General features: G+C 65.1%; 49 protein-coding genes. 11 read left to right on the forward strand and 38 right to left on the reverse strand.

Going from position 1 to position 57,671, the window contains the following annotated elements:
- Positions 1-459: 459 nt before the first annotated feature.
- The 3 genes from HDG32_RS03790 to HDG32_RS03800 all read right to left on the reverse strand — a co-directional run bounded on the left by HDG32_RS03790 (position 460) and on the right by HDG32_RS03800 (position 6,640).
- Positions 460-2,913 (reverse strand): glycosyltransferase family 4 protein, encoded by a 2,454-nt coding sequence (locus HDG32_RS03790; protein ID WP_184063441.1) that lies wholly within the window; start codon positions 2,911-2,913, stop codon positions 460-462.
- Positions 2,910-4,376, reverse strand: a complete 1,467-nt coding sequence (locus tag HDG32_RS03795) for a flippase (RefSeq protein ID WP_184063444.1) — start codon at positions 4,374-4,376, stop codon at positions 2,910-2,912. Before HDG32_RS03795 ends, HDG32_RS03790 begins: the two co-directional genes overlap by 4 nt.
- Before the next feature lie 62 nt (positions 4,377-4,438).
- A complete protein-coding gene (locus HDG32_RS03800; RefSeq protein ID WP_184063448.1) occupies positions 4,439-6,640 on the reverse strand; it encodes a hypothetical protein in 2,202 nt (733 codons plus the stop codon).
- A gap of 559 nt (positions 6,641-7,199) precedes the next feature.
- Between HDG32_RS03800 and HDG32_RS03805 the strand changes: the two genes are divergently transcribed.
- Genes HDG32_RS03805 through gmd form a run of 3 tightly spaced genes read left to right on the forward strand, consistent with a single transcriptional unit; the run spans position 7,200 to position 10,128 of the window.
- Positions 7,200-8,282, forward strand: coding sequence for an acyltransferase (locus tag HDG32_RS03805; protein WP_184063451.1), 1,083 nt, complete (start codon positions 7,200-7,202; stop codon positions 8,280-8,282).
- Positions 8,279-9,028: an SGNH/GDSL hydrolase family protein gene (locus tag HDG32_RS03810; RefSeq protein WP_184063454.1), complete on the forward strand. Its 750-nt coding sequence runs from the start codon at positions 8,279-8,281 to the stop codon at positions 9,026-9,028. Before HDG32_RS03805 ends, HDG32_RS03810 begins: the two co-directional genes overlap by 4 nt.
- A 56-nt stretch (positions 9,029-9,084) precedes the next feature.
- Positions 9,085-10,128, forward strand: coding sequence for a GDP-mannose 4,6-dehydratase (gmd, locus tag HDG32_RS03815; protein WP_090804840.1), 1,044 nt, complete (start codon positions 9,085-9,087; stop codon positions 10,126-10,128).
- Positions 10,129-10,170: 42 nt separating this feature from the next.
- On the opposite strand, the gene HDG32_RS03820 is transcribed toward gmd, so the two are convergent.
- The 15 genes from HDG32_RS03820 to HDG32_RS03890 all read right to left on the reverse strand — a co-directional run bounded on the left by HDG32_RS03820 (position 10,171) and on the right by HDG32_RS03890 (position 28,655).
- Positions 10,171-10,536 carry a response regulator gene (locus HDG32_RS03820; RefSeq protein WP_184063457.1) on the reverse strand — a complete coding sequence of 122 codons (366 nt, stop codon included), beginning with the start codon at positions 10,534-10,536 and terminating at the stop codon, positions 10,171-10,173.
- A 31-nt stretch (positions 10,537-10,567) separates the two neighbouring features.
- Complete coding sequence (locus HDG32_RS03825) at positions 10,568-11,548, reverse strand: chemotaxis protein CheX (protein ID WP_184063459.1); 981 nt, start codon at positions 11,546-11,548, stop codon at positions 10,568-10,570.
- Between the two features lie 33 nt (positions 11,549-11,581).
- Positions 11,582-12,121 carry a hypothetical protein gene (locus HDG32_RS03830; RefSeq protein ID WP_184063462.1) on the reverse strand — a complete coding sequence of 180 codons (540 nt, stop codon included), beginning with the start codon at positions 12,119-12,121 and terminating at the stop codon, positions 11,582-11,584.
- Complete coding sequence (locus HDG32_RS03835; protein WP_221307625.1) at positions 12,118-12,831, reverse strand: methyl-accepting chemotaxis protein; 714 nt, start codon at positions 12,829-12,831, stop codon at positions 12,118-12,120. Before HDG32_RS03835 ends, HDG32_RS03830 begins: the two co-directional genes overlap by 4 nt.
- Positions 12,832-12,889: 58 nt before the next feature.
- Positions 12,890-15,268: an ATP-binding protein gene (locus tag HDG32_RS03840; protein ID WP_184063468.1), complete on the reverse strand. Its 2,379-nt coding sequence runs from the start codon at positions 15,266-15,268 to the stop codon at positions 12,890-12,892.
- Positions 15,269-15,596: 328 nt separating this feature from the next.
- Entirely contained in the window at positions 15,597-16,763 is a 1,167-nt protein-coding gene (locus HDG32_RS03845; RefSeq protein ID WP_184063472.1) for a glycosyltransferase family 4 protein, read from the reverse strand.
- 70 nt (positions 16,764-16,833) lie between these two features.
- Positions 16,834-18,063, reverse strand: coding sequence for a glycosyltransferase family 4 protein (locus HDG32_RS03850; RefSeq protein WP_184033600.1), 1,230 nt, complete (start codon positions 18,061-18,063; stop codon positions 16,834-16,836).
- Positions 18,060-19,562 carry a glucose-6-phosphate isomerase gene (locus HDG32_RS03855; protein ID WP_184063475.1) on the reverse strand — a complete coding sequence of 501 codons (1,503 nt, stop codon included), beginning with the start codon at positions 19,560-19,562 and terminating at the stop codon, positions 18,060-18,062. Before HDG32_RS03855 ends, HDG32_RS03850 begins: the two co-directional genes overlap by 4 nt.
- A 3-nt stretch (positions 19,563-19,565) precedes the next feature.
- The gene (locus HDG32_RS03860) at positions 19,566-20,714 is read right to left on the reverse strand and encodes a glycosyltransferase family 4 protein (RefSeq protein ID WP_184063478.1); all 1,149 of its coding nucleotides are present in this window, start codon (positions 20,712-20,714) and stop codon (positions 19,566-19,568) included.
- Positions 20,711-21,652, reverse strand: a complete 942-nt coding sequence (locus tag HDG32_RS03865) for a glycosyltransferase family 2 protein (protein ID WP_184063481.1) — start codon at positions 21,650-21,652, stop codon at positions 20,711-20,713. The genes HDG32_RS03860 and HDG32_RS03865 overlap by 4 nt, the downstream gene beginning before the upstream one ends.
- A gap of 56 nt (positions 21,653-21,708) precedes the next feature.
- On the reverse strand, positions 21,709-23,907 hold the full coding sequence (locus HDG32_RS03870) for a polysaccharide biosynthesis tyrosine autokinase (RefSeq protein WP_184064169.1): 2,199 nt from the start codon (positions 23,905-23,907) through the stop codon (positions 21,709-21,711).
- Positions 23,908-24,043: 136 nt separating this feature from the next.
- Positions 24,044-25,249, reverse strand: a complete 1,206-nt coding sequence (locus tag HDG32_RS03875) for a polysaccharide biosynthesis/export family protein (RefSeq protein ID WP_184063484.1) — start codon at positions 25,247-25,249, stop codon at positions 24,044-24,046.
- The gene (locus tag HDG32_RS03880) at positions 25,243-25,698 is read right to left on the reverse strand and encodes a low molecular weight phosphotyrosine protein phosphatase (protein WP_184063488.1); all 456 of its coding nucleotides are present in this window, start codon (positions 25,696-25,698) and stop codon (positions 25,243-25,245) included. The genes HDG32_RS03875 and HDG32_RS03880 overlap by 7 nt, the downstream gene beginning before the upstream one ends.
- 33 nt (positions 25,699-25,731) lie before the next feature.
- On the reverse strand, positions 25,732-27,177 hold the full coding sequence (locus HDG32_RS03885) for a UDP-glucose/GDP-mannose dehydrogenase family protein (protein ID WP_184063491.1): 1,446 nt from the start codon (positions 27,175-27,177) through the stop codon (positions 25,732-25,734).
- Between the two features lie 80 nt (positions 27,178-27,257).
- Entirely contained in the window at positions 27,258-28,655 is a 1,398-nt protein-coding gene (locus tag HDG32_RS03890) for an undecaprenyl-phosphate glucose phosphotransferase (protein ID WP_184033583.1), read from the reverse strand.
- A 604-nt stretch (positions 28,656-29,259) separates the two neighbouring features.
- On the opposite strand from HDG32_RS03890, the gene HDG32_RS03895 reads away from it, so the two are divergent.
- Complete coding sequence (locus HDG32_RS03895; RefSeq protein WP_409340000.1) at positions 29,260-30,819, forward strand: mannose-1-phosphate guanylyltransferase/mannose-6-phosphate isomerase; 1,560 nt, start codon at positions 29,260-29,262, stop codon at positions 30,817-30,819.
- Positions 30,820-30,887: 68 nt separating this feature from the next.
- Here HDG32_RS03895 and HDG32_RS03900 read toward each other — a convergent pair whose 3' ends face one another.
- The 3 genes from HDG32_RS03900 to HDG32_RS03910 all read right to left on the reverse strand — a co-directional run bounded on the left by HDG32_RS03900 (position 30,888) and on the right by HDG32_RS03910 (position 33,334).
- Positions 30,888-32,048 carry a transposase gene (locus HDG32_RS03900; protein WP_184063494.1) on the reverse strand — a complete coding sequence of 387 codons (1,161 nt, stop codon included), beginning with the start codon at positions 32,046-32,048 and terminating at the stop codon, positions 30,888-30,890.
- A 580-nt stretch (positions 32,049-32,628) separates the two neighbouring features.
- Positions 32,629-32,928, reverse strand: coding sequence for a YciI-like protein (locus tag HDG32_RS03905; RefSeq protein ID WP_018418036.1), 300 nt, complete (start codon positions 32,926-32,928; stop codon positions 32,629-32,631).
- A 148-nt stretch (positions 32,929-33,076) separates the two neighbouring features.
- Positions 33,077-33,334 carry a hypothetical protein gene (locus HDG32_RS03910; RefSeq protein WP_184063496.1) on the reverse strand — a complete coding sequence of 86 codons (258 nt, stop codon included), beginning with the start codon at positions 33,332-33,334 and terminating at the stop codon, positions 33,077-33,079.
- A 39-nt stretch (positions 33,335-33,373) separates the two neighbouring features.
- Between HDG32_RS03910 and HDG32_RS03915 the strand changes: the two genes are divergently transcribed.
- From HDG32_RS03915 to HDG32_RS03925, 3 genes are all read left to right on the forward strand, one after another.
- Positions 33,374-33,673: a PsiF family protein gene (locus tag HDG32_RS03915; protein WP_184063499.1), complete on the forward strand. Its 300-nt coding sequence runs from the start codon at positions 33,374-33,376 to the stop codon at positions 33,671-33,673.
- Positions 33,674-33,910: 237 nt separating this feature from the next.
- Entirely contained in the window at positions 33,911-34,360 is a 450-nt protein-coding gene (locus HDG32_RS03920; RefSeq protein WP_184063502.1) for a hypothetical protein, read from the forward strand.
- A 384-nt stretch (positions 34,361-34,744) separates the two neighbouring features.
- Positions 34,745-35,332, forward strand: a complete 588-nt coding sequence (locus HDG32_RS03925) for a YSC84-related protein (RefSeq protein ID WP_184063505.1) — start codon at positions 34,745-34,747, stop codon at positions 35,330-35,332.
- A gap of 204 nt (positions 35,333-35,536) precedes the next feature.
- Here the strand turns inward: HDG32_RS03925 and HDG32_RS03930 are convergent, their stop codons facing one another.
- From HDG32_RS03930 to mltG, 10 genes are all read right to left on the reverse strand, one after another.
- The gene (locus tag HDG32_RS03930) at positions 35,537-36,604 is read right to left on the reverse strand and encodes a glycosyltransferase family 4 protein (protein ID WP_184063508.1); all 1,068 of its coding nucleotides are present in this window, start codon (positions 36,602-36,604) and stop codon (positions 35,537-35,539) included.
- A 257-nt stretch (positions 36,605-36,861) separates the two neighbouring features.
- Positions 36,862-38,274, reverse strand: a complete 1,413-nt coding sequence (gene otsA, locus HDG32_RS03935; protein WP_184063511.1) for an alpha,alpha-trehalose-phosphate synthase (UDP-forming) — start codon at positions 38,272-38,274, stop codon at positions 36,862-36,864.
- 186 nt (positions 38,275-38,460) lie between these two features.
- Positions 38,461-39,684: a mechanosensitive ion channel family protein gene (locus HDG32_RS03940; RefSeq protein ID WP_184063514.1), complete on the reverse strand. Its 1,224-nt coding sequence runs from the start codon at positions 39,682-39,684 to the stop codon at positions 38,461-38,463.
- An 82-nt stretch (positions 39,685-39,766) separates the two neighbouring features.
- Positions 39,767-40,123, reverse strand: a complete 357-nt coding sequence (locus tag HDG32_RS03945; RefSeq protein WP_090804794.1) for a Rap1a/Tai family immunity protein — start codon at positions 40,121-40,123, stop codon at positions 39,767-39,769.
- Between the two features lie 185 nt (positions 40,124-40,308).
- Entirely contained in the window at positions 40,309-41,040 is a 732-nt protein-coding gene (locus tag HDG32_RS03950) for an ankyrin repeat domain-containing protein (protein ID WP_184063517.1), read from the reverse strand.
- A 52-nt stretch (positions 41,041-41,092) separates the two neighbouring features.
- Positions 41,093-41,884, reverse strand: coding sequence for a TatD family hydrolase (locus HDG32_RS03955; RefSeq protein WP_184063520.1), 792 nt, complete (start codon positions 41,882-41,884; stop codon positions 41,093-41,095).
- A gap of 30 nt (positions 41,885-41,914) precedes the next feature.
- Positions 41,915-42,442, reverse strand: coding sequence for a GNAT family N-acetyltransferase (locus HDG32_RS03960; RefSeq protein ID WP_184063523.1), 528 nt, complete (start codon positions 42,440-42,442; stop codon positions 41,915-41,917).
- A 49-nt stretch (positions 42,443-42,491) separates the two neighbouring features.
- Positions 42,492-43,535 carry a DNA polymerase III subunit delta' gene (locus tag HDG32_RS03965; protein WP_090804783.1) on the reverse strand — a complete coding sequence of 348 codons (1,044 nt, stop codon included), beginning with the start codon at positions 43,533-43,535 and terminating at the stop codon, positions 42,492-42,494.
- A 95-nt stretch (positions 43,536-43,630) separates the two neighbouring features.
- Positions 43,631-44,251: a dTMP kinase gene (gene tmk / locus HDG32_RS03970; RefSeq protein ID WP_184063526.1), complete on the reverse strand. Its 621-nt coding sequence runs from the start codon at positions 44,249-44,251 to the stop codon at positions 43,631-43,633.
- Entirely contained in the window at positions 44,251-45,261 is a 1,011-nt protein-coding gene (mltG, locus tag HDG32_RS03975) for an endolytic transglycosylase MltG (RefSeq protein WP_184063529.1), read from the reverse strand. Before mltG ends, tmk begins: the two co-directional genes overlap by 1 nt.
- Before the next feature lie 567 nt (positions 45,262-45,828).
- On the opposite strand from mltG, the gene HDG32_RS03980 reads away from it, so the two are divergent.
- Both HDG32_RS03980 and HDG32_RS03985 read left to right on the forward strand, forming a co-directional pair.
- Positions 45,829-46,896 carry a folate-binding protein YgfZ gene (locus HDG32_RS03980; RefSeq protein WP_184063532.1) on the forward strand — a complete coding sequence of 356 codons (1,068 nt, stop codon included), beginning with the start codon at positions 45,829-45,831 and terminating at the stop codon, positions 46,894-46,896.
- 145 nt (positions 46,897-47,041) lie between these two features.
- Complete coding sequence (locus HDG32_RS03985) at positions 47,042-47,908, forward strand: NRDE family protein (RefSeq protein WP_184033520.1); 867 nt, start codon at positions 47,042-47,044, stop codon at positions 47,906-47,908.
- 65 nt (positions 47,909-47,973) lie between these two features.
- Here the strand turns inward: HDG32_RS03985 and HDG32_RS03990 are convergent, their stop codons facing one another.
- The 5 genes from HDG32_RS03990 to HDG32_RS04010 form a co-directional block, all read right to left on the reverse strand.
- Entirely contained in the window at positions 47,974-48,933 is a 960-nt protein-coding gene (locus tag HDG32_RS03990) for an alpha/beta hydrolase (protein ID WP_184063535.1), read from the reverse strand.
- Positions 48,934-49,025: 92 nt separating this feature from the next.
- A complete protein-coding gene (locus HDG32_RS03995; protein WP_184063538.1) occupies positions 49,026-49,907 on the reverse strand; it encodes an SDR family oxidoreductase in 882 nt (293 codons plus the stop codon).
- Between the two features lie 52 nt (positions 49,908-49,959).
- On the reverse strand, positions 49,960-50,958 hold the full coding sequence (locus HDG32_RS04000) for an NADP-dependent oxidoreductase (RefSeq protein WP_184063541.1): 999 nt from the start codon (positions 50,956-50,958) through the stop codon (positions 49,960-49,962).
- Between the two features lie 28 nt (positions 50,959-50,986).
- Positions 50,987-51,472 (reverse strand): PaaI family thioesterase, encoded by a 486-nt coding sequence (locus HDG32_RS04005; RefSeq protein WP_026225390.1) that lies wholly within the window; start codon positions 51,470-51,472, stop codon positions 50,987-50,989.
- 64 nt (positions 51,473-51,536) lie between these two features.
- Entirely contained in the window at positions 51,537-53,042 is a 1,506-nt protein-coding gene (locus tag HDG32_RS04010) for a PLP-dependent aminotransferase family protein (protein WP_184063545.1), read from the reverse strand.
- A 178-nt stretch (positions 53,043-53,220) separates the two neighbouring features.
- On the opposite strand from HDG32_RS04010, the gene HDG32_RS04015 reads away from it, so the two are divergent.
- Both HDG32_RS04015 and HDG32_RS04020 read left to right on the forward strand, forming a co-directional pair.
- The gene (locus tag HDG32_RS04015; protein ID WP_184063548.1) at positions 53,221-53,613 is read left to right on the forward strand and encodes a hypothetical protein; all 393 of its coding nucleotides are present in this window, start codon (positions 53,221-53,223) and stop codon (positions 53,611-53,613) included.
- A gap of 69 nt (positions 53,614-53,682) precedes the next feature.
- Positions 53,683-54,192 (forward strand): LEA type 2 family protein, encoded by a 510-nt coding sequence (locus HDG32_RS04020; protein WP_184063551.1) that lies wholly within the window; start codon positions 53,683-53,685, stop codon positions 54,190-54,192.
- A 20-nt stretch (positions 54,193-54,212) separates the two neighbouring features.
- Here HDG32_RS04020 and HDG32_RS04025 read toward each other — a convergent pair whose 3' ends face one another.
- Together HDG32_RS04025 and HDG32_RS04030 are read right to left on the reverse strand one after the other, a co-directional pair.
- Positions 54,213-55,391, reverse strand: a complete 1,179-nt coding sequence (locus HDG32_RS04025) for an acetyl-CoA C-acyltransferase (protein ID WP_184063555.1) — start codon at positions 55,389-55,391, stop codon at positions 54,213-54,215.
- A gap of 147 nt (positions 55,392-55,538) precedes the next feature.
- Positions 55,539-57,629, reverse strand: coding sequence for a 3-hydroxyacyl-CoA dehydrogenase NAD-binding domain-containing protein (locus HDG32_RS04030; RefSeq protein ID WP_184063557.1), 2,091 nt, complete (start codon positions 57,627-57,629; stop codon positions 55,539-55,541).
- Between the last annotated feature and the right edge of the window lie 42 nt (positions 57,630-57,671).

Below are 57,671 nucleotides of genomic sequence, written 5' to 3' on the forward strand. Positions count from 1 at the left end.
AGTGCGCGCCCGATACGGCGATGTCTGGAGCTACGCGCGTGAAAGCGCAGCCTAGTCCCTATATTGGCCGCGCTGGGGAAGCGGCTACGGGCTACACCCTCCACCGCTTCCCCAGCGCAACACGCACGCCACATCGATCAACATTCAATCGACCCATGCCTTTAAACTGATGGCTTCAATCAACGATCAACTATCAGGAATATCCGCTTCCAGTTCCCGCTCTCCAGGCTCATTTCGGTATTGGAAAGCTCTGATGATTTCGCGTATCTCATTTTCAATGCATATTTCCGCAATCGCGGTTCAACAAAAAGGGCGGCGTTGAGCCACCTTTACCGTCAGGAATCGATGCCGGTCGGTGCAATAAAAAAAACGGAGCGAAAGTCGTTCGAGACTTTCGCTCCGCTACGCCAAGCAAGGACTGGCCAAGCCCTCGTCTACCCTCGCGTAAAAATCACCTCGTCACCGCGCTGCCACGCCGGTCAGAATCTGCGCAACCCCATCCACATAGCTGCGCGTGCCGAAGCGCTCCTGCGCGGTTCGATAGCCGTTCCTGACCAGTTTGTCGCGCAAGTCGCCGTTCGAGCGCAATTCGGCGAGCGTATCGGCGAGCGCATGCGCGTCGCCCGGCGTACACAGCACGCCGTTCTCGTAGTCGTCGATGATTTCGAGCACGCCGCCTGCGCGCGACGCCACGACCGGCCGCTGCGCGAGCATCCCCTCGACGATCACGCGGCCGAACGGCTCCGGGGTGATCGACGTATGCACGACCGCGTCGACCGCGCACATGCAGGCCGGAATATCGTGCTGGAAGCCGAGAAAATGCACGCGCTCGCCAAGCTTTTGCGCGGCGACGAAGGCGCGCAGTTCGCTCTCGTACTGGTCCTCGCCGAACAGCGCCGCGCCGACCAGCACTGCATGCATCTGCGGATTGAGCACCATCGCTTCGAGCAGCACATGTTGTCCCTTCCAACGCGCAAGCCGGCTGAACGAGCCGACGAGAAACGCGTCGCGCGGCAGACTCAGGCGCTCGCGCAGCACCGCTTGCGGCACCGTGCGCAATGCGTCGAACGGTTCCGCGGCGATCCCGTTGAACACGACGTCGATGCGCTTGCTGTCGAACCGCGTGAGCTTCGCAAACGCCTGCGCCGACGCAGCCGAATTGGCGATCACGTGCGTGAGGCCGAGCCGCGCGCACCACTTGATGATCGCAAGCTGCTTGCCGCCGAAATGCTCGGCGCTGACGATGTCGCGCAAATGCCAGACCACCGGCCGTCTCGCGAGCTTGCCGGCCACCGCGCCGATCACCATCGCACGCTGCGTGTTCGCGTAGATCACATCCACCTTGCGCGCGCGTTTCGCGGTGGCACGCACGAGTGAGATGAGTCCCTTCAACGCCTGACCTTTCGGCATCGAACCGCCCTGCTTGCGCACATTTTTGAGCGCGCCGGCATCGAGTACAGTGACCTCGACGCCGGTTTTCGCGAGTGCGGTGTTGAACGGCCCGTCGTCGAACAGCACGACCTCGATGCGCGAGCGCAGCGCCTTGACGATTTCGAGCAGCGACAGTTCGGCGCCGCCGAGCACGCCGCTCTGATCGACGGCGAGAATGCGCGGCACGTTCGCGGCGCCCTGCACGGCCGGCCGATACGGCGTATAGGCCGGCAGCGTCGCCGTGCGCAACGCGGGCACCGCCGCGCGCACCTGCGAGAAAAAGCGCTCGCGGAAATGCGCGGCCGAAAACTGCGCGGCGTTGCCGCGGCAATTCTCCGGCAGGAACCGGTGCCGAAGCTCGTCGAAACGATTCACGGCAGCGATGATCGAGTCGGTATCCTGTTCATCGAAGAACATGCCGGTCGGCTTCGGCTCCGACAGATCGCGCACCGTTTCGAGCGCCCCTCCCTTGCCGTACGCGATCACCGGCGTGCCGCAAGCCTGCGCCTCGACCACCGAAATGCCGAAGTCCTCTTCGGCCGCGAACACGAATGCCTTCGCGCGGCTCATGCGGTCCTTCAGCACCTCGAACGGTTGATAGCCCATGATCTCGACGTTCGGCCCCGCCTTCGCGCGGATCTTCGCCATGTCGGGTCCGTCGCCGATCACGACGAGCTTGCGCTCGGGCATCCGCGCGAACGCCTCGACGATCAGATCGATTTTCTTGTACGGCACCATGCGCGAGGCGGTCAGATAAAAGTCTTCCTTCTCCGTGCACAGCGTGAACGCCTCGACATCGACCGGCGGGAAGATCACCTGCGCGTCGCGCTGATACACCTTCTTGATGCGTCGCGCGATGAACGCCGAGTTCGCGACGAAGCCGTCGACCGAGTTGGACGTGCGGATATCCCAGTTGCGCATGTAATGCAGAATCAGCCGCGCCAGCGCCGACTTCGGGCCGTTGGTCAGCTTCGACTGCTGCAGATACTGATGCTGCAAATCCCACGCATAGCGGATCGGCGAATGCACGTAGCTGATATGCACCTGATCGGGACCGGTCAGAACGCCCTTGGCGACCGCGTGACTGCTCGAGATCACGACGTCGTACGCCGACACGTCGAGCTGCTCGATCGCGAGCGGCATCAGCGGCAGATACGAGCGGTACTTGCTGCGCGCGAGCGGCAGCTTCTGGATGAACGACGTCGTCACCGGCTTGCCGCGCAGGAAGCTGCGATCGTCGAGAAAGTCCACGAGGCTGAACAGGTCCGCATCGGGAAAGCACGCGATGATCTGCTCGAGCACTTTCTCCGCGCCCGCGTAGGTGACGAGCCAGTCGTGCACGATCGCGATGCGCACGCTTTTGCGCGCGCGCGGTGCGGTACGGCGCGGTGCCGGCTGGATGCCGGGCACGCTCGTCAGTTCGTCGAGCGCGCTGCGCGTCGCGGGCCTCAACAGTTTTTTTTCAAGGACGTCGTGATTCATGCGCTTTTCCTCGGATTCAGTCGCAATAGCAGTGAACGCGCAAGATTGCGCAAGGCGGGCGTCATCGTGATCGACCACGCGACGTTCGCGCCGACCATCAGCACACCGGCGGCGATCGCGAGCGCGAGGCTCGGCAGGAAGCTGGCGAGCCACAGGCTGGCGAGCAGGAAGGCGAGATGGGCGAGCATGTCGAGCACGATCTGGCGCGCGCGGATCGCGGCGAAACGCAGCAGCACCGCGTAGTCGAACAGCGCGCGGGCAGCGACCGCGACCGCCGCGCCCGTCAGCCCGAAATGCGTGATACCGAGCCACAGCGCGCCGGCGAAAAGCGGCAACTCGACGAGGCCGATGCGCGCGGCGGTGGCTGGATTGACCTGTGACTGAATCAGGATGCGCGTCACGTTCGCCTGGCCGACGAGCCACACGGCGACGATCATGATGCGGCCCACGGGCGCCGCGACCGTCGCGATCTCGTTGCCGACCCACAGATGCAGGAACGGTTCGAGCACCAGCATCGCGACGAGCGCGACCGGCGTGAACACGCCGTTCAGAAATTCGAGCGATTGCTGCGTGATCGTGTCGGCGTCGGCGCGGCCGACTGCGGAAAGCCGCGGAAACAGCGTGCGCACCAGCGCGGTCGGCACGATGTTCAGACGCGTGACGAGGTTCTGCGGCACCGTGTAGTACGTGACGAAACGCGCGCCGAGCCGTGAACCTAGCATTACGCGATCGAGCGAATCGGCGACCATCGTCGTCACGCTCGCGATCAGCATCCAGCCGCCGAAGTTGAACAGCCCCTTTGCGACGCCGAGCCGCGGCGGCTGAATGCTGCGGATTTCAAGCACTTTCAGCGCGTAGCGGCCGAGCAGCAATGCCGCGAGAATCCGCGCGACGACTGCCGCGGCGAGTACGTTCTGCAAAGTCGCGCCGAGCCACAACGCGGCACCGAGCGGCAGCAGCTGGAACAGGAACGTGCCGATCGTCTGGTTCGTGTTGTAGACGCCGAAGCGTTCCGCGCCATTGATCGCGCCCGCGAACACCCACGACACGTTCGCGATCGGAATCGCGACCGCGAGCCACGGCAGCGCCATATAGACTTCGTGCTGCAGCTCGGGCGATACCTTCGTGAAATACGCGGTATACAGGAACGCGCCGAAGTAGATGATCAGACCGCCCACCACGCCGGTCGTCAGATTGAGCCACGTCGCGCTCCAGAACACGCGCGCGCTTTCCTGCTGATCGCCCGACGCGCGCGCCTTCGAAATATGGTTCTGCGCGGCCATGCTCATGCCGAGATCGAGAATCCCGAAGTAGCCGATCAGCGTCCACACGAGACTGATCACACCGTAGCGCTCCACGCCGAGCAGCCGGATATACGACGGCACGGTCACGAGCGATACGAACGTCGGCAGCACGAGCCCGAAAAAGTTGATCGCCACGTTCCTGAGAATGCCTTTGTCCATCGAATCCCTTCGGTTTTGCGGTTAGATTGCGTGCGGGGCTGCGTCAGAGAGGCCAACGCACCTCAAGGCTTCCAGCGATACATCAGCACCTTGCCGCGCGCGTCTTCCTCGACGAAGACGAGGTACTCGCCATCGCCGCGCTTCGTCGCGCTGATACCGTTCGGCACGTCGACCCAACCCGACGCGCGGCCCACTTCGGGGCCCGGCCGGATCACGCCGAGTTCCTTGCCGCTGTCCTTGTCCCACACGTGCACCGCGCCGACCGGCTCGACGCCGAACACGTATTGCCCCTCGACCGTGACGCCGATGATCGTCGCGATGGGCTTGCTCTGCGTCTGCCACGGCAGCGTGATCGCGTAGCGCTGCACCGGCTTGCCGCTCGACCACTTTTCGTAGCGCACCAGCACGCGCCCCACTTCCTTCCAGAAGCCCTGCGCGGTCGGCATATCGGCCGTATAGCCGCTCACGTACATCGTGTCGGTATCGGGTTCATAGATCGCGCGATGGAGTTCGCTGAACGGTGCCGGGACCGGGTACTGCGTCAGGTTCGAGTACGAGTAGACCGGGTTGCCCTTCGCGTCGAGTCCGCCGAAACGGAAGCGATAGATGCCCTTCGTATCCCGGGTACGCCAGATGTCGCCGGCCATATCGACCCACCAGCCCCAGCCGCCCGCGAGCTTCGTGCCGCTCGTGTTCAGCGTGTATTCGTCGCGATCGAAGCGCCCGTCGCCATTCGTGTCGCGCCAGATCCAGTCACCGCCCGGCGGTGCATTCGGCACCTTCGCGACCGCGCGCTCGCGACCTGCGATAAATCCCGAGGGAATCGCGGTCTCGCCGTCATGCTGCGGATCGAAGCGATAGATCTTCAGATGATCCGCATACATGTCGGTCAGATAGAGGAACGTGTGCCCCTTCAACCGCCGCGCGATCGGCAGACCCGGATACTGGTCGGTATGGAACACCGGATCGTCCGGGTACTTGAACCGGTTCGACAGGAACCCCGCGTATTTCCAGTCCTGTCCAGACGGCTTCGACAAATCGAGTTCGAAGCGCTTGTTGCCGGTATAGACGCTGTCGGGCCGGGCCGGATCGATCCACGCGCCGTCGACGAACAGCAGCCCCTCGACCTGCCAGTTGCGCTTGCCGTTCGGCGCATAACTTTCGAGCGTTGCGCCGAGGCCCGCGCCGATCGGCTCGTAACGCGGACCGATGCCATTGGTCGACACGTACACGTTGCCGCGCGCATCGACACCCACGCCGGTCAACCCGTTGAATCGCAACGGTCCGGGCTTGCCCGCGACGCCGCTGAAAATGCCGCCGCGCTCGCCGAGCGTGCCCGACTCCGTGTAGCGGCCGTCGCGCTTCGTGAAGAACAGCACCTGCTGGCGCGGACCGTTATCGGCGATCAGGAGGCGGCCTTGCGCATCGACGGCGAGGTCGACCGCGACCGTATCGGCCGGCAGCGTGATGGTCTCGTCGATGCGCTGACCGGTCGCCGTGTAATGCTCGATACCCGGCGCGCGATCGCCGCGCGTGCCGCTGAGCACCCATAGCGTGCCGTCGGGCGCGAGCGCGATACGTCCAGGCTCGTGCACGTTCCACGTCGCTTTCTGCTGCATCGATTCGGCATCGTAGACTTCGATGCGATTGCGCGCGGTATTGGCCGCGAACAGCGTCGTGTCGTTCGCGGCGAGCCCGCCGATCTCGGCGTTCGTGCCGGTCGGCACTTCGTTCATCATCCGGAAGCCGGCCGCGAGCTGCGCGTGCGGGTCCGCGTTTTTAGCCGCGGGCTGAAACGGTGCCACGCGCTTCGGCTCGCCGATCAGGCGCCGCGAGATACCAAACCATTGCTTACCCTTGTCCGGCCACACGCCCGGCTCGACCAGGCGTCCCTTTTCATTGCCGACCGCGATCGCAACGAATGCATATTTGCGGTTGACCGCGATCGCATTGCCGCCGGCGTTGCCCCAGCCATGCGTGCCGCCCGCGAAGCCGAGCATCTTGCCGTCCTGATAGACGCTCGCTTCAGCGCCGCTTTCGTCCCACGGCGCGTTCGTATAGACCTTGCCGTCGGGCGTGACCGCGATCGCGGTGATATCGATCTGCGTCCATGTGCCATCGCCAAAGCCGAAGCTGTTGCCGATCCATGAGGTCTTCGCGTTCAAAGCGGTTTCGGCGCGAGCCGGCAGACTGGCCGATGCGGCGACGACGCCGGCAGCGCAGGCCGTCAGGGCGAACCAGCTTTTGAACGTGATACGGCGCAAGGCGGAACCTCCAGTCGATGTCCGGTCAACGCGATGCACGCGGACCTGCGCCCGCTCGGGGCGAAATTCAGTGATGTGGCAAAGCGAAACGAAGCGCAACCGATTGAAGCGCGGCGCCTGAAGGCAGCCGTCCGCACGGCTAAGTTACGCGGAAAAAATGCGGCGACGAAAATCGAAAATAATTCAAAAAAATTCGTCCGCTTATACGTCGCAAAAAGAAACGATTTTAAAAATCGATAAAAGCGCAAGCCTCGCCGTCAGTCGCCTCTGTCGCGACGATCTCCCTTTCCTACCGATGTGATATCCCGCAATGCGCATTTATTACGGATTGCCCGATGCTCACCACATAAGCATATAAATCTTTCTATAATGGCCAAAGAAATACCCTGTTTCAATCTGATTCAATTAGCCCATTCCAACGGATTTTTTCTCGAGTTTCTTTTCCCTAGAATCGATTGCACTTCAGTTGCGACGCGAAGCGCGCGCCTGTTCGCTGGCAATCCGTGGCGAACCGCGCGGCCCTTCGCCCGGCCCATCCGCTTTACACCATGGACGGTTCATGACAGCCAGCGCATTGCCCCTCGCGCCCTCCCATTCCCGCATCGTGCAGCTCGACGGTCTGCGCGCGATCGCCGTGCTCGCGGTGTTCGCGCAGCACGCGTTGAAAGCGCCGCTATGGATGGGCGTCGATCTGTTCTTCGTTTTGAGCGGCTTTCTGATCAGCGGCATCCTGCTCGATCGCAAGTCGCGCCAGCAGTCGTATTTCAGCTATTTCTATGCGCGGCGCGCGCGCCGCATCCTGCCGCCGTACCTGCTGCTGATGGCCGTGTCGTCGCTGCTGTTCGGCCTCGCGTGGGCGCAGCACTGGTACTGGTACGCGTTCTTCGCGACCAATATCGGCGATGCGCTTAATCAAAGCGGTCATGACAGCCTCAACGTGCTGTGGTCGCTCGCGGTCGAGGAGCAGTTTTATATCTTCTGGCCGTTCGTGATCCTGCTCGTGCCCGAGCGTCTGCTTGGGCTGGTGGCGGCCGCGCTGATCGTTCTGGTGCCGCTGCTGCGCGCGCTCGCGACGCCGTGGTTCGATTCGTTCTGGCCGATCTACTACCTGACGCCGTTCCGCATGGATCTGCTCGCGGCCGGCGCGCTGCTCGCGGTTGCCGTGCGGCGCGATCGCAATGCGCTCGAACCGTTCAAGGGACTCGCGGTGCTCGGCGCTCTGGCCGCGCTTGCGGTGCTGGCATGGCTGCATCTGCACTACCCGCGTTTTCGCGCAGCGAATACGCCGTTGTCGAATGCCGGGCTGTATAGCGTGTCGCTGGTGCTGTGTACGTCGATCGTCGTGATCGCGCTGCAGAGCAAGGGCATCGTGAAGCGGCTGTTGTGCAATCGCGTGCTCGTTTATATCGGCACCATCAGCTACACGATCTACCTGATCCACCTGAGCGTGCTGTACATGGTGTGGCCGCTGCATCTGAATCGCTATCTGAGCGCTGCGATCGCGCTCGCTATCACGCTCGTGTACGCGAGCATCACGTGGTTCGCATTCGAGAAGCGCCTGATTTTCGGCGCGCGCGGGTCGAGAGCGACGACCCGCGCCGGCGCCAACGTTGCACGGCAAGCACCGCAAGGCCGCGCATGAACCGCCTGGCCGTTGTTGCTGCCCACGTGCTGGGTGTCGTGTCGGCGCTGCTGCTGATCGCGCCGGCAACGCGCGCGGCCGTGGCCGAGTCGGCAGTGTCATCGCCGACGCAACTGCTGATCGACGCTTACGGCGACTCGACCACGCTCGGCATCACCTGCAGCGATGGCCACTGCGGCCCGCAAGCCCGCAACGCCGTCACGTATCTGCAGCAAGCGTTGCAGGCGCATGACGGCGAGCGCGTGCGCGTCACGAACTACGGCGTCGGCGGCACGATGGCCTGGCAGTTGCGCGACGGCACCGGCAATCGTCGCGCGGGGCCGACGGCGGGACTGCCGTGGCGCGAACGTCTCGCCGCCTCGCCCGCGCGGATCGTGTTGATCAACTACGGCATCAACGAAGTGATGCACAACCAGACGCCCGAGCAGTTTTACGCGGCCGAGACGTCGCTCGTGCAAACCGCGCGAGCGCTCGGCAAGGAGCCTGTTTTGCAGACCTCGAACCCGATGCCCGATGACCGGCTCAACGCCCGGCTCGCCGCGATGATAGCGATGACGCGACGCGTGGCAGCCGAACAGCAGGTGCCGCTCGTCGATCAATACGCGTATGTGAGCAGCCTGCCCGACTGGAAGTCGCTGATGTCGGACGGCGCGCATCCAAAGCCGGAGTTGTACCGGCTGAAGGCCGAACAGGATTATCGGGTCGTCGAACCGTTGGTGCGGCGGCTGCTGGACAACGCGCATTGAGCCAGGCCCCTAGGCGCGTTCCGTTCTCTTTTCTCTCACAAACTAGAAGGCAAGCTATGAGCCAACCACGCAAAGCGATCATCACCGGCGTATCCGGACAGGACGGCGCCTATCTGACCCGGCTGCTGCTCGACAAGGGCTATCACGTGACCGGCACCTACCGGCGCACGAGTTCGGTCAACTTCTGGCGCATGCGTGAGCTTGGCGTGCTCGATCATCCGAATCTGCGTCTCGTCGAACACGACCTCACCGACCTCGGCTCGACGCTGCGCCTGCTCGACGGCACGCAGGCCGACGAGCTGTACAACCTCGCCGCGCAGAGCTTCGTCGGCGTGTCGTTCGACCAGCCGGTGACCACCGCCGAAGTGACCGGCGTCGGCGCGCTGAATCTGCTCGAAGGCCTGCGTATCCTGAGCCCGAAGACACGCTTCTACCAGGCGTCGACCTCCGAGATGTTCGGCCTCGTGCAGGCGGTGCCGCAACGCGAAAGCACGCCGTTCTATCCGCGCAGCCCGTATGGCGTCGCGAAGCTGTTCGCGCACTGGTCGACGATCAACTATCGCGAGTCGTACGACCTGTTCGCGAGCAGCGGCATTCTGTTCAATCACGAATCGCCGCTACGTGGCCGCGAATTCGTCACGCGCAAGATCTCGGACACGGTCGCGAAGATCAAGCTCGGCAAGCAGGACGTGCTCGAACTCGGCAACCTGAGCGCGCAGCGCGACTGGGGCTTCGCGCTCGAATACGTCGAGGGCATGTGGCGCATGCTGCAGGCCGACGCGCCCGACACCTTCGTGCTCGCGACCGGCCGCACCGAAACGGTTCGCGATTTCGTGCGCATGGCGTTTACGGCGGCCGGCTATCAGCTGGAATGGTCGGGCAAGGACGAGCGCGAGACCGGCATCGACGTCGCGACCGGCAAGACGCTCGTGCGCGTCAATCCGAAGTTCTATCGGCCGGCCGAAGTGGACCTGCTGATCGGCTGCGCGGACAAGGCGCGCGACACGCTCGGCTGGCAACCGCAAACCTCGCTCGAACAGCTTTGCCAGATGATGGTGCAGGCGGACATCGCGCGCAACGAGCACCACGAGACGTTCTAACACGGCATCCGTGTGCGGCGGGGCTCGCCGCACACGGCCCCGTCAACCCGCCAGTTTCCGGAACGTCTCCAGCACCGCATCGCCCTTGAACGGCTTGACGATCCAGCCCTTCACGCCGGCGGCCTTGCCGCGCTCCTTCATCGCGGGGCTGCTTTCGGTCGTCAGCATGATCACGTTGACGGTCTTGTTCGCGAGTTCGCCGCGGATTTTTTCGACCATCGTCAGGCCGTCCATATTCGGCATGTTCACGTCGCTGACGATCAGGCGGATATTCGAATCCGTTTTCAGCTTCGCAAGGCCATCCTTGCCGTCGATGGCCGTCGCGACGTCGAAACCGTTTTTCGCCAGAAAACCCGCGACTTCATCGCGCACCGTGCTCGAATCGTCCACCACCAGAATCTTTGCCATAACCATTCCCTTGCGTCACCGACGCGTCGTATCAAAACAGATCGAGTTCGCCGGACTCGACGAGATCGTCGACATCCACCGCGTTTTCAGAAAAATCTTCGGGTGACCAGCTCAGGTTGAAAACGAAGCGCTGGTCGATCGACACCGACTGTCCGCTCGCGGCGTCGCTCAATCGATATTGAAACCGCAACTGCGGATTGTCCGAGCCGAACGAGATGTAGCGATGCTTGTGATTGACCAGCAGTGGCACCTGCACCTGACTTGCTTCGCGAGCGTTCTGCTGAGCGAGGAAGCGGTTTTTGAATGCCCCCCAGATCAGATTGGTCAATTCGCCGAGCACGTCGTTCAGATCGCGAAAGCCCGGTTGCCCCGCGCCCATGCCGGGGTCGCGTGCCGCGCGATCGCGATCGATCATGCCGAGCAGCGGCTCCTCTTCGGCCTGCATCAACATATAGCCGCGACACCAGTTGCCTTCGAGCGGAATCAGGCTGAAGACCTCGCCGAAGATGATTCGATCGCGCACGATACTGGGCGTGTCGCGTTGCACCGTGACGCCGTCGAACAACGTGGCGAGCCGCGCTTGCGTGATCTCCGCGATACCGCGCACGAGCGCGTTCGGGAAGTCGAGGCTGAAGATGTATTGATCGACGGCTTCACGCAGCGCCGTCAGATCGGCGGCATTGAAATGCGCGCATGCCGCGTTCGTCAACGGCTTCGGAAGCCGTTCGAGCGGCGCGTTGCCGCTCGAACGCAGGATCACCGGCAGTTCGGGGCGCAAGGCATTGATGCGCGCGGCGGTCGTCGCCGCCTGCTCGACCGATCCGCCGTAGTTATCCGCCAGCAGAACGCCGCCGAGATCGATATTGGTGGCCAGTACCGAGCCGAGGCGGTTGCTGTCGCGCACCTTCAGTGCGATCAGGTTGTGTTCGTCGAAAAAGAGCTTCAGCGCCTGCGCGTGTGCCGGACAGTCGTCGAGCACGAGCACCTTGCTGACGGGCTTGCTGGTATTCATCGTGTTTCAGTCTGCGAGTGCAGTGTTGAGGGGCTAGAAAAGTTCGAGTTCGCCTTCGGCCTCGTCGGCCGTGGCGAGTTCAGCCTTGAAATCGAGGGGCGCCTGCACGCATAGACATAACGTGACACCCAGCCGGGCCGCACCGCCGATCGTCAGCTCGTACGCCCACACGTGATCGGGCCCCAACTCGTCCAGATACTCGACACAGGCGCTGTTCAATTCATACGGCGTCGACATGCCAAGATCGGGGAAATGATTGACCAGTTGCTGGTTCATGTAGCCGCAGCACAGGTTGCCGAGTTCCATCAGCGTTTCCGACAGCGAACGCGCCGTGTCGCCGCTGGCGTAGTAGGCGTGCGTCGCGTCGTCCTTGCCGAAATGCAGCACGAACAGCAGACGAAAGCCGATCGACGAGATCGTCAACGCCATCGCGCAAGGTCCGGCCGGATGATCGCGATCCCACCTCGGCACCGCCGTGATCTCGCACGAATCGCCCGGCGTCGCGGGCAATCTCGCGCGGGCCGCGTGACAGAAGATGTCCGCGATGCTTTGCTTCGCCTGATCGGTAATCACGCCGCGGCCTGCTCGAGCCGGGATTGGAACTGGGTCGCCAGCACTTCGACGCCGCCGAGCGACGCCGTGATCATCTTGCCGCCGGCCTGGATGTCCTGGAACGTCGCCGTTGTCGTCAGGTCGTTGCGATGCAGGCTCTCGCGATAGCTCTTCGACAACTCCTGCGAGCGCGACGCCAGCGAGCGCACTTCGCCCGCGACGATCGAAAAGCCGCGACCCGCGGTGCCGGCGCGCGCCGCTTCGATCGACGCATTCAGCGAAACGATCAGCACGTGCTGCACGATCGACGACAGCTCCTGGTTCTTCTTGTGCATGTCGCGGTTCTGCGACATCAGCGAAATCATCTGCTCGTGCCAACGCTCGAACGTGATGGTCAGCGTCTTCAGACGGCCCGCCTCGTGCGCGATCCGCGTCGCATGCTGCAGCCATTCGTCGCTTCGCGAACTCGCGGCGTCGAGCGACGCCTGCAACGCTTCGCGATCGTGCGCGCACTGCTCCGCTTGCGCGCGCAGATCGGCGAGCATCGCCTCCAGTGCGGCGCGCTCGCTGTTGGCCTGCTCGCCGAGCCGGACCGCCGCGTCGAGTTGCTGCTCGAGGGCCTGCCGCGCGAGCGCGTCGACACGCTGCGCCTGCGCACCCGCGCGAAGCTTCCGACGATAAAAAATTCCTGTCGCGAGTGCGCAGAGGATACCGCCAACGCCTGCGGCCAAAAGATAACTTTCAAGCACAACCTGCTCCCATCGCTTCGTTCAATCCATCAGGCCGTCATCAGCCTGCTAACGCATCCGCGTCACGCTCGCGCACTGCATCGGCGGACGCTTCGAGACTGTCCACCGCCCAGTCCTCGGGGAACGACACGACGGTCTGAAAGCGGCGATAGTCCGCGCCGCGACGATCGTCGGTGAAACGCAATTCGATGCGGCCATGCTCGCGCCGCACGAAATCGCGCACGGCATCCATGCCGACGCCGCGGCCCGAAATCTCGCTGACGGTCTGCGCGGTCGAGAAGCCGGAACGGAAAATCATTTCGGCAATCGCTTCGTCGCTGAGCGCGGCATCGGCGTCGATCCAGCCGCGTTCGATCGCGGCCCCGCGGATTTTCGCGAGCGCGAGACCGCGGCCGTCGTCGCTGATGGTGATCTGCAGCGCGTGATGGTCGACGCCCACTTCCAGTTCGATGACGCCGGCCGCGTCCTTGCCGTTCGCGACACGCTCGGCGGCAGGCTCGATGCCGTGGTCGACCGAGTTGCGCAGCAGGTGCGTGAACACATTGCGCAGCGTATGGCTGACCTCGCTGCGCACGCGGTAGCCGTTGTTGTCGATGCTGACGACCGGCGCCTCCTTGCCGAGTTCGGCCGCCAGAGACGGCAGCGAGTCGAGCACGCCCGCGAGCGCTTCGTAGACCGATTCGGTGCCCAACAGGCGCAGTTCGCGCTGCAACGATTCGCGCATCGACACGAGCGCGTCCCGGTCGGCCGGATCGGCGCTGTCGAGCAGATCCAGCTGCTTCTGGATCAACTCGCGATCGACCATCAGGTAGCGATCCACCGCGCCGCTCTGGCCCGGCCCCTTGCGGCCGAGGCTCACTTCGTTGATCGTCGCATAGGTTTCGAGCGCGGCCTTCACGCGCTGCAGATCCTCGATCAGAAGCTGCTGGTCCCACGCTTCGCTGCTGTCAGCGCGGCGCAATGCGTCGTAGCGCTGTTCGGTTTCGTGGACGATGCCGGTCAGATGCTGAAGGCTGTACGTGCGCGCATTGCCCTTGACCGTGTGCATGTTGCGGAACAGCTCGGCGACGGCTTCGTGACTCGGCTCGTGATGCTGACGGATGATCCGTTCGTTCTCGCTGATGAAGCCCGTCGCGCTTTCGACGAAGTGATGGAACTTCTCCTGACTCACCGCGAGAATCTCGCCGATCATTTCCAGCCGGCGCTTCTGTTCGCCGGCCTCGGCGGCGAGCGCGCGCAGTTCGGTCACGTCGCGCACGCACAGCATCAAACGCAGCACGACGTCGTGTTCGTCGGTGATGGCCGACCAGCTCAGATCGAGCGTCTTCACGCGGCCATCGGCCATCGGCTTGGCGATCTCGTTGACGAGCAGGTGCTGATTGAACTCGAAGTTCATGCTGTCTTCACCGATGCATGCCTGCAGCGCCGCTTCGATCTGCGATAGCGCATCGCTGTTGATCCCGGTGCCGCCGAACACGAGATCGAGCAACGGACGGCCCGCAATCTCGCGCGTCTCGAAGATGGCCTCGAGATAGGCGGAGTACTCCGGATGCACGACCACGCCTTCGACCACCGTCAGAATCCCCTGCTGCATGTTTTGCAGCATCGCCTGGATATCGGCGGTCTTCTGCTTCAGTTGCAGCGAGCTTTGCTGGATCTTCTCGATCATGCCGTTGAACGCGACGATCGAATGACCGATCTCGTCCATGCGTCCGACCGGCACGCGGCGCGTGAAGTCCTGGCTCGCCGCGATCTCGCTCATCTCCACCTGCATGCGGCTCAGCGGCCGGGTGATCTGGCGATACAGCAGCGCGCTGATCAGCAACAGCACGACGATGGCCGCGCCGGTCGCGGCGCCGATCGCCGTCGTCGTGGTGGCGAGCGCGCTGTTCAGTTCGTCGATCGCGGCATCTTTCTGGCGGTTCTTTTCGATCCGCAGCGTCTCGACGATGCCTTCGAGTTCATCGCGGTATTGCGCGACGTTCGCGAACAGATAGGCCTGCGCCAGTTCGTTCTTGCCGTCGGCCTTCATCTTCGCGGTGTCGTTGACCGCATTGAAATAATTCGCGAGGCTGTCGCGCGCCTGGCTCACGAGCCCGGTTTGGGCCTGACCTTGCGCGGCCTTCGCCTGCACGTCGAGCGCCGCCTGCAACGACGCTTCCTTGCTCTTCAGCAGGTCTTGAGCCTGCGAGACCATGTTCGCGTCAGGCGCATAGACGAGCGTCATCATCGCGAGCTGCACGTCCTTGACCTGCGATACGAGGTCTGCCGACGCGAGCGCGCTCGGCACGACGCCCTGGGTGACCTGCCTGACGTTGGCGGCGCTGTTGCGGGTCTGAAGCACGGCGTATCCGCCAATGGCGGATAGCGCGACAAGCATCAGAATGACGAGAAGCGTGATGCGGTGGCGGATGGTCATCTGAAAATCCCCGAGATCTGAAAATACAAGGTCCCCGCTTTCTGGCGGGACGCCCGTGTGTTTTTGTACTTTCGGGCGCGAGGATTATCGTCGCGGATGTGTGACGTCAACGTGACGAAGTCGACGCCGGGCGCCACGTTTCAGGGATTTGAAAAATAAGGTCGGAAAATCGCGGCCAAGGGCTGATCCGGGCTCAAGTTCAATAGAAAAGTGCCGTTATTTGTGGCCTGTTTTTTTGCCGGTCTTGCGGCGACATGAACGCGAGGCCCGAACGCAGCGATCCGAGCCTCGCCCTTTTTTCATTCGATTGAACCGCCGCCGCTGCGCTTCAATGCAGCACGCTCCCCGCAATCGCTTCGGCATACACCGCCGCGACCCGCTTCGCGATCACCGCGTTATCGAAGCGTTCGCGCGCATAGCGGCGGCATGCATCCGCATCGGGCAACTTCAGCGTACCGTTCAGCGCGCCGGCGAGACCCGCGGCGATCGCAGCTGCGCCGGTCTCCGGCAACACCAGATCGGGCGACAATCCCGCCACCGCCTCGGGCAATCCGCCGACCGGCGTCACCAGCACCGGCGTGCCCGACGCGAGCGATTCGACCGTGATGAGCCCGAAGCCTTCCAGCGCGACGGTCGGCACGACGCTGAGATTGGCCGCGCGATACAGCGCCGCCAGATGCTGATCGGGCACGAAGCCGAGCAGCTTCACGTTGTGTTCGAGCCCCGCGTCGGCGATGCGCGCCTCTAGCTCACCTTCGAGCCGACCCTTGCCCGCGATCAGCAGCAGCACGTCGGGCGCGCTGCGTTTGAGCAGCTTCACCGCATCGATCAGATCTTCGAGACCCATGCGCCGCACCAGCCGTCGCACCGCCAGCACGATCGGTCGGTCCTGCGGCAACTGCAGACGCAGACGCGCCTCGGCCGGCGTGACCGGCAGATTGAACTGCTCGACATCGACGCAGCCCGGCACCACGCGCACGCGCTCCGGCGAGATGCCGTAGCGCGTCGTGAGAATCTTGCCGAACGCGTCGGACAGTACGATCAACCGCGACGAACGCGCGTATACCGACTGCTCCAGATAACGCTTCGCGCGCTGGCCGAACGAATCGGCGCCTTCGACGTGGCTCTCGTCGGCCCACGGTCCCTGAAAATGCGACACCTGCGGAATGCCGCGCGTCACGTCGAGCCCCGGAAACGTATAGAGCGCGAAGTGCGACGAAATCACATCGGGCCGCGACGTGCGGATTTCGTGGCGTAGCGCGCGGCGGGCCGCCATTAGCCGCAGCGGCAGCGATTGCGCGGCGGAGCCGAAGCCGTTGATCGCGCCACCGGTATCGGCCGCGACTTGCGGCGAGCCGGCGACGACGCCGCGCACCGCGACGCCCGCGCCCGGCAGCGCGCCGACCAGCGAGTAGTACATGCGGTCGAGGCCGCCCGCGCGTTCGGGAAACCAGTGCATCCCGATCTGCAGTGATTTGATTGAGCCAGTCGTCATGATGGTGTGCCCCTGTGTGTTGCTTGCGGTGAGTTGCTATGTGTAGACGTGGATGGCGCGCTTCGCGCGGTCATTCCACGCTCTTCTGTCCGGCGAGATGGTTCAGCGTCAGCGCATCGTTCTGCGCGACGACCGTCGCTTCCGTCTGGCTGCGCCGGCGGTTTTCCTGCTGCCCGGCCAGCTGCCGGTACAGCGCGATGTATTGCGCGGCCATGCGCGCCCAGCCGAAGCCGGTCGCGAGTTCGCTCGCGGCTTTGCCCATCGCGTGGCGCGCGCTGTCGTCGCCGGCGAGTTGCGCGACCGCGCGAGCGAGCGCTTGCGGGTCGTCGGGATCGTCCAGCACGATGCCGCACTCGGGCGTGATGATCTCGGCGCCGCCGGCCGTGCGCGCGGTCACGACGGGCAGCCCCGCCGCCATCGCTTCGAGCAGCGACAGACTCATCGCTTCGTAGCGCGACGGGAACACGAACGCGTCGACCGAATGCATCAGCACCGGCATTTCCTTCACGAGCCCGAGAAAATGCACGCGATGCGCGATGCCGAGCGCCTTCGCCTCGTCCGGATACGGGCTGCCCGGCAGAAAGCCGGCCACCGCGATCTGCACATGCTCGGGCAGATGCTTCAACGCGGCGAGCACGGTGCCGAGATTCTTGCGCGGCGTGCGCAGGTCGCCGACGAACAGCAGCAGGAACACATCGTCTGGTAGCTGGAACTTTGCGCGATCGCCGCTCGCCGCCGCGAAGCCCTGCGTGTCGACGCCGTTGTAGATGACGTCCACGCGGTTGCGCGGCGTGAGACCGATCGCGCGGATTTCGTCGGCGACCTTCTGCGACACCGCGGTGATCACCTTCGAGCGCCGGTACGCCCAGCGCTCGAGCAACGCGTTGCAGCGCGTATAGACCGACTGGTACGCGGACCACACGCCCTTCGTGAGACCGAACGGGTAGTACTTGCTCGCGAACCAGCCGCTATGCACGAAATGCGAGGTATTGACGTCGGCGCGCATCCAGGTGATGAAGCCGTTCACGTGCAGCACGTCGTAGTCGCGGCGATGCGCGCGCAGCCACAGTGCGCTCTTCGCCGCGAACACCTGCTGGCGCAGCAGATTGGTGGGCCACCAGCGGCCGATCTTCACCGGCGCCCAGCGCACGTTAGGATGCGCGAGCAGCTCGGGCGCCACGTGCGACGCGACCAGCGTCACGCGGATGTTCTCGTCGAGCGCCGCGCGCGCGATCTCGTGGTTGACGCGCCCCTGGCCGTCGTTATGGCGCACTACATGCGTGACAATGGCGACTCTCAATCCGTGCCTCCGTGGAGAAATAGCGTGCGTGCGCGGTTCATTTTTTCGTGGTGAACCGCGGAAAGAATCGAAAAAGCGCCCATGAAAAGCAGCAGGCCGCCGGTGCCGACCAGCGAGTTCGTGAACACGAGCATCGCGAAGGTCGCAAGACACAGGCTCAGGCACGCGGAGACGAACTTGTCGTCGCGCAGCCTGAACGAGCCGAGCACCGCGCGCGTCAGCAGCCACACGATGCCGGACATGTACAGCAAGGTGCCGGGCCAGCCGAGCACGAACGGAATGTTCATCACGCCGCTGTCGAAGTTGCCGTACTGGCCGAGCTGGCCGCCGTCGTTGGACAGTTTCGTCGAGGTGCCGGTCGCGCCCATGCCCTCGCCCGAGACGTCGGTAAACGCGGTCTTCGCGAAGGTCGCGTAGAACTCGTTACGCGCCGCGTAGCTCTGGTCGTCGTGCAGATTGACGATCGTGTTTAGCCGCGCCTGCATCCGCTCGGCCACCGGGCCGACCGCCAGCAGCGGCACGCACAAGCCGGCGAGCAGTACCGCGCTCGCGACGATGCGCACGCGCACCTTGTTGTTCGACTTCACCAGTTGGATCAGGAGCGCGATGACCCAGCCTCCCCACGTCGAGCGCACGAGGCTCAGCGCGAACGAGAAGAAGCCGAGCGCGGCGGCGATCCAGCGCACGCGATGCTGCGCGGCCATCACGAACACCATCGCGCCCATCATCGCGAACGCGAACGGGCCCGACGAGTTCATCGTGCTGAACACGCGTACGCCCATCGGCACCGGGTCGCCCTGCGAGTTCATCTGCGAGCCGAGCATCCACAGCGCGTCCCACGGCGGCATGATGAAAAACTGGATCAGGCCGTAGCCGCCCATCACCACCATCCCCCAGATGAACGTGTTGATGATCGTGTCGCGATACTGCGGATACTGGCGCGTGTGCGCCATGATGTGAAAGCCGATCAGGATCGGATAGAGCCAGTTCGCGAGGTCGTAGGTGGCCGCGAGCGGGCCGCTCGACATCACGCCGATCAGGAACGCGTAGATCAGGCCGAGCAGAATCAGCAGCACCGGCAAGCCCCGGCGCTGCGCGAGCAGCCGGTAGTAGCGCAGCAGCGACAGCCCGCTGATCATCGTGACGGCGAGCGGCGCGACCTGGATCAGGCTCGTCGGCGTGAACGCGCCCTTCGACCAGTCGGCGAGACGCCGCACTTCGGGGCTCAGGAACCACAGCCACCACATGAAGCCGATGTAGCGCGCCGGGCTTTTGAAGTAGAGCCACAGACCCGTGAGGATCGCCAGCACCGGGAACGCCAGCGTGAGCACCGTGCCCTGATGCGCGACGATCAGCACGGCGGCGATCAGCCACAGCAGGAGCGGCGGCAGCCATTCTCGCGGGCCGCCTGACAGCAGCCCGCTCGCGGCCTGTTTTGCTGGGCCGGCGTTGGCCGCGCCTGGCGGCGGCAACGGGTTCGCGCGCGGAATCGTCGACATCGCTTATAGGCCTCCGCGCGATTCGCGCCCGGGTGCGGCGGGCTGCGCGTGCGTGGCCGCGCCGGCATGCGCGCTCGCGCTCAGCATCTCGCGCGTGATCCGCACGTGCTGCATCGCGTAGTGCTGGGTGGTCAGATCGCGCGCGAGCAGACCGGCCGCGGCTGCCTGCGCCTGGCGCAGCGCCTCGTCAGGCTCGGCGGCGAGTCGGTCGAGCGCATCGCGCAGTGCCTGCGGATTGAACGGCGGCACGTAGGCGGCTTCGTCGGCCGGGAAATAGTCGCGCAGCGCGCCGACGTCGGTCGCGACCATCGGCTTGCCGACCGCCGCCGCTTCGAGCATCACCGTGATACCCGACGCGTGCGAGTTCGGCCGCAGCGGCACGACGATCACGTCGGCCCAGTCGTACAGCTCGTGCTGCTTTTTGATGCCGGAAAACAGCGCGATCTCGACATTCGACGCGCGCAGCGACGCGGGAATGCGCCGCCGCGTCGCGAGCTTCACCGTGTAGCGCGGATCGTTGCCGACCGCCTTGATCAGCGTCTCCCAGTCGCGGTCGCGATCGTTGCCGATTGCCGCGATGCGCAGCGGCGCGCGCGGCGTCCAGTGCGTCGGCGGGGTGACCGGGAAGTCGCGCGTGTTCAGGCCGTACAGCAGCGGCGTCGCGTCGCGATGGAAATAGCGTTGGCACAACCCGGCGTTTTCGCTAGCGAGTGTCGTCAAGCGATCCGCGCGCGTCATCAGCTTGCGATACAACCAGCTGCGCACGATGCCGTACGACGGCCACTTGTCGAGCAGCCACACGCTTTGCGCGAGCAGCAGCGGCGACGCGCCCGGCCCCGCCTTGCGCCCGCACAGCAGCAGCATCAGCGCGGCGGACAGCCACTCCTGCTCGGTATGCGTCCAGATCACGTCCGAGCGCAGCATCTCCGCGCGATTGCGCCACGTATGGATGAAATCGAAGCCGAGCGCGGCCTTCAGCGCGCGCCGTACGAGCCGCACGGGCCGGCTTTCGCGCGCGTCTTGCGAATAAGTCAGCGCGAATGCTTCGGACTGCGCATGGTGATAACCGTACAGGCAGCCGATATCGTCGCCCTTGCGATAAAAACGCGGATCGGCGCCGTAAAAGAGATGAACGTGAACCTTCGTGCTCATGCGGACACTCCGCTCTTCGACAGCGCGCGCCGCGCCTCATGGGCGCCTGCGCGAACCTCGCGCCAGCGCGACAGCTTCAACTGCGCCTGCTTCGACAGCAGCGCGAGCGCCGCATGCGTGAGGCCCGGATAAAGCCGTGTGCCCACCAGCGTCCACCACCACCACGCGGCTTCGCGGCGCAGCGGCGGCAACTGGTCGCGCAGGATCAGATGGAAGTTGAACGCGGCGTTGCGCAGCGCGGCCATCGTCTGCGCGTCGCGTTTGTCGTCGTCGAAACGCTCGGCCGGGAAATGATCGACCGCGATCTGCGGGTCGTACACGAGCTTCCAGCCCGCGTTTTTCACCGCGAGGCTGAACGCCATGTCGTTGTGCACCTGCGCGCCCGCGCCGCGCAGACGCGCGTCGAAGCGGATCGTGCGCACCGCTTCGCGCCGGTAGCTCATGTTGGCGCCCTTCAGGATGTCGACCTCGCGCGCCGCACCGACACCCAGATGATGATTGCCGATGATCTTGCCGTGCGCGGTCACCTTGCCGACCAGCGGCCGCTCGCCGTCGAGCACGCGGCCTTTCTCGTGCACCCAGTCGCGCCCGCCCAGCGCGCCGAGGCGCGCATCGGCTTCGAACGCGGCCGCGATGCGCTCGACCCAGTCGCGGCGCGGCGCGGCGTCGTCGTCGGTGATCGCGATCACGTCGCCGCTCGCGGCGTCGAGCCCGCGATTCAGGGCCGCGACCTGGCCGGGTATGTCCACCGGCGCGATCACGAGCGGCAGGCGGCCGCCCGTGGACGGATCGCGCAGGCACGCATGGGTCGCGTCGTCGTCGACGCGCGCGACCACGATCACTTCGTCGGGCGCGCGCGATTGCCGCGCGAGCGCCGCGAGGCAGCGCGCCAGATCGGCCGGGCGGCGATAAGTCGGTACCAGTACCGTCAGTTTCATCGTGATGTCCTCTGTTCCTGTCGTGCAGAAGTCGGTGCTGCAGTGCGGAGCCCGCGTCACGTGCTCAGGTATGCCTGAGTCGCCGCGTAGCCGCGGTCGTAGCCGACCCGCGAGCGCGCCGGCATGCCGTTGAAGATGCCGCCCTGCACGTGGACGCCCGCCGAGCGCAGGCGTTTCAGCGCATCGGCCAGCTCGAGCTCGCTGTGCATGCCCGAGCGCATCACGAAGAACGTCGAGCCCGCATACGCGCCGATGATCGACGCATCGGTCACCGCGAGCACCGGCGGCGTGTCGATCAGGATCACGTCGTAGCGTTTCGCGAGGCCGTCGAGATACTGCGGCAGTCGCGGCGACATCAGCAGCTCGGACGGATTCGGCGGACGGCGGCCGCACGAGATGAAGCTCAGGCCCTCGACGCTCGAACCGCGAATCGCTTCCTCCAGCGAGATCTGGCCGCTCAGCAGCTCGGACAGGCCGTTTTCCTGCAAGCCGCCCACGTAACGTTCGAGCGTGCCGCGCCGCATGTCGCCGTCGATCAGCAACACGCGCTTGCCCGAATGGGCGAGCAGCATCGCCAGGTTCACGCTGAGGAAGCTCTTGCCGACGCCGGCCATCGGCCCCGTCAGCATCACGATGCAGTTGCGCGCGTCCATCAGCGTGAACTGCATCGCAGTGCGCAGGCTGCGCAGACTTTCGATCGTCACGTCCTTCGGCCGCGCGTTCGCAAGCACCGGACGCTGCCGTTCGCCGCCCCGCGCATAGCTGTTTTCGAGCTGCACCTGCTCGGCGCTTTGCGGCACGAGGCCGAACACCGGCAGATGGAACGCGCGCTCGACGTGATCGGGGTCGTCGATGCCCTTGAACAGATTGCGGCGCAGGAACACGAAACCGGTGCCCGCGATCAGCCCGAGAATCACGGCCGCCGAGATGATCAGCATCTTCTTCGGCTTGACCGGCGCGCCGGGGCGCAGCGCGGCGTCGACGATATGGACGTTGCCGCCGGTGCCCGCCTTCTGCACCGACAGCTCCTGCACACGATTGAGCAGCAGCACGTAAATGTCTTCGGCGACCTTCGCGTCGCGCTGCAACTGCACGGCCTTCACTTCGGTGGCCGGCAGATCGCGGAAGCGGTCCGCGTATTTGGTGCGCTGCGCCTGCAGCTCGGTCATCTGCTGACGCGCGGCGACGAGCGTCGGATGGTCGTCGCCGTAGCGCTCGGCGAGCTGCGTCATCTGCAGACGCAACGCGGCGATCTGTTGCTCGTATTGCACGCTGCCTTCGAGGTAGACCTTCGCCTCTTCGCTCGCGTTGATCGAGCCGGACTGACGTTGATAAGCGGTCAGCGCGGCCTCCGCGCGTTCGAGATCGGCCTTCAGGCGCGGCTCCTCGCTCTTCAGGAAATCGAGCATCTTGCTTGCGTCGGCCTGCTTGTTCGACACGTGCTCGCGCAGATACGACTGCGCGAGCGCATTGGCGACGAGCGCCGCATGCTCGGGACTCTTGTCCTCCAGCGAGATCTGGATCACGCCGGTCTGCTTGCCCTGCTCCTGCACCGTGATCGCCGACTGGAACGCGGTGATTGCATCGAGATCGTTCGAGCGCACGATGGTGAACTCCTGCCCGGGGCGCGCGATCAGCGTGTTGACGACCATCGTCACGCCCCCGCCCTGCGCCTGCTGCCCGACCTGGCCGCGCAGCAGCAGCGAGCCGTTCGGCGCGAACAGTTCATAGTGCTGCGCGTCGATCACGCGCAGCAGCAGCTTCTCGCCTTCGAGCGACGGCGTCACGTCGATCGAATCGACGTCGACTTTTTCTCCGCCCCATGCGTAGGACGTGAGCCCCAGCCACGCGCGCGCGGGCTGGCCCGGCGTCGCGAGGCGCGCGGCGATGCTGCCGAGCAGCGGGATCGTCTTCGGCGTAACGCTGAAGTTCAGCTTCAGCTGCTGCACGACCGGCGCGACCACGCCACGGCTCTTGATGATTTCGATCTCGGCGTCGGTCGGCAGCGACGTCGAGCCGCTCGTGATCGCGGCACCGGTCTGCGTTTGCGTGAGCGCCTGCGACATGCTGTCGGACTGCTCGACGCGCACGTGCGCATCGGCCGAATAAGTCGGCTTGGCGAGGTAGCAGTACGCGACCGCCATCGCGACGATGATCGCGGTGATCGCGAGCAGCCACCAGATGTCGTCGAGGATCACCTGCACCAGTTGTCCGAGGACGACGTCTTCTTCTTCGGTCTTGATCGGACCAGCCATGTGTGGAGAGAGTTGATTGCTCACTGTTCCATCCCGTGTCGTTGGCTTCGGCTTTCGCGTCAGCGGTACTTCTGCTTTCGTTGCACGTCCCGCACCGCCCGGACAACGGCGGCGCGGGACGTTACAGGCCAAACGTTCAGCGCGTCAGCTGCTTCAGATAGAACAGCGTCTGCACGCTCGGCAGCACCTGCTGCAACACACGGTTGAACGTGGTCGACGCGGCGGTGCCCACGTACACGACGTCGAGCGGCTGCAACTGGAACTGCGAGGACAGCATGATCGAGTCCGGCTGCGTCATGTCGAGGCGGAACACCTCGGGCGTGGTCGGATGCTCGCGCATGCCGCGCATCACGTAGATCTGGCGCGGATTGGCGTCGGTGTTGAGGATGCCGCCCCCTTGCGTGAGCGCGTCGGCGATCGTCATGCGGCCGCGCGCGATCGGCACCTGGATCGGCGTCTTCACTTCGCCCAGCACGAAGATGCGGCTGTCGGTGCGGTCCGGCACGTTGACCACGTCGCCGTTCTGCAGCATCACGTCCTGCGTGGTATCGCCCTGATCGAGCATGCGATCGGCATTGAGCACATAGAGCTTGTGGTTGCGCGTGAGTCGCACGCGCTGGATGTCGGCGTCCGGGTTCGTGCCGCCCGAGCGCGTGATCGCGTCGACCAGCGTCAGCGGCACGTCGCTGACCGCGAGCGGTCCCGGCTGCTTCACTTCGCCCGTGACCTGCACCTTCTTGCCGCGATACGACAGCACGCGCACGTCGACCTGCGGATTGCGGATATAAGGCACGAGGCGCGCGGCGAGCTGAGCGCGCAGCTCGGTCGTGGTCTTGCCCGCGGCCTGGATGCGGCCGACGAACGGGAAAAAGATCGTGCCGTCGGCGGCGATGGTCTGGCCGTACGGATCGGCCTGGCCCGGCAGCGCGGCCGTATACGGCTGCTGCAACGCACCCGCGATCGTCTGCGTGGTATTGCCGCCCGAGGACAAGGTACTGCCCTGCGGCGTGGTCAGCTCGGGGTGATCCCACACGGTGATGCCGAGAATGTCCTGCGGCGCGAGGTGGTACACGTACAGCGACGGATCGGACAGCGCCGCTGGCGGCAACGGCTGGGTTTTCGCGGCGGCGGCTTGCGCCTGCGCCATGATCAGGTTCGCGTCGATCAGATGGACCGGATAGGTTTCGCTCGGCGCCTGATCGTTGTCCTTGAGCCGCGACGTGTCGAGGTAATTGCCCGGTGCGGTCGCGCAGGCCGACAGAAAGGATGTCAGCAGAAGTGAGGCGGCGAGCTTCGTGCGCAAGCTCGCGAATGAGTTTTCGATGCGGGGTTTCTTCAGCATATTTTTTTCAGCCATCCCATGACCAGATGTTCGATGAGCACGAGACTCTCCCTGTATTCGTCTTCCGCGCCGCCGTGCGGATCGGCGACGTCCGAATCGGCTTCCCACTTGCCGAGCGGATAGACCTTGCCGCGCGCGGACGGATCGAGCGCTTCGACCTTGCTCACCTGCGCGCGCTCGGTCACCAGCACGAGATCGGCCGCGCGCACGAGCGAGCGCTCGAGGCGCCGCGCGTGGTGAACGCCGGCCGCGACGCCGCGCTCTTCGAGCAGGCGCCGCATCACCGGGTCCATGCCGTGGCCGTTCACCGCACGAATGCCCGCCGAATGAAACGCGATAGGTGCGGCCCGCGAGCGCGGCGCGCGCGCCTGGCTCGCCTTGAACAGCATCTCGGCGGCGGGCGAGCGGCACACGTTGGCGTGGCACACGATCAGAACGTTGTCGAACATGGCGGACTCTCTCGCGCGGCGATCGCGGTGGCCTCAGCGGCCGGAGGCTGCCGTCGCGGCGAGGTCCGCCGCCTGCATCGAACCTTTCGCGCCGACACGCGCCGGCGCGTTGCGCAACGCATGCCGCCGGCCGATCGCGTGATACTCGATGCCGAGTTCGAGCAGCACGTCCGGCTCGTACAGATTGCGGCCATCGAAGATCAGCGGCGTCTTCAGGATGCGCTTCAGCGCATCGAAATCTGGACTCTTGAAGACCTTCCATTCGGTCAGGATCACGAGCGCATCGACGCCGCTCGCCGCTTCCATCTCTTCGCTCACGAACGAAAGTCGCGCATGCTGCTGCGGCACGTCCTTCAGATCGAGCGCGAGCACGCGCTTCGCTTCGTCGATCGAGACCGGGTCGTAGGCCTTCACGCGCGCGCCGCGGCCCAGCAGCCCGGCGATCAGCTCGCGGCTCGGCGCCGCGCGCATGTCGTCGGTATTCGGCTTGAATGCGAGACCCCAGACGCCGAACGTGCGGTCCGACAGATCCTCGCCCAGACGCGCGACGATCTTCTGCGCGAGGATCTGCTTCTGTGCATCGTTGACCGCTTCCACCGCTTCGAGAATGCGCAGGTTCGCGTTGTGGTCGGCCGCGGTGCGGATCAGCGCCTGCACGTCCTTCGGAAAACAGGAGCCGCCATAGCCGCAACCCGCGTAGAGGAAGTCATAGCCGATGCGCGGATCGGAACCGATGCCGCGGCGCACCGCCTCGATATCCGCGCCGACGCGATCGGCCAGATTCGCGAGCTCGTTCATGTACGAGATACGTGTCGCGAGCATCGCGTTGGCCGCGTACTTGGTGAATTCGGCCGAACGCACGTCCATATACAGCGTGCGCTCGCGATTGCGGTTGAACGGCGCATACAGGCGCTTCATCAGTTCGCGCGCCTTTTCGCCGGGCACGTCCTCGTCGCAGCCGAGCACGATGCGATCGGGCCGCGTGAAGTCTTCGACGGCCGCGCCCTCCTTCAGGAACTCCGGATTCGACACGACCGAGAACATCTGCTCGACGCCGCGCGCGGCCAGCTCGGCGGCCACCACTTCGCGCACGCGCGATGCGGTGCCGACCGGCACCGTCGATTTGTCGACGATCACCTTGAAGCCGGTCATATGGCGGCCGATGTTGCGCGCGGCCGCGAGCACGTATTGCAGATCGGCGGAACCGTCCTCGTCGGCCGGCGTGCCGACCGCGATGAACTGGATGTCGCCGTGCGCGACCGCGGCCTCGACGTCGGTGGAGAACGTCAGGCGCTTCGCGCGGCGATTGCGCGCGATGATCTCCTGCAGCCCCGGCTCGTGGATCGGCACGCCGCCGTTGTTGAGCACGTCGATCTTGCGCGCGTCGACGTCGAGACAGAACACGTCGTGGCCGATGTCGGCCAGACACGCGCCGGTCACGAGGCCGACATAACCGCTACCGATGATCGTCAGGTTCATGGATTGCACCTCGGTAAAAAAGTTGATTCAGGAATGCGCTCGCGCGATGCGTGGCATCGGCGCGGCCCGGCACCCCGCGTTCAATAGGCGTTGCTGCCCGCGAAGCCCTTCCACAGCGTCAGCACGACGATCTTGATGTCGAGCCAGAAGGTCCAGTGCTGCATGTAGTACAGATCGAGCTTTACGCGGCCCATCATCTTTTCGATGCGATCGGTTTCGCCGCGATAACCGTTGATCTGCGCCCAGCCGGTAATGCCCGGCTTGATCCGGTAGCGGTGCATGTAGCCCTTCACCAGATCCTTGTAGATGTCGTCGTGCTCGAGCGCATGCGGACGGGGACCGACCACCGACATCTCGCCGCGCAGCACGTTGATGAATTGCGGCAGTTCGTCGAGGCTGGTGCGGCGCAGGAACGCGCCGACCGCAGTGATGCGCGGATCGCGCCGCGTCGCCTGGGTGATCTTGCCGGCCGCTTCCGTGTGGACCTTCATCGAGCGGAACTTGAAGATCTCGAACTCGCGGCCGTCGATCCCCTTGCGCCGCTGGCGGAAAAACACCGGCCCCGGCGAGCTGAGCTTCACCATCAGCGCGATCGCGAGCATCAGCGGCGCGAGTGCGGTCAGCGCGCCCAGCGCGAACACACTGTCGAACACGCGCTTGGGCAGCACGCGCAGATCGGTGATCGGCGAGGCGGCCAGATTGATCGCGGGCACGCCGAGCAGCTCGACCATCGGCTGATTGAACAGCGTCAGGCTGCCGACGTCAGGGATGAAGCGGATGTTCACGAAGTCGTTGCGCAGATCCATCACGAAGCGATGGATCGCCTTCTCCTTCGAGATCGGCAGCGCGAGCCACAACTCGCGGATCGCGCGCTGCCGTACCAGTTCGATCATGCGCTGATAGTCGCGCTCGACCGGCACGCCCGCGACCGCGTGCGCCGCGTCCGGGTCTTCGTAGGGATTGATCGTGCCGTCCTCGTCGAACACGACGACGGGCTTGAAGCCGGCTTCGGGACGGCCGCGCATCTGTTCGATCAGGAAGCGGCCGTACGGCGCGCCGCCGACGATCGCGACCGCGCGCTGATTGAAGCCCTCGCGGCGCAGCCCGCGCAGGATCGAATAGACGATCACCTTCGTGACGACCAGCAGCACGATCGACGCGAGCGCCCAGTAAACGAGCCACAGCCGCGACAGGCTGTCGGCGCGGTGCACGCTGAAGCTGATCAGCACGCCGGTCACTTCGACCATCAGCCAGCCGCCCGTGACGCGCGACAGCAGATCGTAGAGCGGCTTGCCGCGCCACGACTGATAGATGCCGAGCGGCGGGAAGAACACCACCACGAGCAGGCAGCCGAACGCAAGCGACACGCTTTGCATATCGTCGAGCCATACCACTCTGCCGCTGTGCACGCCCGCCGCCAGCACCGCGGCGAGCGCGACCATGGCGATGTCGATGATTCTCGCTAGAACGCTCAGCATGCGCCGCCCCTCTGTTCGTCAGTCAAGTGCGATCCGTCGGTTGGTTGAAATGGCTGTTGCATGCGGGTTTCATCGTTGGGCTTTTTTATTTCCGATCTGCCTGGCGGCGCGACTGGACTGAATGAGCCTGAATGGACAGACCGCAAAATCCGAATGCGAATGAGTGAATACCCTTGTTCATACCTCAATAAAGCGGTATTAAAATTCCCACGACAAGACCGCAAAAAATCTCAAATTGTATCGGTCAAAATTTCGGCATTTTTTATGCATTTTGTGCGGTAATTGTTGCCGCAATGGGCCCGACAGAAGGTTCCGGGAAGCCCATTCGAGCGCTTTCACATAGAATCTTTCGCTTTGCCAACAGTTCTGGCGCGAAGCTCGGGCTCCACTCGTCCTGTCATTCTTGCGCATCATTAAGCGAAAAAAATGCTTGCTGATTTTTTCAGGTAATTTTTATTTATAAATAAATAGACGAGCCATTTTTTGGTGAATTTCGAATGAATGCGACGCGCCTTTTATCGGAATTGTATTTAACACGCTTTTATTGATTCGCGACTTCGTGATAAAACTCGACGCATTCATCCAGCCTCGAGGAGAGTTCACCATGACAGCTCCGGCCCCGGTCACGCCTGCCGGCACCCGTCCCACCCCCGCCCAATCGCCCATGCCCTCAACCGCAACCAGCGTCAAGCTCAAGGTTCATCCCGTGATTCTCGCGGGCGGCTCGGGCACCCGGCTGTGGCCGATGTCGCGCGAGCAGCATCCGAAGCAGCTGATCGGCCTGCTCGGCGAAGAGTCGCTGCTGCAATCGACGACCCGCCGTCTCGATGGGCTCGAAGCCGGTTATCCGCTTGCCGGCCAGCTCGTGGTCGTCGCCAATGAAGAACAGCGCTTCACGACGGCCGAACAATTGCGCACGAGCGCCAAGCCGAGCCGGCTGATACTCGAACCCGTGGGCCGTGACACCGCGCCCGCGTTGACGGTGGCCGCGTTGTCCGTCGCCGCGCACGATGAAGACGGCATCATGGTCGTGATGCCCGCCGATCACGCGGTCACCGACAGCGCAGGATTTCACGCGGCGGTCGCCGCCGGCGTACAGCATGCGGCCGCTGGCCATATCGTCACCATGGGAATCGTGCCGACGCGTGCCGAAACCGGCTACGGCTATATCCGCATCGGCGCGCCGCTCGGTTCTGACGATGCGCAGACCGCAGCAGCGGCTCGCCCCGTCGCGCATCGCCTCGACCGTTTCGTCGAAAAGCCGCATCTGGAACTCGCGCAGCGCTATGTCGAATCACGCGAATACTGGTGGAACAGCGGTATTTTCATCGTGCGCGCATCGACGTGGCTCAAAGCGATCCGCCATTTTCAGCCGGCCATTTACGAAGCATGCGAATCAGCCTTCGCGGGCAGCACGGCGGACGGCGACTTCTTCCGGCTGCAACGCGATGCGTTCAGCGGCTCGCCGTCGAATTCGATCGACTACGCGGTGATGGAAAAGCTCGGCGCCGATCAGAACATCGCGTCGGGCGTGGTCGTGCCGCTTGCGGCCGGCTGGTCCGACGTCGGTTCGTGGGACGCGATCTGGGACATCAGCGAGAAGGACCCCGATCGCAACGTGAGCCGCGGCCGCGTGATGTTCGAAGGCGCGAACTCCACCTTCGCGCATTCCGAAGGACGACTGATTGCCTGCGTCGGCACGCAGGATCTCGTCGTCGTCGAGACCGCCGATGCGATTCTGGTCGCCGACAAATCACGCGTGCAGGACGTCAAGAAGATCGTCAACCGGATTCGCGAGGATGGCGGGCTCGAAGCGGCCAATCATCGCAAGGTGCATCGGCCGTGGGGCAACTACGATTCCGTCGACACCGGCGAGCGCTTCCAGGTCAAGCGGATCGTCGTGAAGCCGGGCGCGCGGTTGTCGCTGCAGATGCATCATCACCGCGCGGAGCACTGGATCGTCGTGCGCGGCACCGCGCTCGTCACGCGCGGCGACGAACGCTTTATCGTGTCCGAAAACGAGTCGGCCTATATTCCGCTCGGCGTTACGCATCGCCTCGAAAACCCGGGCAAGATGCCGCTCGAAATGATCGAGGTGCAGTCGGGTTCGTACCTCGGCGAAGACGATATCGTGCGCTTCGACGATACGTACGGAAGGCAATGAGGCGCGAGCGGTCGCAATGACGAAGCGGGAACCTGCGGCGGCGCAAAGCGGCCGCGGGACCGCCGGGCTCATCCCACGTATGAGATGAGTTCTTTGTAGGTTGCGGAAAAACGCTCCGCGGTGCCGCTGTCGGTCGTCACCGTGGGCGTGCTTGCCCCGCCCGCGGTCGCGGTGTCCGACGGATAGCGGCGCAGCGGCCCGCGCAATGCATTCAGTGATGGCTTCAGCGGCCCGTGCAACGGCGCGCCGTGATTGCCCGGGTGATTCGCGATGCCATTGACCGATGCCGGTTCCGGCGCATGACGCAGGCCTGACAACGAACGGTCCGCGGACCGCTGCGCAAGGTTCGCCGACGCGGGCGCGGCCGTTGCGTGGACCATCGTCGTGGCCGCCGCGTCGGTCGCGCATTCGCGATCGATCCACTGACGCGCCCAGTCGAGCGCGAACTGCTGCGCGTGCTGCGCATCCGCGAAGCGCGGGCCGACGAGGCCAGAGCGCTCGACGCGCTTGCCGTCCCTGATGATCTCCGCCCACCCGCGATACATCGCGTTCGGTACTTCCTCGACCACCACGTAGATCAGATAACCGCGCGAATCGGCGACCTGCATGCCGCGCGGGGCGAGGCCCAGCGTCAGCGACGGGCGCGGGTCGTCGACCGTTCCGGATGCGGCCGGTTCGACGCGCATCTCCGCTGCCACTGCGGACGTCGCGAACGCCGATGTCGCCACCGCGCTCGCCGGCGCAAGCCCCGACAATTGCCGCGTGATGTCGCCGATCGGATCGGCCGTACGCCATTGGCTCAACGCGCTCGCGACGCCGGGCGCCTGCCACGACTCGGGACTCTTCCACGACACGCCGCGCAGATTATTGTCTTCGCTCGGGCTCGGGGTTTGCGCAATCGGTGCCGCGGGTCTGGCCGTAACGGGGGGCGCCGGTTGGGGAATGTATGCGAAGGTACGCCCGCTCTGCGACAGCAGACGGACCATCTCCAGCAGTGTGCCGTTCAGTTGCCACTCTTCGAAGCGGCGGCGGCAGGTGGGACCGGACGGATAGCGGCCCGGCAGCTTCGACCACGGCTCGCCGGTGGTCATGATCCACAGCACGGCATTCGTCACGATGCGCGGTTCGGCGCGCGGCCGGCCGCGCCGGTTCAGACGGACGGCCGGCTCGTCGGAGACGAGCGGCGCGAGCAGCGCCCATTCGTCGTTGTTTAGCTCATCGAAAAACATTGGATTTTCTCCACGCGGCCTGGCCTGGCCGCGGCGTTGGGCCTGCCACGGGTTCTCAGCGTTCACGACCCGTGTGCGGCCCTCGGTTGCACAAATTTGTTTGGTCCGTTCGGCTCGCTGGAGCAGCCCGCCCACACGTGGTGCGGCTCTTCCCTATTACGAAGCACAAAACGCGGTCTCACTCGTGCGTGGGAAAATTTGTGCACGAAGCATACCATTCCAATCTTTGCATGAGTACAGTTGAGACAAGTGTTACGGATAGAAACAATCTTGTCGGTTTCGCTGCGTCGATTCTCGTATTGCCGTAACAGAAGCCTCTGCTTATCTGGCATCGGATCTGTCTATTGCACAGCACAATACCGCATGACCGAACAGAATGGGCTTTAGAAATGTAATTGCCGATCCAGCATGCATTTCTATGCACTTTGATGGTTGATGTGAACATCGGTTTCGAGCGTCGGCGAAAGGACTGCGACGCGCCCGCGCGGTGACATGGAGGCAACGGGAGGCGCACACGCGGCGGCCGCGCATGCGCGGAGTTCGAGGCGTGACAGAAGCGACGAAGTCGCTTCGAACGACGTTACGGGCGCACTGGTTTCGAAGCATGCTCGCCGACGACCGTGGTCCATTCGCGCACGCGCCAACGCGTAACCAGTCCGGAGAGTACGTACGGATCGGCGGTAGCAAAGGCCTCCGCCACCGCAGGCGACGCGCCGGTGAAGAGCAGCACCGCACCGTCCGTCGGCTCCGCGAGCGCGCCGGCCAGCAGCAGTTCGCCGCGCTCGGCGGCGGCCCATGCGAGTTTCAGATGCGCGTCACGGTGCTCGCCGCGCCGCTCCAGATAGTCAGGTACCAACTCGTACATCAACAGGTAATGCATGGTGAGTCTCGCGAGGTTGAGGGTCGGCAGGGAGCGGCATGCACCGGAGCGCAGTTGAGGATAACCGCGACTACCGAATTTCATGCCTATTTTCTATTCAGTTGCATTCGCAGCAATATGAACATTCTCATTGCCCGTTAACCATAGATCAAAATAGCGGAAACCGTAATTTAGTTTCAATAAGCTTGAAATAATCGCCCCGAGCAATCTGCATTGCATGACAAAATTCGCGCTCTCGTTCATTCGATTGTTTCAAACGCCGCAGCGCCGGTTGCGCCACGCTGCTCAGGGAAAACGAGCGCGGACCGCTGTCAACCGGAATGCATTTTGAGCCGTTCTGGCAGACGGCATTTGCCATAATGGATGCGCCGATGGGCCCATGGATGCCGTCGTCGCCCGCGCGCATGAACGATCAGAAACGTTTCCACCACCGATGGAGTGTCCCATGAAAATCCAATCCGCTATCGCCACGCTGGTGTTGGGCGCGGTACTCGTATCGCCGGCGTTTGCGCAGAACAGCCAGCAAACCAAGATGGCCGACTGCAACAAGCAGGCCGGCGACAAGAAAGGCGACGAGCGCAAGGCGTTCATGCAAACCTGTCTTTCCGCAAAGCCGGCCGCCGCCGCGCCGATGAGCCAGCAGGACAAGATGAAGGTGTGCAACAAGCAGGCGGGCGACAAGAAAGGCGACGACCGCAAGGCCTTCATGAAGACCTGCCTGTCCTCCTCGGCGCCGGCCAACTGAGCGAAAGGCGGAGCCGTCCCTCACGCCGGCGCCCTCCGATCGACGCGGCGCCGGCGCATCGTTGCGCCCACGCGGCGCTCCGATCGAGTCCCCCCGCTTCGTCGTCCACCCGCCGCAACGCGCCGTTTTCTTCTATGATGGCTGCGGAGACGGCCCACCCTCACTCATATAGAACTAGACAACTACGCGGGCCGCCATCTTGTCGTTGGTGCTACTGAGCATCGATCGGAGGCAAGGATGGTATCGAAGCACAAAAACCGCTGGTTAAGGCGGTGGTTGCTGGTCATCATATTCTGGGCCGTGCCTGTGGCGATCGTCGCGGTCAACGAGATCCGCGAGGAAATGTCGTACAACGCGGTCGATCTCGACCGCGCGCTCACCACCTGGAATTTCACCCAGGCGCAGCGCGCCGCCGGGGCGCCCGCGCATTGCCATGGCAAGCCCGACGAGGCCAAGGCGGCCGGCTGCCCGGCCGACGTGCTGGCCGCCAACGCGTCGCGCCAGCAGGACGCGATCAACGAATACAGCGTGCGCCGCTCGACGCTATTCGCCTATCTGTGGCACGCGTTTGTCGGCTATTGGATGGTGCCGGCGGCTATGCTGTTCGCGATCGGCGCGATCATCGGCATGGTGCGCCGCGCGCTGCGGCGCCCGCCCGCGGTCAAGAGTCCGGCGAATCACGGGTGAGCGGCGGCCGCGCCGCTTGCACTTCGCCGCAATTTGCCGCGCAGAAACAACATTCTCATTGCCATGTCGATGGGCCGCCGCGCGACGCGAATCGGTAAAAACCGGCGCATCGTGCGGCCACGCCGAAGCGTCCCCACGATCGCCGCGACTCGGGCGCTGTTCGGCGTCGCCCCTCGGATCGTCGCTCGACGCGTGCCTGGAAGTCGCGCGCAAGGCCGGTCAAATTTACTGGGAAGACTTCTTGCGGTCAGGCTCAAACCCTTGTCCCATAAGGCTTTTCGCGTTGTGACGCAACGCGCCTTTTGCACCAGCCTGTGTTATAACTCAAAGGCAACCAGGCGACACCACGACGGTTGCGCCCCGGATCCATGACGGAGAAAAACGATGCAAAGACGACACTTCATGTTGAAGACGACCGCTGCGCTTGCTTTCGGAGGCCTTGCACTCGCCGGGTGCACGACGACGGGCAACACGCCGGACAATGCTCATATCGACGCCTCGAAACGACAGTCGATCGACGCCAGCGTCGACGGCACGCTGTCCAAGCTGTTCACGACCGTGCCGGGCTCGCGCGAGCTGGTGTCGAAGGCGCGCGGCGTGCTGGTGTTCCCGTCGGTGCTGCAGGCGGGCTTGATTGTCGGCGGCCAGTATGGCGAAGGCGCATTGCGGGTGGGCGGCGCGACGGTCGGCTACTACAGCACCGCGTCGGGCTCGTTCGGCTTGCAGGCGGGTGCGCAGTCGAAGGCGATCATCTTCCTGTTCATGACGCAGGATTCGCTCGATAAATTCCGCAACGCGGAGGGCTGGTCGGCCGGCGTCGATGCATCGGTCGCGCTCGTGAAGATCGGCGCGAACGGCGCCGTCGACACGACCACGGCCACCGCGCCGGTGCAGGTTTTCGTGTTGACGAACGCGGGCCTGATGGGCGACGTCTCGCTGCAAGGCACGAAGGTCACGCGGCTGAAGATCTGAGCGCGCTCATCGGCGCGCTCCACTGATCACTTGCGCGCATCGCGGCGAAGGCCGCGCGGAGGACCCTGTGCGGGTCGTCGCGCGGCCTTTTTGTTATGGATGCCGACGCCGACGCTCGGGAACGGAAAAACTCGCGCGAAAAAAAACGGCGCCGCGCATCGCGCACCGCCGTCCTTCGCTTCGACAGGTCCCAACGATCCCGCGTCAACCGCCCGACGAATCGACCACCTTGAACCTCGAGCGCTTCTGTGCGCGAATCACCGACTGATACGCCTCCACATACTGACGCGCCATCCGGTGCGACGTGAAGCGCTCCTCGAAACGCCGCCGCACGCCCGCGCGCGACACCTTGTGCAGCCGGTTCACGGCCGCCACCGCGCCGATCTCGTCCTCGACGATGAACCCGGTCATGCCCTCTTCGAGCACTTCGGGCACCGAGCCGCGGTTGAACGCGATCACCGGCGTGCCGCAAGCCATCGCCTCGATCATCACGAGACCGAACGGCTCCGGCCAGTCGATCGGAAACAGTAGCGCATGCGCGCCCGACAGAAACTCGGCCTTCTGATGATCGGCAATCTCGCCGATGTACTCGACGTACGGCAGGTCGAGCAACGGCCGGATATCGCGCTCGAAGTACTCGCGATCGGCCGCATCGACCTTGGCGGCGATACGGATCGGCATGCCGCAGCGGCCGGCGATGCGGATCGCCGTATCGACGCGCTTTTCCGGCGAAATCCGGCCGAGAAACGCGAGGTACTTCTGCTCGACCGGTTGCGGCGTATAGAGCTGCGCCGGCAAGCCGTGATAGACCGTGGTGAGCCAGTGCGCCTGCGGCAGCGGATGACGCTGAGCGTTCGAAATGGAGATCACGGGCGCGGTGTTGAACGTGTCGAACACCGGCTGCTGCTCGGGCAGATCGAGCCGGCCGTGCATCGTCGTGACGAACGGCGTGTCCTGCCGCTTGAATACCGAGAACGAGTAGTAGTCGAGGTGGAAATGCAGCACGTCGAACTCTTCGGCCTGGCGGCGCACGAGTTCCATCAACAGCATATGCGGCGCGATGCGGTCGCGAATGCCCGGATCGAGCCGCAGCGCGCGAGGCCACACCGCTTCGAGCTTCGCGCTCGTGACGGAGTCGCCGCTCGCGAACAGCGTCACGTCGTGGCCCTGCTCGACCAGCGCTTCGGTGATGTACGACACGACGCGCTCCGTGCCGCCGTAGAGCTTCGGCGGCACCGATTCGGTCAGCGGGGCGATCTGCGCAATCTTCATATTGTGTCTCCGTGAGCCGGCGGCTGGCGCGCAATCGCGATGCCGTCGGCGACGCCGAGTATGACAGCGCCATGACGTCGGAACAATGCGCGCGGTCCCTAAGCGTCGCATGCATCGTCGCTACGGGGAATTATTCCCTGGCATCGGTCGAAGAGCCGCAGGTCTTGCAATTGCTCGGTGCTGTTACAAACGGCTTACATCCGGTGACACGCGGCCACGCGCCGGGTTTGCGCGGGCTTTGGGCCGTCGCCGCGCCGTCATTGGTGGCCGCCGCCCTCGCCCGACCCGCGCACGGGCATGCTGCGCAAATCCCTGAGGAAGCTGTCGCGCCACACTCCGAGATCGTTCTTACGCAGCGCGGCCATGTTGATCTCGTGACGCCGCTGGCGCGCGTCGAGCGGCATTTGCAGCGCGCGTTGCAAGGCCTCGCACATGCCGATCGCATCGTGCGGATTGACGAGCAGCGCGCCGGAGAGCTCGGCGGCCGCGCCTGCGAAAATCGACAGCACGAGCACGCCGGGATCGTCGGGATTCTGCGCGGCCACGTACTCCTTCGCGACGAGGTTCATGCCGTCGTGCAGCGGCGTGACGAAGCCGATCTGCGACTCCCGAAACAGCGACATCAGCTTCCAGCGGTCGTACTGCTGGTTCAGATAGCGGATCGGCGTGTAGTCGAGCCCCGAGTAGCGGCCGTTGATGCGCCCTGCCTCGTATTCGAGATCCTGGCGGATCTTCTGATAGGTCGCGACGTCCGAGCGCGTAGGCGGCGCGATCTGCACGAGCGTGACGTTGCCGCGCCATTCGGGCGAGCGTTCGAGCAGCAACTCGAACGCGCGAAAGCGCTCGACCAGTCCCTTCGAATAGTCGAGCCGGTCGACGCTCATGACCAGCTTGCGCCCCTCGAGGCTTTGCTTCAGCTCGAGCACGTGCTGGCGGCTTTCGTAGCGCTTGGCCTGCTCGGCGATTTCGTCGGGGAACACGCCGATCCGGTAGACGCCGGTGCGCAGCTTGCGCCCGAACGCCTCGACGATGCCGTCCGCGCTCACCGTGCCGCGCGCGTGACGCGTCACGTAGTCGTGGAATGCCTGCTGGTCGGTGGCGGTCTGGAAGCCGAGCAGGTCGTAGCACGACATCGACTTCACCAGTTCCTCGTGCGGCGGAATGTTGAGCAGGATCTGCGGCGCGGGAAACGGAATATGCAGGAAAAAACCGATGCGGTTCGTCACGCCCTCGCTGCGCAGCGCCTCGGCAAACGGGATCAGATGGTAGTCGTGAATCCAGATGATGTCGTCGGGTTCGAGCAGCTTGACCAGCTTGTGAGCGAGCCATGCGTTGACGCGCCGGTAGCCCGCGTACTCCTCGCGCTCGTAGCGCGCGAGGTCGTTGCGGTAGTGGAATACCGGCCACAGCGTCGCGTTCGAGAAGCCGCGGTAGTACTGGTCGTAGTCCTTGCGCGTGAGGCCGACGGTTGCGAAGGTCACCGCGCCGTCCTGCTCGAGCATCGGCCCCGCGTTGGCGACCGTTTCGCTGACTACGTCGCCGCTCCAGCCGAACCAGACGCCGCCTGCATCCTTCAGCGCGCCGAATACGCCGACCGCGAGTCCGCCCGCCGATCCCTTGGTCTCCGTCGGCGTCGCGACGCGATTCGACACGACGATCAATCGGCCCATAGTGCATGTTCTCCGTCATTCTTGCGATGCGCCGCGACGCCTGAGCAGGCGTGGCGCGCCCGTGAGCAGCAATCGGCGTGCCCGCGCACCGCCGGGCTTGCCGAGGGCGGTCGCCGCTCGCCGCTCGCGATACCCAACTCGCGATTTGCCACTCGCCACGCGCGATTCGCGATCCGCAACGCCCGGCTAAGCCTGCTCCTTCGCCTTCTGCGCGAGCTCGCCCGCGCCAGTGCGGCCGATGCGGCTCGCCACCGGATCGGCTTCGGTATGCGCTGCGGTGCTGCCGGCTGGCGCCTGCCGGCTGCGCGGCAGCCAGTCGCTCGGGCCAGCGCCGCTCGTCTCCAGCTCCGCCGACACCTCGGCACGCGTTCGCGGCAGGTATTCCGGGTAATGCCGATGAACGAAATCGAGCAGCCCTTCGCGCACGCGGCAGCGCAGATCCCACGCAAGGCCGGAATCGGGCGCGCTGACGAGCGCGCGCAACTGCATCGCGCGCTCGGTGCAGTCCGTCACCTGCAGCACCTGCACGCGACGGTCCCACTCGGGCGCGTTCTCGACGATGCGCGCAAGCTCCTCGCGCAGCGGCGCGAGCGGCATCCGGTAATCGACGAACAGGAACACGGTGCCGATGATCTGCGAGCTGCTGCGGGTCCAGTTCGAGAACGGATTTTCGATAAACCATTGCAGCGGCACGATCAGCCGGCGCTGGTCCCACAGCCGCACCGACACGTACGTGCCGGTGATCTCCTCGATGCGTCCCCACTCGTTCTGGATCACGACGACGTCGTCGAGGCGAATCGGTTGCGACAGCGCGATCTGCAAACCGGCGATCAGGTTGCCGAGCACCGGCCGCGCCGCGATACCGGCGACCAGACCGGCGACACCCGCCGACGCCAGCAGGCTCGCGCCGATCTGCCGCACGTTGGGCAGGGTCATCAGCGCACCGCCGACACCGATGATCACGATCACGATCATCACCGAGCGCGCGAGTACGCGCGCCTGCGTATGGATGCGGCGCGCCTGCAGGTTATCGGCGGAATCGAGCGGATGGGCGCGGATGATCGCTTCGCCGATCGCCGCGGCCGAGCGCACCGACAGCCACGTCAGCGCGGCGATCAGCGCGATGCCGGTGATGTCGCGCACCGGTTCGATGAAGTTGAGGGTGTCGGGTGCCTCGGACCAGACCCACGCGAACACGAGGATCACGAGGGCGAACAGCGACGGCTTGTCGATGTAGCGCAGCACGACGCTCGTCAGCGCGTGCGGCCGCGCGAGACGCTTCACGATGCGCGCGCCGAAGCGGTGAATGCCGCTCGCCACGATCGCCACGATGGCCGTCACGATCAGCGTGCCGAGCCACGTATGCAGCGGCGCGGCCGCCACGCGGTAGAAGTCGTCGATAGTAGGCATAACGGGCATCTTCCTCCGGGCTCGATGAGAGGCGGCGCGCCTGGGCGTTACAACGGCTTCTTCGATGCGCCGCGCTTATCGATCAGCCGCCGCTCTTGCAGGGAAACGCCTTGCCGAGACCCAGCGAAATCGCCGTGCTCGCGTTGTAGCCCGCGGCGTTCGGGTTCTCGGCGATGTACTTGCGCACCGCGTCGGTCAACTGCGCCGAGCGCGCATCCGGCGGCAGGCAGAAGTACTGGCCGACGCGCGGACCGGTGGTGCCGCCGATCGCGTCGATCGTGTTGAAGATGCCGTCGGCCGCGCCTTCGATGTAGGCCGCGCAGGCGCTACGCGAAGCCACGTCCGTCTTGGTGCACAGCTTGTTGAGGTCGCCTCCCGTAAACGCGGCTGCCGAAAGCGGCAAGGCAAGCGCGCCGGCGAAAATCAAAGCCCGCAGCATGGTGTTCCTTTCCAGGGTTGTTTATTCACGCGGTCTTTCTGCCGCGTCCGGACGGCGCGCTACGCGGCGCGCCGAAGTCGTCATTCTGCACTGTTTTACGCGGCGGCAGCAGGCCGGCAGCCGCGCGGCTCGGACAAAACGGCTGCAAAGCGGCACGGCATGGCGAGGCGCCTGCCGACAAAACGTCATTGCTTCTGCTGCTGCGTCTGCTGCATGCGCGCCGTGAGCCCTTCGACGACGTCCGGCTCCTTGTAGGTCTTGGCGAAATCGAGCGCGGTCATGCCGATCTGGTTTTTCACCGACAGGTCCGCGCCGTTGTCGAGCAGCAGCTTGACGGTAGAAACGTGGCCGCCGCGCGCGGCCATCATCAGCGGCGTGGTGCCGTTCGGCGAGCCCGCGTCGACGTAGGCCGAGTGGTCGAGCAGCACCTTGACGATGTCGTCGTGGCCGTTCGCGGCCGCGTAGTGCAGCGGCGCCCAGCCCTTCTTGTTGACCTCGGCGTCCTTCGCGATCAGCAGATTCACGAGGTTCAGGTCGCCGACCAGCGACGCCATCATCAGCGCGTTTTCGCCAGCCTTGTCCTGAATCTCGATATCGGTCTTTGGATTCGCAAGCAACGCGGCCGCGACCTTGTCGGATTTCTCGCGCGCGGCGATCACGAGCAGCGGGATGCCCTGATTGTCGACGCTGTTCGGGTCCATGCCCTTCGCGAGCAGCTTGTTGACGCCGTCGACGTCGTCGAACTTGACCGACTTGATCAGCGAGTCGATGGGCGCCGCATGCGCGGGCACCGCGACGAGCACCGCGCACGCGAGCGCGGCGGCGCACGCGAGACGGCGCGCCGGCGCGAGAGCCCGGGCGGCCGACCCGGCGGACAGCGGTTGGAAATCAGCGGACGACGTCGAAATGTTTTTCATATGGTACTTTAGGAAATCTTCCTATCCCTTTGATGTTACGCGGCTTTTTGGCTCAGATTCCGGCCGGCGCGGCGAGTCCGAACAGTCTGAAAAAGTTTTGCGTGGTGGCGGCGGCCAGCGCCTCGTCCGGCATCTCGCGTTGCTGCGCGATGAAGCGTCCGACATAACTGACGTACGCAGGTTCATTCGGTTTGCCGCGATACGGCACCGGCGCCAGGTACGGCGAGTCGGTTTCGATCAGCAGACGGTCGAGCGGCACGCGGCGCGCGACGTCCTGCACATCGGCCGCGCTCTTGAACGTGACGATGCCCGACAGCGAAATGTAAAAATTCTGCGCGAGCGCCTGCTCGGCGATGGCCCACGGTTCGGTGAAGCAATGCATGACGCCGCCCGGCACGCCGGCGCGCTCCTCGGCCATGATGCGCAACGTGTCTTCCGACGACGAGCGGGTGTGGATGATCAGCGGCTTGCTGGTCGCGTGCGCGGCGCGGATGTGTGTGCGAAAGCGCTCGCGCTGCCACTCCATGTCGGCGATCGAGCGGCCTTCGAGGCGGTAGTAATCGAGCCCGGTTTCGCCGATCGCGACGACCTTCGGGTGCCCGGCCAGTTCGACCAGCTCGGCTACGCTCGGCTCGCGCATGTGCTCGTGATCGGGATGCACGCCGACCGACGCGTACACGTTGTCATAGCGGCTGGCGATGTCCAGCACCGACGGCAGCGTTTCAAGATCCACCGACACGCACAACGCGTGCGAGACCGAATGGCTGCGCATGTTTTCGAGCACTTGCGGCAGACGGTCCGCGAGTCCTTCGAAGTTGATGTGGCAGTGTGAATCGACAAACATGGTCAGGTCCTGCGAAAAATGGGCTTGCGCTCAGTTGGCGTGCGAGTTGGCGTGCGCAAGACGCTTGCCAAGAATCACCAGATCGCGCTCGACGCCGTCCAGCACCGCGACGCGCGGTAGCGTGCCCCATGCATCGAAGCCGAAGCCGCGGAACAGCCGCACGCTCGCTTCATTGTGACCGAACACGAAGCCGAGCACCGTATCGATGCCAAGACCCGGTGCCGCGTCGAGCGACGCCGCCAGCAGTTGCTTGCCGAGTCCCTGGCCGCGCGCGCTTTCGTCGAGATAGATGCTGACTTCGGCGGTGCGCTGATAAGCCGGCCGGCCATAAAAATCGGAAAAGCTGAGCCACGCGATCACGCGGCCCGTCTGCTTCGGATCTTCGACCACCCACAGCGGCCGCTTCTGCGGGCTGTGCGCATGAAACCACCCATGCCGGCTCTCGACGCTGACCGGCTCGAGGTCCGCGGTGACCTGGCGCGACGGGATCGTCGAATTGTAGATGGCGACGATCGCGGGCAGATCGTCGAGCGTGGCGTCGCGGTAGGAAAGGCTCATGGCGGTTGGCTTGAATGAAAAAAAGACGCAAGGCTGTCCGGCTGCGGGCTCACGCAAACAGCGCGCGATAGCCGATGAACAGTTCCTCGAACACGAGCCGCGCGTTCAACGGATGGTTCTCGACCGCGCGCTGGCGCGTGACGGTGCGCAGAAAACGCGCGAATGCATTGGCGTCGGCCTGGGTGGCGCAGCGGGTGAGCGCGGCTGACGCCTGCGGGAAATAGCGCGGCGCGCCGGCGGTGCGCTGCGCGAGCAGATCGTACATCCAGCGCTGCAGCCAGCCGAGCACGAGCGGCACAGGGAGCTTCTGCAGCGCCTCGCCGCACGCGAATGCGTCGCACCCGGCGCCGGCCGCGAGCTGCTTGAGCGTCCAGTCGCGCAGCGGACGGTTTTCGTCGCTGGCGAGCGCGAGCGCGGCGAGCGGCGCGCCACCCGCTTCGGCGAGCAGCGCGCGGGCGTCGTCGACGCCTTGCGCGGCCAGCCACTGCGCGGCGGTGTCCGGCGCGGGCACGCTCATCGGCCACTGACGGCAGCGGCTAATGATGGTCGGCAGCAAACGGTCGAGGCGCGCCGACACCATCAGGAACACGACGCCCGCGGGCGGCTCTTCCAGCGTCTTCAGCAACGCGTTGGCGGCCGCGACGTTGAGCGCCTCGGCCGGATACAGCACGACGACGCGCGCGCCGCCGCGATGCGAACCGATGCCGACGAAGTCGAGCAGACCGCGGATCTGTTCGATCTTGATTTCCTTGCTCGGCGTGCGGGTCTTCTTGCCTTCGTCGCCATCGGCTTTTTCGGCCTTGTCGTCGGCGCCGTTCGCGGCGTTCGCGAGGCCGGCTTCGGCGGCGAGTGCCTCCGGCACGACGATGCGGTAGTCGGGATGATTGCCCTGCGCGAACCAGTTGCAGGCCACGCACGCGCCGCACGGCTCGCCGTTCGGTTGCGGCGCCTCGCACAGCAGACCCTGCGCGAGGTGCTGCGCGAAACGCAGCTTGCCGATGCCCGCTTGGCCGTGCAGCAACAATGCGTGCGGCCAGTGGCCGTGCAGCTGCTGCAGGCGATTCCAGTCATCGGCTTGCCACGGATAGATCATCGTTTGTCTTTTTGAATCAATCGGTTGTAGGCGCTACTTCAGATGTCGAGTGAACTTCGCACGAGATTATAAGAAGTGGTTATATCTATTTTGAATCAGAGGGTTGCAATCAACTCCTCAAGCTGCCTCTGAATCTGAACGATGCTCTGCGAAGAGTCGATGATAGCGAATCGGTATGGCGCTTCTTCGGCGCGGCGCACGTATTCGGCGCGCGTGCGCTCGAAAAACGCCGCCGACTCGCTCTCGAAACGATCCGGATTGCGCGCCGCGCTGCGCCGCTCGTTGGCGACGGCGGGCGGCAAATCGAACAGCACGGTCAAATCCGGCTGGAAACCGCCCTGCACCCAGCGCTCGAGCGTCTCCAGCTTGTCGCGCGGCAAGCCGCGGCCGCCGCCCTGGTAGGCGAAAGTGGCATCGGTAAAACGGTCGGACAGCACCCAATCGCCGCGCGCGAGCGCCGGTTCGATCACCTCGGCCAGATGCTGACGGCGCAGCGCGAACATCAGCAGCGCCTCGGTTTCGAGATCCATCTTCTGATGCAGCACGATATCGCGGATCTGCTCACCGAGCGGCGTGCCGCCCGGCTCGCGCGTCATCACGACCGAGCGGCCGCTCGGCGCGAGCTTCGCCTCGAGCCGTTCGCGGAACCAGCCCAGATGGGTGGTCTTGCCCGCGCCGTCGATGCCTTCAAACGTAATGAATTTGCCGCGCGCCATCATTGCCCTCGAATGTATTTGTCCACGGCCTTGTTGTGTTCGCCGAGGGTGTCAGAAAAGATGCTGCTGCCGTCGCCGCGCGACACGAAGTACAGCGCGTTGCTTTGCGCCGGGTTCATCGCCGCCTGCAGCGACGCGACGCTCGGCAGCGAGATCGGCGTCGGCGGTAGGCCCATCCGCGTGTAGGTATTGTATGGAGTGTCGGTCTGCAGGTCTTTCTTCCTGATGTGGCCGGCGTAGCTGTCGCCCATTCCGTAGATCACGGTCGGGTCGGTCTGTAGCGGCATGCCGGCGCGCAGACGGTTGGCGAACACCGCGGCGACGAGCGCCCGGTCGGACGCCTTGCCGGTTTCCTTTTCGACGATCGACGCCATCGTCAGCGCGTCGTACGGGGACTTGTACGGCAGGTTCGGCGCGCGCGAGAGCCACGCCTCGTCGAGACGCACGCGCATCAGACGGTAAGCGCGGCGATAGATGTCGAGGTCGCTCGTGCCCTTGTCGAACAGGTAGGTATCCGGGAAAAACAGCCCTTCGCCGTTGCCGATCGACGCCTCGGGCGCGCCGATTGCGCTCATCAGATCGGCGTCGCTCATGCCGAGCGTGTCGTGCTTCAGCGCGGGATTGGCATCGAGTTCAGCGCGCATATGTTTGAAGGTCCAGCCTTCGATGACCGTCGCCACATATTCGTTGACGTCGCCGCGGGCGATTTTCTGCAGCACCTCGTAGGGCGTGATGCCGCTCTTGAACTCGTAATTGCCGGACTTCAGCTCGCTTTGCAGCCCGAGCAACCGCGTCATCGCGATGAACAGCTCGGGCTCGACCGGCACGCCGCCGCGATTGAGCTGCAGCGCGACGCTGCGCAGGCTGCTGTGCGGCTTGACGGTGACGTCGAGTTGCGCCGGGGTCAATTCGAGCGGGCGGGTGGCCCAGTAGTATCCAGCGGCGATGGCCGCCGCAGCCAGCACAACGACGAGCGCGCCGGCGACGAAACATTTCTTCAGAAGGGACACGACAGGAAAGAATTAGCGTTTAGATGGCAACGAACTGATTTTTAACGGGAAAGTCTTGCGTCGGTCAACATTGAGACTGTGCCGTTTTGCAGCCCTTTCGGCCTTTTGCGACCTGTATTGTATAGATGCGGGCACCAGATGGTCACGGCCGGAAAAAACAATATGAAATCCGCTGGCGTCGGTCTGATGCTACTCGAGTCGTACGCTGTCACAACATAGGTCAGAGTTTCAAAGGTTCGACAATTCCCGACCAAACGCCTTTTCGGCTCCTGCCGCTTTTGGCCGTTGTTGACAGTTTCAAACGACGGTTCAGGGGCGACCTGCACGCCGCCGCGAAAGACCCGAGCACGTCGGGTGCCCGCCCATCTTGCGCCGGACCCTCTGGCAGAACACGCCAACATGGTCACAATATGGGCACAGCCGGAGGGTGATAACGTGCAATCCCCTGCTGCGCAAGGCTCTCGGAAAGCCTTCATTCGCCAGGGACTTGCGAAACGCGACAGGGCTGGACTGAATATAATGACTGTTTGCCTTAGCCAAAGTCAGAATTGACTGTTCCCGGAATCCATGAACACACCGCTCGTGAACGCCTCAGGTAACGCTTCCGGTCTCACTCCCGCCGCGGCGGCGCCCGCCACCCTGCCCATCCTGCCGCGCCCGTCGGCCGAAGAATTCGCCGCCGTGCTCGAGCATGGCGCGTACATGCCGCTACCGCAGTTCGGCGTGATCGACACGACCGGCGACGACGCGGCGAGCTTCCTGCACGCCCAGTTGACCAACGACGTCCAGCATCTCGACGCCGCGAACGCGCGCCTCTCCGGCTACTGCTCGGCCAAGGGCCGGCTGCTCGCGTCGTTCCTCAGCTGGCGCAGCGGCGATACGATCCGCCTGCTGGTATCGAAAGACGTGCAGGCCGCGGTGCAAAAGCGGTTGTCGATGTTCGTGCTGCGCGCAAAGGCCAAGCTCGCCGACGCGAGCGGCGAGATCGCGGTGGTCGGCCTCGCGGGCGACGTGCGCGGCGCGCTGTCCGGCGTGTTCGACGCGCTGCCCGACGGTGTGCACGTGCAGGTCGACGGCACAGCGGGCACGCTGATCCGCGTGCCCGATGCGTTGGAGCGGCTGCGCTATCTGTGGATCGGCCCCAAAGCTCAGATCGAAGCGCTGCTGCCGTCGCTCGACGGCAGGCTAAAGCGCGTGTCGCCGGCCGTGTGGGACTGGCTCGACATCCGCGCGGGCGAGCCGCGCATCACGCAGCCGGTCGTCGAGCAGTTCGTGCCGCAAATGGTCAACTTCGACGTGCTCGGCGCGGTCAATTTCCGCAAGGGCTGCTATCCGGGTCAGGAAGTGGTCGCGCGCAGCCAGTATCGCGGCACGATCAAGCGGCGCACGTCACTCGCCAACGTCGCCGGCGAGCTGGACACGGTGCGGCCCGGCACCGAGCTGTTCCACTCGGACGATCCGGCCCAGCCGTGCGGGATGATCGTCAACGCGGCATCGGCGCAAGGCGGCGGCGTCGATCTGCTGGTCGAGATCAAGCTCACGGCGCTCGACAGCGGCAGCGTACATGTCGGCGCGGCCGGCGGCCCCGCGCTGCGCTTCCTGGCGCTGCCCTACGGGCTGCCGGCCGAAGTCTGATCGTTGGAGAGGGTAAAAAGCGGCGCAATCGAGCGCCGTTTTTTATTGACTGCTTTATTCTCGTCTGTTTTTTGCCGCTTTCGTTTGCCGCCTGCGTCGCTGCATCAGGCGGCCGCCCCATGCTCTGAACGGGAGATGCTCCCCGATGTGCCTGATCGTTTTCGACTGGCGACCTGATGCGCTCGATGGTCCGCTGTTCACGCTCGCCGCGAATCGCGACGAGTTCTTCCGCCGCACCGCCGAGCCGATCGGCTGGTGGCGCGACGCGCCGGAGGTGCTGGGGGGCCGCGACCTCGTGGGCGGCGGCACGTGGCTCGGGTTGTCGCGCGACGGCCGCTTCGCCGCGCTGACCAATTACCGCGCGCCGGGCGAAATGCGCGCCGATGCGCCGACCCGCGGCACGCTCGTCAGCGACTGGCTCACGAGCGCCGCGCGCGACGCCGACGGCAATCCGCACGAGACGCCGCTCGCGTATCTGCGGCACGTCGCGCAATCCGGCGACATCTACAACGGCTTCAATCTGCTGGTCGGCGACTGGACGCGTCGCGAGCTCGCGTGGTACTGCAATCGCGGCGCCGTCGACGCAAACAGCGGTCCCGCGCTGCTCGCGCCGGGCACGCACGGCATCTCGAACGCGGTGCTCGATACCGCGTGGCCGAAGCTGGTCAAAAAGCGCGGCGAGCTCGGCACGCTGCTCGCGCGCGATCCGATGCCGCCGCTCGAACGCCTGATCGATCTGATGCGCGATCCGCGGCTCGCGCGCGACGACGAATTGCCGTCGACCGGTATTCCGCTCGAACGCGAACGCGTGCTGTCGGCGGCGTTCATCGAATCGCCTGACTATGGCACGCGCAGCACCACCGCGCTGCGCGTCGCCGCCTATGGCGACGTGATCGGCGTCGCGGTCGCCGAGCGCAGCGACGACAACGGCTCGCACCGGATCGTGCGGCCCGGCGATTTCGAGCGCAGCTTCGCGTTCAATGTCGAGCGCGACCGGATGAGCGTGGCGTGATCGTTTGAGCACCGCCTGGCCGGCGCATTCGCCGCCGGCCGCTCATCGCTTCGCGATCACCGCCCTCACCCGATGCCGAATGCCGCGCGCAACGCCGCCGCGGCGTCCGCATGCGCCTGCGCGACTTCGGGCACGAAGCCGCCCATCTTGAAGAACTCGTGGATCATGCCGGCGTAGCGTTTGAGCGTGACCGGATTGCCGAGCGCACGGAGTTTCTCCGCATAGGCATCGCCCTCGTCGCTGAGCGGATCGTATTCGGCGGTCGCGATCCACGCGGGCGCAACGCCGCGAAAATCCGGCGCACCGCGCTCGCCGTCGAGCGGCGCGAAACGCCAGTCGTCGCGATCGCCGCTATCTCGCACGTAGTGCTCGAAGAACCACTGGATCGTGTCGCCCGACAGCAGGAAGCCGTCGGCAAGGCGCGAGTGCGAGTCGGTCTGCTGATGGCCGGTCGTGCCCGGATAAATCAGCAATTGCAGCGCGAGCGCGAGGCCGGCGTCGCGCGCGAGCACCGCGCAAACCGTCGCGAGCGTGCCGCCCGCGCTATCGCCGCCCACCGCGAGCCGCGTGCCGTCGATGCCGAATTCGGCCGCGTGCGCGTGCAGCCAGCTGAGGGCGTCGAAGGCATCGTCGACAGCGGTCGGAAACTTGTGCTCGGGCGCGAGCCGGTAATCGACCGACAGCACCGCGCACTGGCCGTCGCGCGCGAACATCCGGCACAGCGCATCGTGCGTATCGACGCTGCCGACCGTGAAGCCGCCGCCGTGGTAGTACACGAACGCCGGCAGCGGCTCGGCCCAGCCCGGCTCGACCGGGAAGTAGAAGCGCGCGCGGATCGTCGCGCCGTCGCGCGTCGGCACGCGCAGATCTTCGACGGAGAACATCGGCGCGCTCGCGATCTCGAGGATCGGCGCGCTTTTCTCGTACGACGCGCGCGCCGCTTGCGCGCTCATCTGGTGGTACTGCGGGCGTTTGGCCCGCGCGATCATGTCGAGCACCTGCTCGATCGTGGGATTCAGCGGCATGGTTTCGGCAACGCGGTGCGCGTCGCACATCGGGCGGCGCGCAGTGCGCCAAGGGTTGACAAAAGCAGGCGCACCGGCCGCGCAGCCGGCCGCTACTGCGCGCTCTTCACCTCGGGCTTCAGCGACATCGGATCGGATGGCTCGCGCAACTGCTCGATATCCTCGTGACGCAGCTTCACGGTCGCCATGATGCCCGGATGCGTGATGATATAGAAACGCCGCGCGGCGATCGCCTCGAACGCGATGTCGGCGACATCGTCGGCGGTGAGCTTGCCCGACTGCACCGCGCGCTGCAACTGCTTGCCGGCCGCGATCTGCGAGCGCGTCGGCCGGTCCGCGTTGCGCAACTCGTCGGGACGCGCGCGCTCGGCCTCCGCGATGCCGGTCGGCACGAAGGCGGGACACAGCAGCGAACAGCCGACCTCGCCGCCCGTGCCGGCCTGCGCGAGCTTCAGGTCGTGATACAGCGTCTCGGTCAGCGCCACCACCGCATGCTTCGACGCGTTGTAGATGCCCATTGCCGGCGGCGCCAGCAGCCCCGCCACCGACGCCGTATTGACGATATGCGCGGGCTCCTTCTGCGCGAGCATGATCGGCGCGAACGCGCGCACGCCGTGCGCGACACCCATCACGTTGACGCCGAACACCCACGACCAGTCGTTCGCCGAGCTTTCCCACAGGAAGCCGCTGGTGCCGACGCCCGCGTTGTTGAACAGCACGTGGACCTTGCCGAACGCGGCGAGCGCCGCCTGCGCGAGCGCCTCGACCTGCGCGGCGTTCGACACGTCGGTCGGCACGCCGATCGCCTCGGCGCCGGTTTCGCGCAAGGCATCGACGGTTTGCGCGAGCTGGTCCGCGTTGACGTCCGCGAGTACGAGCTTCATGCCGAGCGCCGCGCCCTTGTGCGCGAACGCGCGGCCAAAGCCGCTGCCCGCGCCGGTGATCACCGCCACCTTGCCCGCGAATTCGAACATTCTGTGACTCCCTGGTTGAGCGGCGGCTTGCCGTTGCATGATCACGTCGCGCTCAGATCAGCTTGACCAGTTGCTTGCCGAAGTTACGGCCCTTCAGCAAGCCGATGAATGCCTCGGGCGCGGCTTCGAGCCCTTGCGCGATCGTCTCGCGATAGTGCAGCTTCTTTTGCGCGACGAGCGAGCCGAGCTGCTTGAGCGCCTCGGGCCACACGTCCATGTGTTCGCTGACGATGAAGCCCTGCACGAGCAGCCGCTGCGTCAGCATCAGCGACGGATGCTTGAGCGGCAGCGGCTGGCCGGCATAGCCCGCGATGAAGCCGCACAACGCGATGCGCCCGAACGCGTTCATGCGCGCGAGCGTCGCGTCGAGCCCGTCGCCGCCGACATTCTCGAAGCAGCCGTCGACACCGTCGGGCGTGACGGCCTCCAGGTCCTGGTACAGGTTACCGGCCTTGTAGTCGACGCACGCGTCGAAGCCGAGCGTCTCGACCACATAGCGGCACTTGTCCGCGCCGCCCGCGATGCCGACCGCGCGCGCGCCCGCCGCCTTCGCGAGCTGACCGACCACGCTGCCCACCGCGCCGCTCGCCGCGCTGACGACCACCGTCTCGCCGGCCTTCGGCGCGATGATGCGGTTCAGCCCGTACCATGCGGTGACGCCCGGCATGCCGACCGGCCCGAGATACGCCGGCAGCGGCACATGCGTGTCGTCGACCTTCTGCATGCCCGTGCCATTCGAGGTGCCGTACTCCTGCCAGCCGAACATCGCGACGACCTTGTCGCCGACCGCGAACTTCGGATTCCTCGTCTCGACGACCTCGCCGACCGTGCCGCCGATCATCACTTCGTTCAGCGGCTGCGGCGCCGCGTATGACTTGCTGTCGTTCATGCGTCCGCGCATATACGGATCGAGCGACAGGTAGTGGTTGCGCACCCGTACTTCGCCCTCGGCGAGCGGCGTGAGCGGCGTTTCGACGAGCTTGAAGTTATCGGGCGTGGCTTCGCCTTGGGGGCGCGAAACCAGCAGCAATTGGCGATTGATCTGGGCCATGCGGTCGTCTCCTTGGGTTATGGGGTGCTCAGTCGCTCGGACCGGGCTTCGCCGCCGGGTCGCTGCGCAGACGCTGCCGCGTGACGTCGCGGCCCACCGCGAGGCGGCGCATGTATTTGAAGGTGCCGAGCGCTTTCGCGACGAAGTGGCCTTCGCTGTCGCGGATCTCGCCTTCGCAATAGGCCATCGTCGTCGAGCGATGCAGCACGCGGCCGGTCGCGCGCAACTCGCCGCGTCCCGGCTGCATGAAGTTGACCTTCATCTCGACGGTGACGACGCCGACGCCGTCGCCGGCGAGACTGCGCGCGGCCATCGCGAGCGCGACGTCGGCGAGCGTCATCGTGACGCCGCCATGCGCGACGTCCCACGTGTTCATATGATCGCGTTGCAACGGCAGCACGACTTCGCTGACGCCGTCGGCGGCCGACAACAACTGTGCGCCGAGACGGTCGATGAAGGGGCTTTCGGGCAACGATGCATGGCCCGTTCTGGATGAGGTCGATGGATCGGTCATGGCTCAGATATCTGATTTCGTAGCCGACGGCGCGTGTCGAGCCTACGGCGGGAAATGATACCCGCTATCGCGTTGGCGCATGAGCTGCCATCCGTGTCGCGAGGCGCCCCAGTCTGCGCACCGCTTCGTCGGTCAGATCCAGATCCGCACTCGGACAGCTGAGCCGAATGAAGTGATCGAAACGCCCGGCGTTCGAAAATACCGTGCCCGGCATGATGCGAATACCGTCATGCAACGCGGCGTCGAATAAAGCCGACGAAGATACGTGACGCGGCAATTCGATCCAGAAAAACATCCCGCCGCGCGGCGGCGTGAACCGCGTGCCGTCGGGAAACGATGCCGCCACCGCCGCGGCCATCCGCTCGCGCCGCAGCTGCAAGCTCTCGCGCAAACGCCGCAAATGGCGCTCGTACGCGCTCGTCTCCAGGAACCCGGCGAGCACGACTTGCGACAACTGCTCGTTGTGGCGCGACTGCGCGAACTTCAGCATGCCGATGCGCGGATGCCACCGGCCACCGTTGATCCAGCCGACGCGCATGCCAGGCGCCAGCGTCTTGTTGAACGATGTGCAATGGATCACGGTGCCATCGGTGTCCCACGCCTTCAGCGAGCGGGGCGGCGGCGCGGCATCGACGAGCTCGCGGTAGGGATCGTCCTCGATCAGCGCGATGCCGGCGTGCGCGCACAGTTCGACGAGGCTCGCCTTGTGCGCGTCGGGCATCACGCTGCCGAGCGGGTTTTGCAGATTCGGCACCACCACGACCGCCTTGATGTCGGGATGCGTGTGTAGCGCGAACGCCAGCGCCTCGATCGCGAGGCCGGTGCTCGGGCTGGTCGGAATTTCGAGCGCGCGCAGACCGAGACTTTCGAGCGCCTGCAGCAAACCGAAGAAGCACGGCGATTCGACCGCGACCGTGTCGCCCGGCTGCGTCACCGCGCGCAACGCGAGGTTCATCGCTTCGACGCCGCCGTGCGTCATGATGATGTCGTCCGCGCCGATCTGGATGCCGGCCTCGAGCGCGCGCCGGGCGATGATCGCGCGCAACGCCGGATCACCCTGATCGGGCCCGACGGCGGTCAGCAAGGTGGGCCGCCGGCGCAACGCGCGCACCGCGGCCTTTTGCAACGCATCGGTCGGATAGAGATCGGGCGACGCGGTCGCGCCGCCGAGATTCAGCGCGTGCGGATAGCGCTGAAATTTCGACACGAGCGCCGAAATCTCCGAGTGAATGCCGACGAACTGCGCGGCGGCGCCGGGCTGCATCGCGAGATCGGGCTCGGCGGCGCAGGGCAACGCAGCCGTCGGCGGCACGCGCACGAAATAGCCGGCGCGCGGCCGCGCGTCGATCAGCGCGGCGCGTTCCAGTTCGCGATAGCTCTCGGTCGCCGTCGCGAGGCTCACGCCGTGGCGCTGCATGAACGCGCGCATCGACGGCATGCGGTCGCCCGGGCGTAGCGCGCCGTTGCCGATCGCGCGGCGGTATTGGTCGGCCAGTTGCCGGTAAAGCGGCTGGCGCTCGGCTGGCCGGTCCGTCGAGGGACCTTGCGGTGTGAAGAGGGGTTCGCTCATGAACCGATGGTGCGGATAGTCCGCGCGCCGCGACAGATACACATCGACGTGATTCGGACCGATACAGCGTGACGAAACGCACCACTGTACCGGTTCAGATTGTCGACAGCTGCGGCTGTTTTCATCCGGACGGATTCCCTAAGCTGTGTGACACGAAGACGGTTTAAAGGAATCGGTCATGCCTGTGCGTCCATACCACGATCGCTTGTTACCCGGTGCAGAAATGGATTGCACCGCGGCGTCGCATCTTGCCGCCGGTCAGATGGCCCTGCACGACTTGCGCGCGCGCAGTTCGATCATCGCGGTCGAAGCTGCATTGCAACTCGTCTTCCGCGATCATTCGCTGGCCTGGCTCGGCAACGACGCCCCGCTCTCGTCGCTCACGTTGCACGAAGGCGAGCGGTTTATGACCTCGCAACGTGGCGTCGTGTCGATCCGCGCGACGCAAGCCAATCGCGCTGCGTTCATCGTGCTGCCTGCACACGCTGAACACAGCGCGCGCGGTTTCGTTCTGCAAGCCGCTCGGCGTCTCGCTTGCGTCGTGCGCACACGGTGGCGGCGCGCCGCCTGAAACGTCGCTGCGCGCGCCACGTGGCCCGTTACAATGCATGACCAACCCGCTTCGTTCGAGGTGCAGGTCATGTCATTCTTTCGCGCGCTGCTGCCGGGCCGCGTCTCACGGGTGTGGCGCCTGTTCGCCGCCGTCGTCGCTGTCACGCTGACACTCGCTGGCTGCGCGGGCCTGTTCGGCGCCGACCCGTTGCGCGTCAATGTGGCGGGCATCGAGCCGATCGCTGGCCAGGGCATGGAGATGCGCTTCAACGTCAAGCTGCGCGTGCAGAATCCCAACGACTCCGCGGTCAGCTTCAACGGCGTGTCGCTCGATCTGGAACTGAACGGCAAGCCGTTCGCCAGCGGCGTCAGCGACCAGAGCGGCACCGTGCCGCGCTTCGGTGAAACCGTCGTCACCGTGCCGCTGACCGTGCCGGCTTTCGCCGCGGTTCGTCAAGCCTTTGCGCTAGCCGGCGCCGCGCAGTCGGGACAGGTTCCGTACGTTCTGCGCGGCAAGCTCGCGGGTGGCGTGACCGGTACGACGCGATTCACCGATCAGGGGACGCTGAGCCTGCCGTCGTCGGACACGGGCTGGTAATGACGCCGGCCCACGCCCGCTCAAACCACTTCGAACAAACCCGCCGCGCCCTGCCCGCCGCCGATGCACATCGTCACGACGACGAACTTCACGCCGCGCCGCTTGCCTTCGATCAGCGCATGGCCGACGAGCCGCGCTCCCGACACGCCGTACGGATGGCCCACCGCGATCGCGCCGCCGTTCACGTTCAGGCGGTCGTGCGCAATGCCGAGCTGGTCGGCGCAATAGAGCACCTGCACCGCGAACGCTTCGTTCAGCTCCCACAGGCCGATGTCCTCGACCTTGAGGCCGGCTTTCTTCAACAGCTTCGGCACCGCGAACACCGGCCCGATGCCCATTTCGTCGGGCTCGCAGCCGGCCACTGCGAAACCGCGGAAGATGCCGAGCGGTTGCAGCCCTTCGCGTTCGGCCAGCGTCGCGTTCATCACGACGCAAGCGGATGCGCCGTCCGAGAACTGGCTCGCATTGCCCGCGGTGATCACGCCGCCCGGCTGCGCGATGCGGATCTTCGACACGCCTTCGAGCGTCGTGTCGGCGCGGATGCCTTCGTCGCTGCTGACGGTCACTTCCTTCGTGTAGAGACGGCCGCTCGCCTTGTCGGCGACACCGGCGAGCACCGTCAACGGCACGATTTCGTCCTTGAATTTACCGGCTTCGAGCGCGGCCGCCGCGCGTTGCTGCGAGCGCACGCCGTATTCGTCCTGGCGTTCCTTCGAGATCGAGTAGCGCTTCGCGACGTTCTCGGCGGTCTGCAGCATCGACCAGTAGATTTCCGGCTTGTGCTCGGTGAGCCAGCCGTCGGTCATCATGTGGCGGTTCATCTCGTTCTGCACGCACGAGATCGACTCGACGCCACCCGCGACGTACACCTCGCCCTCGCCGGCGATCACGCGTTGCGACGCAAGCGCGATCGTCTGCAATCCCGACGAGCAGAAACGGTTCACGGTCATGCCCGGCACGCTGACCGGCAAGCCCGCGCGCAATGCGATCTGCCGCGCGATATTGCCGCCCGTCGCGCCTTCCGGATTCGCGCAACCCATGATCACGTCCTCGACGCGCGCCGGATCGAGCTTCGCGCGCTCGACCGCGGCCTGCGTCACGTGGCCGCCGAGCGTCGCGCCGTGCGTCATGTTGAAACCGCCGCGCCACGATTTGGCGAGACCCGTGCGGGCGGTGGATACGATTACGGCGTCAGTCATGCATGTCTCCAATTGCAGTGTCAAAAGTGGCGCGCCGGCTCACTGCCGTGCGTTCATAAGCGCATCACCGCGCCGCCTCTGTCGTTTGACGCGAGCGATGCGGAGCGAACCCGCACCGCTCAATTCGTGGGCTGAAGCCAGCCGCGCTCAGCCGTTGAACCCGCGACCTTCGGCCGCGAGCTTCGCGATGCTCGGCGCGAGCTTCCACGCGTCGCCGTTCGGCCGCGCCGCATAGCGGCGAATCGCGCGCTCGACGTTATAGAGCCCCACCGTGTCCGCGTACAGCATCGGGCCGCCGCGATGCAACGGGAAGCCGTAGCCGGTCAGATAGACCATGTCGATATCCGACGCCTTCGACGCGATGCCTTCCTCGAGAATCTTCGCGCCTTCGTTGACGAGCGCGAACACCAGACGCTCGACGATTTCCTCGTCGCTGATCCTGCGGCGCTCAGAGTGGGTTTCCTTCGAGTACTCGCCGATCATTTCGTTGACCACGCCCGAAGGGTATGCGGTGCGATCGCCCGCCTTGTAGTCGTACCAGCCGCCGCCGGTCTTCTGGCCGAAGCGGCCCATCTCGCACAGACGGTCGGCGATCTTCGAGTAGTGCATGTCGGGGTGTTCGAGATAGCGGCGCTTGCGGATCGCCCAGCCGATGTCGTTGCCGGCGAGGTCGCTCATGCGGAACGGCCCCATCGCGAAGCCGAACTTCTCGATGGCCTTGTCTACCTGCGCTGGCAGCGCGCCCTCTTCGAGCATGAAGAGCGCCTGACGAACGTATTGCTCGATCATCCGGTTGCCGATAAAGCCGTCGCACACGCCCGACACCACCGCGGTCTTCCTGATCTTCTTCGCGAGCTTCATCACGGTGGCGAGCACGTCCTTCGCGGTCTCCTTGCCACGCACGACTTCGAGCAGCTTCATCACGTTGGCCGGGCTGAAGAAGTGCATGCCGACCACATCCTGCGGACGTTTCGTGAACGCGGCGATCTTGTCGACGTCGAGCGTCGACGTGTTCGACGCGAGGATCGCACCGGGCTTCGCGACTTCATCGAGCCGGCGGAACACCTGCTCCTTCACGCCCAGCTCTTCGAACACGGCTTCGACGATCATGTCGGCGTGCTTCAGGTCGTCGTAGGAGAGCGTCGAGCTCAGCAGCGCGAGGCGCTGTTCCATCACCTCGGGCTTCAGCTTGCCTTTCCTGACGGTCGCCTCGTAGTTCTTGCGGATCGTCGCGAGACCGCGGTCGAGCGCTTCCTGCTTCGTTTCCAGCAGCGTGACCGGAATGCCCGCGTTCAGGAAGTTCATCGCGATGCCGCCGCCCATCGTGCCGGCGCCGATCACGGCCACCCGCTCGATGTCGCGCACCGAAGTATCTGCCGGCACGTCGGGAATCTTGCTCGCCGCCCGCTCACCGAAGAACGCGTGACGCAGCGCGCGGCTCTCCGGCGTCTGCACGAGCGCGATGAAGCATTCGCGCTCGAATGCGAGGCCCTTGTCGAAGCCGTCCTTCACACCGGCTTCGACCGCGTCGATGCATTTATGCGGCGCCGGGAAGTTCTTCGCGAGTGCCGCGACGCTATTGCGCGCGAACTGGATGAAACCGGCCGCATTCGGATGTTCGATCTTGCGCTCGCGCACCTTCGGATGCGGGCCGGCCTCGGCGCCGACCTTGCGCGCGAACGCGAGCGCGGCTTCGGCCAGTTCGGCGGGATTCGCGACGACTTCGTCGAACAGCCCCGAATCGGCGAGCTTTTCCGAGAGTACCGGCGCGCCCGACACGATCATGTTCAGCGACGCTTCCAGACCGATGGCGCGCGGCAGACGCTGCGTGCCGCCCGCGCCCGGCAGGATGCCGAGCTTCACTTCGGGCAGCGCGATCTGCGCGCCGGCCGCGGCGACGCGGTAATGCGCGCCGAGGGCAAGTTCGAGGCCGCCGCCCATCGCGACGCTGTGGATCGCCGCGACGACCGGTTTCGCGCTGCCTTCGACGGCCTTGATGACGGTCGCGAGCGTCGGCTCCTGGGTCGCCTTCGGCGTATTGAATTCGGTGATGTCGGCGCCGCCCGAAAAGGCCTTGCCCGCGCCCGTCAGCACGATGGCCTCGATGGCCGGATCGTTCTGCGCGCGCTCGAGCCCTTCGACGATACCCGCGCGCGTCGACAGACCGAGCCCATTGACGGGCGGATTGTTCAGCGTGAGAACGGCCACGCCGTCATGAGTTGTGTAGTCCACTGCCATCTGCGTGCCTCCGTGCGATCCATGCATTGAGGCGGCGCATGA

The sequence above is a fragment of the Paraburkholderia sp. CI2 genome (assembly GCF_014201055.1).
In the GTDB taxonomy this organism is placed as follows: Bacteria; Pseudomonadota; Gammaproteobacteria; order Burkholderiales; family Burkholderiaceae; genus Paraburkholderia; species Paraburkholderia tuberum.

Excerpts from the sequence above, each read along its gene's own strand:
- HDG32_RS04015 (WP_184063548.1), top strand. The coding sequence starts at position 53,221 with ATGCCTGTGCGTCCATACCACGATCGCTTGTTACCCGGTGCAGAAATG.
- HDG32_RS03965 (WP_090804783.1), bottom strand. The coding sequence starts at position 43,535 with ATGATCTATCCGTGGCAAGCCGATGACTGGAATCGCCTGCAGCAGCTG.
- HDG32_RS03995 (WP_184063538.1), bottom strand. The coding sequence starts at position 49,907 with ATGTTCGAATTCGCGGGCAAGGTGGCGGTGATCACCGGCGCGGGCAGC.
- otsA (WP_184063511.1), bottom strand. The coding sequence starts at position 38,274 with ATGGGCCGATTGATCGTCGTGTCGAATCGCGTCGCGACGCCGACGGAG.
- HDG32_RS04025 (WP_184063555.1), bottom strand. The coding sequence starts at position 55,391 with ATGACTGACGCCGTAATCGTATCCACCGCCCGCACGGGTCTCGCCAAA.
- HDG32_RS03880 (WP_184063488.1), bottom strand. The coding sequence starts at position 25,698 with ATGTTCGACAACGTTCTGATCGTGTGCCACGCCAACGTGTGCCGCTCG.
- HDG32_RS03860 (WP_184063478.1), bottom strand. The coding sequence starts at position 20,714 with ATGAGCACGAAGGTTCACGTTCATCTCTTTTACGGCGCCGATCCGCGT.
- HDG32_RS04010 (WP_184063545.1), bottom strand. The coding sequence starts at position 53,042 with ATGAGCGAACCCCTCTTCACACCGCAAGGTCCCTCGACGGACCGGCCA.
- HDG32_RS03790 (WP_184063441.1), bottom strand. The coding sequence starts at position 2,913 with ATGAATCACGACGTCCTTGAAAAAAAACTGTTGAGGCCCGCGACGCGC.
- HDG32_RS03820 (WP_184063457.1), bottom strand. The coding sequence starts at position 10,536 with ATGGCAAAGATTCTGGTGGTGGACGATTCGAGCACGGTGCGCGATGAA.
- HDG32_RS03980 (WP_184063532.1), top strand. The coding sequence starts at position 45,829 with ATGAACACACCGCTCGTGAACGCCTCAGGTAACGCTTCCGGTCTCACT.
- HDG32_RS03950 (WP_184063517.1), bottom strand. The coding sequence starts at position 41,040 with ATGAAAAACATTTCGACGTCGTCCGCTGATTTCCAACCGCTGTCCGCC.
- HDG32_RS03840 (WP_184063468.1), bottom strand. The coding sequence starts at position 15,268 with ATGACCATCCGCCACCGCATCACGCTTCTCGTCATTCTGATGCTTGTC.
- HDG32_RS03930 (WP_184063508.1), bottom strand. The coding sequence starts at position 36,604 with ATGAAGATTGCGCAGATCGCCCCGCTGACCGAATCGGTGCCGCCGAAG.
- HDG32_RS03875 (WP_184063484.1), bottom strand. The coding sequence starts at position 25,249 with ATGCTGAAGAAACCCCGCATCGAAAACTCATTCGCGAGCTTGCGCACG.
- HDG32_RS03960 (WP_184063523.1), bottom strand. The coding sequence starts at position 42,442 with ATGAGCCTTTCCTACCGCGACGCCACGCTCGACGATCTGCCCGCGATC.
- HDG32_RS03855 (WP_184063475.1), bottom strand. The coding sequence starts at position 19,562 with ATGTCGACGATTCCGCGCGCGAACCCGTTGCCGCCGCCAGGCGCGGCC.
- HDG32_RS03900 (WP_184063494.1), bottom strand. The coding sequence starts at position 32,048 with ATGTTTTTCGATGAGCTAAACAACGACGAATGGGCGCTGCTCGCGCCG.
- HDG32_RS04030 (WP_184063557.1), bottom strand. The coding sequence starts at position 57,629 with ATGGCAGTGGACTACACAACTCATGACGGCGTGGCCGTTCTCACGCTG.
- HDG32_RS03870 (WP_184064169.1), bottom strand. The coding sequence starts at position 23,907 with ATGGCTGGTCCGATCAAGACCGAAGAAGAAGACGTCGTCCTCGGACAA.
- HDG32_RS03845 (WP_184063472.1), bottom strand. The coding sequence starts at position 16,763 with ATGACGACTGGCTCAATCAAATCACTGCAGATCGGGATGCACTGGTTT.
- HDG32_RS03885 (WP_184063491.1), bottom strand. The coding sequence starts at position 27,177 with ATGAACCTGACGATCATCGGTAGCGGTTATGTCGGCCTCGTGACCGGC.
- HDG32_RS03990 (WP_184063535.1), bottom strand. The coding sequence starts at position 48,933 with ATGCCGCTGAATCCCACGATCGAGCAGGTGCTCGACATGATCGCGCGG.
- HDG32_RS04005 (WP_026225390.1), bottom strand. The coding sequence starts at position 51,472 with ATGACCGATCCATCGACCTCATCCAGAACGGGCCATGCATCGTTGCCC.
- HDG32_RS03805 (WP_184063451.1), top strand. The coding sequence starts at position 7,200 with ATGACAGCCAGCGCATTGCCCCTCGCGCCCTCCCATTCCCGCATCGTG.
- HDG32_RS04020 (WP_184063551.1), top strand. The coding sequence starts at position 53,683 with ATGTCATTCTTTCGCGCGCTGCTGCCGGGCCGCGTCTCACGGGTGTGG.
- gmd (WP_090804840.1), top strand. The coding sequence starts at position 9,085 with ATGAGCCAACCACGCAAAGCGATCATCACCGGCGTATCCGGACAGGAC.
- HDG32_RS03865 (WP_184063481.1), bottom strand. The coding sequence starts at position 21,652 with ATGAAACTGACGGTACTGGTACCGACTTATCGCCGCCCGGCCGATCTG.
- HDG32_RS03795 (WP_184063444.1), bottom strand. The coding sequence starts at position 4,376 with ATGGACAAAGGCATTCTCAGGAACGTGGCGATCAACTTTTTCGGGCTC.
- HDG32_RS04000 (WP_184063541.1), bottom strand. The coding sequence starts at position 50,958 with ATGGCCCAGATCAATCGCCAATTGCTGCTGGTTTCGCGCCCCCAAGGC.
- HDG32_RS03955 (WP_184063520.1), bottom strand. The coding sequence starts at position 41,884 with ATGTTTGTCGATTCACACTGCCACATCAACTTCGAAGGACTCGCGGAC.
- HDG32_RS03910 (WP_184063496.1), bottom strand. The coding sequence starts at position 33,334 with ATGCGCGCGGGCGACGACGGCATCCATGGGCCCATCGGCGCATCCATT.
- HDG32_RS03920 (WP_184063502.1), top strand. The coding sequence starts at position 33,911 with ATGGTATCGAAGCACAAAAACCGCTGGTTAAGGCGGTGGTTGCTGGTC.
- tmk (WP_184063526.1), bottom strand. The coding sequence starts at position 44,251 with ATGGCGCGCGGCAAATTCATTACGTTTGAAGGCATCGACGGCGCGGGC.
- HDG32_RS03895 (WP_409340000.1), top strand. The coding sequence starts at position 29,260 with ATGACAGCTCCGGCCCCGGTCACGCCTGCCGGCACCCGTCCCACCCCC.
- HDG32_RS03915 (WP_184063499.1), top strand. The coding sequence starts at position 33,374 with ATGAAAATCCAATCCGCTATCGCCACGCTGGTGTTGGGCGCGGTACTC.
- HDG32_RS03825 (WP_184063459.1), bottom strand. The coding sequence starts at position 11,548 with ATGAATACCAGCAAGCCCGTCAGCAAGGTGCTCGTGCTCGACGACTGT.
- HDG32_RS03810 (WP_184063454.1), top strand. The coding sequence starts at position 8,279 with ATGAACCGCCTGGCCGTTGTTGCTGCCCACGTGCTGGGTGTCGTGTCG.
- HDG32_RS03945 (WP_090804794.1), bottom strand. The coding sequence starts at position 40,123 with ATGCTGCGGGCTTTGATTTTCGCCGGCGCGCTTGCCTTGCCGCTTTCG.
- HDG32_RS03925 (WP_184063505.1), top strand. The coding sequence starts at position 34,745 with ATGCAAAGACGACACTTCATGTTGAAGACGACCGCTGCGCTTGCTTTC.
- HDG32_RS03905 (WP_018418036.1), bottom strand. The coding sequence starts at position 32,928 with ATGCATTACCTGTTGATGTACGAGTTGGTACCTGACTATCTGGAGCGG.
- HDG32_RS03985 (WP_184033520.1), top strand. The coding sequence starts at position 47,042 with ATGTGCCTGATCGTTTTCGACTGGCGACCTGATGCGCTCGATGGTCCG.
- HDG32_RS03940 (WP_184063514.1), bottom strand. The coding sequence starts at position 39,684 with ATGCCTACTATCGACGACTTCTACCGCGTGGCGGCCGCGCCGCTGCAT.
- HDG32_RS03890 (WP_184033583.1), bottom strand. The coding sequence starts at position 28,655 with ATGCTGAGCGTTCTAGCGAGAATCATCGACATCGCCATGGTCGCGCTC.